The organism is Sphingopyxis granuli, assembly GCF_001559015.1.
Lineage (GTDB): Bacteria > Pseudomonadota > Alphaproteobacteria > Sphingomonadales > Sphingomonadaceae > Sphingopyxis > Sphingopyxis granuli.
The window spans coordinates 4,416,757-4,473,729 of the sequence record NZ_CP012199.1; the positions used below are offsets into that span (position 1 = coordinate 4,416,757).

Annotated in this window: 52 protein-coding genes and 1 tRNA gene (2 of these 53 cut by a window edge); 24 read left to right on the forward strand and 29 right to left on the reverse strand. The window is 67.5% G+C overall.

Going from position 1 to position 56,973, the window contains the following annotated elements; genetic code table 11:
* The 7 genes from SGRAN_RS20175 to SGRAN_RS20205 all read right to left on the reverse strand — a co-directional run.
* Positions 1–1,544, reverse strand: the 5' portion of a protein-coding gene (locus tag SGRAN_RS20175; RefSeq protein WP_067186418.1) for an MFS transporter. It extends 121 nt beyond the left edge of the window; 1,544 of the gene's 1,665 nt are visible here — the first part of the coding sequence; the start codon lies at positions 1,542–1,544; its stop codon lies off the left edge, out of view.
* A gap of 72 nt (positions 1,545–1,616) precedes the next feature.
* On the reverse strand, positions 1,617–2,516 hold the full coding sequence (locus tag SGRAN_RS20180) for an SDR family NAD(P)-dependent oxidoreductase (RefSeq protein ID WP_067186420.1): 900 nt from the start codon (positions 2,514–2,516) through the stop codon (positions 1,617–1,619).
* A gap of 244 nt (positions 2,517–2,760) precedes the next feature.
* A complete protein-coding gene (locus SGRAN_RS20185; protein ID WP_067186422.1) occupies positions 2,761–3,456 on the reverse strand; it encodes a TetR/AcrR family transcriptional regulator in 696 nt (231 codons plus the stop codon).
* 51 nt (positions 3,457–3,507) lie between these two features.
* Complete coding sequence (locus tag SGRAN_RS20190) at positions 3,508–5,073, reverse strand: AMP-binding protein (RefSeq protein WP_067186424.1); 1,566 nt, start codon at positions 5,071–5,073, stop codon at positions 3,508–3,510.
* Positions 5,070–6,704: a carboxylesterase/lipase family protein gene (locus SGRAN_RS20195; protein ID WP_067186428.1), complete on the reverse strand. Its 1,635-nt coding sequence runs from the start codon at positions 6,702–6,704 to the stop codon at positions 5,070–5,072. Before SGRAN_RS20195 ends, SGRAN_RS20190 begins: the two co-directional genes overlap by 4 nt.
* A 26-nt stretch (positions 6,705–6,730) precedes the next feature.
* Entirely contained in the window at positions 6,731–9,034 is a 2,304-nt protein-coding gene (locus tag SGRAN_RS20200) for a TonB-dependent receptor (RefSeq protein ID WP_067105999.1), read from the reverse strand.
* 468 nt (positions 9,035–9,502) lie between these two features.
* On the reverse strand, positions 9,503–11,872 hold the full coding sequence (locus SGRAN_RS20205; RefSeq protein ID WP_067186430.1) for a TonB-dependent receptor domain-containing protein: 2,370 nt from the start codon (positions 11,870–11,872) through the stop codon (positions 9,503–9,505).
* Between the two features lie 89 nt (positions 11,873–11,961).
* Here SGRAN_RS20205 and SGRAN_RS20210 point away from each other — a divergent pair, with 89 nt between their 5' ends.
* A complete protein-coding gene (locus tag SGRAN_RS20210) occupies positions 11,962–12,741 on the forward strand; it encodes a response regulator transcription factor (RefSeq protein ID WP_067186432.1) in 780 nt (259 codons plus the stop codon).
* 8 nt (positions 12,742–12,749) lie between these two features.
* Complete coding sequence (locus SGRAN_RS20215) at positions 12,750–14,078, forward strand: ATP-binding protein (protein ID WP_158682344.1); 1,329 nt, start codon at positions 12,750–12,752, stop codon at positions 14,076–14,078.
* A 21-nt stretch (positions 14,079–14,099) separates the two neighbouring features.
* On the opposite strand, the gene fdhD is transcribed toward SGRAN_RS20215, so the two are convergent.
* Positions 14,100–14,906: a formate dehydrogenase accessory sulfurtransferase FdhD gene (fdhD, locus tag SGRAN_RS20220; protein ID WP_234002516.1), complete on the reverse strand. Its 807-nt coding sequence runs from the start codon at positions 14,904–14,906 to the stop codon at positions 14,100–14,102.
* Positions 14,907–15,068: 162 nt separating this feature from the next.
* Here fdhD and SGRAN_RS20225 point away from each other — a divergent pair, with 162 nt between their 5' ends.
* The gene (locus tag SGRAN_RS20225; protein WP_067186437.1) at positions 15,069–17,336 is read left to right on the forward strand and encodes an FdhF/YdeP family oxidoreductase; all 2,268 of its coding nucleotides are present in this window, start codon (positions 15,069–15,071) and stop codon (positions 17,334–17,336) included.
* 86 nt (positions 17,337–17,422) lie between these two features.
* Here the strand turns inward: SGRAN_RS20225 and SGRAN_RS20230 are convergent.
* Positions 17,423–17,496 (reverse strand) — tRNA-Gln (locus tag SGRAN_RS20230).
* A 154-nt stretch (positions 17,497–17,650) separates the two neighbouring features.
* Here SGRAN_RS20230 and SGRAN_RS20235 point away from each other — a divergent pair.
* Both SGRAN_RS20235 and SGRAN_RS20240 read left to right on the forward strand, forming a co-directional pair.
* Positions 17,651–18,955: an FAD-dependent oxidoreductase gene (locus tag SGRAN_RS20235; RefSeq protein ID WP_067186439.1), complete on the forward strand. Its 1,305-nt coding sequence runs from the start codon at positions 17,651–17,653 to the stop codon at positions 18,953–18,955.
* Complete coding sequence (locus SGRAN_RS20240; RefSeq protein WP_067186441.1) at positions 18,955–19,377, forward strand: DoxX family protein; 423 nt, start codon at positions 18,955–18,957, stop codon at positions 19,375–19,377. The genes SGRAN_RS20235 and SGRAN_RS20240 overlap by 1 nt, the downstream gene beginning before the upstream one ends.
* 9 nt (positions 19,378–19,386) lie before the next feature.
* On the opposite strand, the gene SGRAN_RS20245 is transcribed toward SGRAN_RS20240, so the two are convergent.
* On the reverse strand, positions 19,387–20,658 hold the full coding sequence (locus tag SGRAN_RS20245; RefSeq protein WP_067186443.1) for a dipeptidase: 1,272 nt from the start codon (positions 20,656–20,658) through the stop codon (positions 19,387–19,389).
* A 159-nt stretch (positions 20,659–20,817) separates the two neighbouring features.
* Here SGRAN_RS20245 and SGRAN_RS20250 point away from each other — a divergent pair, with 159 nt between their 5' ends.
* Entirely contained in the window at positions 20,818–22,020 is a 1,203-nt protein-coding gene (locus SGRAN_RS20250) for a M20 metallopeptidase family protein (RefSeq protein ID WP_082737383.1), read from the forward strand.
* A gap of 60 nt (positions 22,021–22,080) precedes the next feature.
* Positions 22,081–22,449, forward strand: coding sequence for a GxxExxY protein (locus tag SGRAN_RS20255; RefSeq protein ID WP_404950427.1), 369 nt, complete (start codon positions 22,081–22,083; stop codon positions 22,447–22,449).
* Between the two features lie 55 nt (positions 22,450–22,504).
* Here the strand turns inward: SGRAN_RS20255 and nadB are convergent, their stop codons facing one another.
* Genes nadB through SGRAN_RS20265 form a run of 3 tightly spaced genes read right to left on the reverse strand, consistent with a single transcriptional unit; the run spans position 22,505 to position 25,453 of the window.
* Entirely contained in the window at positions 22,505–24,091 is a 1,587-nt protein-coding gene (gene nadB / locus SGRAN_RS20260) for an L-aspartate oxidase (protein ID WP_067186448.1), read from the reverse strand.
* A complete protein-coding gene (locus tag SGRAN_RS21950; protein ID WP_076077351.1) occupies positions 24,088–24,537 on the reverse strand; it encodes an endonuclease domain-containing protein in 450 nt (149 codons plus the stop codon). The genes nadB and SGRAN_RS21950 overlap by 4 nt, the downstream gene beginning before the upstream one ends.
* Complete coding sequence (locus SGRAN_RS20265) at positions 24,530–25,453, reverse strand: ABC transporter ATP-binding protein (protein ID WP_067187208.1); 924 nt, start codon at positions 25,451–25,453, stop codon at positions 24,530–24,532. The genes SGRAN_RS21950 and SGRAN_RS20265 overlap by 8 nt, the downstream gene beginning before the upstream one ends.
* 109 nt (positions 25,454–25,562) lie before the next feature.
* Here SGRAN_RS20265 and SGRAN_RS20270 point away from each other — a divergent pair, with 109 nt between their 5' ends.
* From SGRAN_RS20270 to SGRAN_RS20320, 11 genes are all read left to right on the forward strand, one after another.
* Positions 25,563–26,123 (forward strand): DUF4402 domain-containing protein, encoded by a 561-nt coding sequence (locus SGRAN_RS20270; RefSeq protein WP_234002517.1) that lies wholly within the window; start codon positions 25,563–25,565, stop codon positions 26,121–26,123.
* 51 nt (positions 26,124–26,174) lie between these two features.
* Entirely contained in the window at positions 26,175–26,378 is a 204-nt protein-coding gene (locus SGRAN_RS20275; protein WP_067111751.1) for a zinc-finger domain-containing protein, read from the forward strand.
* Positions 26,379–26,441: 63 nt separating this feature from the next.
* Positions 26,442–27,884: a metalloprotease TldD gene (tldD, locus tag SGRAN_RS20280; RefSeq protein ID WP_067186450.1), complete on the forward strand. Its 1,443-nt coding sequence runs from the start codon at positions 26,442–26,444 to the stop codon at positions 27,882–27,884.
* 154 nt (positions 27,885–28,038) lie between these two features.
* Positions 28,039–29,277 (forward strand): hypothetical protein, encoded by a 1,239-nt coding sequence (locus SGRAN_RS20285; protein WP_067186452.1) that lies wholly within the window; start codon positions 28,039–28,041, stop codon positions 29,275–29,277.
* Positions 29,278–29,355: 78 nt separating this feature from the next.
* Complete coding sequence (locus SGRAN_RS20290; protein ID WP_067186454.1) at positions 29,356–29,754, forward strand: hypothetical protein; 399 nt, start codon at positions 29,356–29,358, stop codon at positions 29,752–29,754.
* Between the two features lie 211 nt (positions 29,755–29,965).
* Complete coding sequence (locus tag SGRAN_RS20295) at positions 29,966–30,544, forward strand: DUF924 family protein (protein WP_067186455.1); 579 nt, start codon at positions 29,966–29,968, stop codon at positions 30,542–30,544.
* A gap of 34 nt (positions 30,545–30,578) precedes the next feature.
* Positions 30,579–31,142, forward strand: a complete 564-nt coding sequence (locus SGRAN_RS20300) for a pyridoxamine 5'-phosphate oxidase family protein (protein ID WP_067186457.1) — start codon at positions 30,579–30,581, stop codon at positions 31,140–31,142.
* Positions 31,142–31,354 (forward strand): putative signal transducing protein, encoded by a 213-nt coding sequence (locus tag SGRAN_RS20305; RefSeq protein ID WP_067111731.1) that lies wholly within the window; start codon positions 31,142–31,144, stop codon positions 31,352–31,354. The genes SGRAN_RS20300 and SGRAN_RS20305 overlap by 1 nt, the downstream gene beginning before the upstream one ends.
* 65 nt (positions 31,355–31,419) lie before the next feature.
* Entirely contained in the window at positions 31,420–32,115 is a 696-nt protein-coding gene (locus tag SGRAN_RS20310; RefSeq protein ID WP_067186459.1) for an endonuclease/exonuclease/phosphatase family protein, read from the forward strand.
* Positions 32,116–32,515: 400 nt separating this feature from the next.
* A complete protein-coding gene (locus SGRAN_RS20315; RefSeq protein WP_067112661.1) occupies positions 32,516–32,854 on the forward strand; it encodes a P-II family nitrogen regulator in 339 nt (112 codons plus the stop codon).
* A 19-nt stretch (positions 32,855–32,873) separates the two neighbouring features.
* Positions 32,874–34,223 (forward strand): ammonium transporter, encoded by a 1,350-nt coding sequence (locus tag SGRAN_RS20320; protein ID WP_067186460.1) that lies wholly within the window; start codon positions 32,874–32,876, stop codon positions 34,221–34,223.
* Positions 34,224–34,583: 360 nt separating this feature from the next.
* Here SGRAN_RS20320 and SGRAN_RS20325 read toward each other — a convergent pair whose 3' ends face one another.
* The 13 genes from SGRAN_RS20325 to gluQRS all read right to left on the reverse strand — a co-directional run bounded on the left by SGRAN_RS20325 (position 34,584) and on the right by gluQRS (position 46,214).
* Positions 34,584–36,170 (reverse strand): GMC family oxidoreductase, encoded by a 1,587-nt coding sequence (locus tag SGRAN_RS20325; protein ID WP_067186465.1) that lies wholly within the window; start codon positions 36,168–36,170, stop codon positions 34,584–34,586.
* A gap of 104 nt (positions 36,171–36,274) precedes the next feature.
* Positions 36,275–37,189 (reverse strand): sterol desaturase family protein, encoded by a 915-nt coding sequence (locus SGRAN_RS20330; protein ID WP_067186467.1) that lies wholly within the window; start codon positions 37,187–37,189, stop codon positions 36,275–36,277.
* Positions 37,182–37,664, reverse strand: a complete 483-nt coding sequence (locus SGRAN_RS20335; RefSeq protein ID WP_234002518.1) for a hypothetical protein — start codon at positions 37,662–37,664, stop codon at positions 37,182–37,184. Before SGRAN_RS20335 ends, SGRAN_RS20330 begins: the two co-directional genes overlap by 8 nt.
* Complete coding sequence (locus SGRAN_RS20340; protein ID WP_067112652.1) at positions 37,661–38,095, reverse strand: TIGR01244 family sulfur transferase; 435 nt, start codon at positions 38,093–38,095, stop codon at positions 37,661–37,663. The genes SGRAN_RS20335 and SGRAN_RS20340 overlap by 4 nt, the downstream gene beginning before the upstream one ends.
* Before the next feature lie 223 nt (positions 38,096–38,318).
* Positions 38,319–40,091 carry a DNA helicase RecQ gene (recQ, locus tag SGRAN_RS20345; protein WP_067187212.1) on the reverse strand — a complete coding sequence of 591 codons (1,773 nt, stop codon included), beginning with the start codon at positions 40,089–40,091 and terminating at the stop codon, positions 38,319–38,321.
* An 8-nt stretch (positions 40,092–40,099) separates the two neighbouring features.
* Positions 40,100–40,966, reverse strand: coding sequence for a 3-hydroxyacyl-CoA dehydrogenase NAD-binding domain-containing protein (locus SGRAN_RS20350; protein ID WP_067186469.1), 867 nt, complete (start codon positions 40,964–40,966; stop codon positions 40,100–40,102).
* Between the two features lie 135 nt (positions 40,967–41,101).
* Positions 41,102–42,088 (reverse strand): L-histidine N(alpha)-methyltransferase, encoded by a 987-nt coding sequence (gene egtD, locus SGRAN_RS20355; protein WP_067112645.1) that lies wholly within the window; start codon positions 42,086–42,088, stop codon positions 41,102–41,104.
* Position 42,089: 1 nt separating this feature from the next.
* A complete protein-coding gene (gene egtB, locus SGRAN_RS20360) occupies positions 42,090–43,397 on the reverse strand; it encodes an ergothioneine biosynthesis protein EgtB (protein ID WP_067186470.1) in 1,308 nt (435 codons plus the stop codon).
* Between the two features lie 146 nt (positions 43,398–43,543).
* The gene (locus SGRAN_RS20365) at positions 43,544–43,945 is read right to left on the reverse strand and encodes a type II toxin-antitoxin system VapC family toxin (protein ID WP_067112639.1); all 402 of its coding nucleotides are present in this window, start codon (positions 43,943–43,945) and stop codon (positions 43,544–43,546) included.
* A 4-nt stretch (positions 43,946–43,949) separates the two neighbouring features.
* The gene (locus SGRAN_RS20370) at positions 43,950–44,255 is read right to left on the reverse strand and encodes a type II toxin-antitoxin system VapB family antitoxin (protein WP_237233591.1); all 306 of its coding nucleotides are present in this window, start codon (positions 44,253–44,255) and stop codon (positions 43,950–43,952) included.
* A gap of 172 nt (positions 44,256–44,427) precedes the next feature.
* A complete protein-coding gene (locus SGRAN_RS20375) occupies positions 44,428–45,009 on the reverse strand; it encodes a cob(I)yrinic acid a,c-diamide adenosyltransferase (RefSeq protein ID WP_067186472.1) in 582 nt (193 codons plus the stop codon).
* 119 nt (positions 45,010–45,128) lie between these two features.
* Positions 45,129–45,353 carry an HIG1 domain-containing protein gene (locus tag SGRAN_RS20380; RefSeq protein ID WP_067113372.1) on the reverse strand — a complete coding sequence of 75 codons (225 nt, stop codon included), beginning with the start codon at positions 45,351–45,353 and terminating at the stop codon, positions 45,129–45,131.
* Between the two features lie 9 nt (positions 45,354–45,362).
* Positions 45,363–46,214 carry a tRNA glutamyl-Q(34) synthetase GluQRS gene (gene gluQRS / locus SGRAN_RS20385; protein WP_067186474.1) on the reverse strand — a complete coding sequence of 284 codons (852 nt, stop codon included), beginning with the start codon at positions 46,212–46,214 and terminating at the stop codon, positions 45,363–45,365.
* Positions 46,215–46,382: 168 nt separating this feature from the next.
* Here gluQRS and SGRAN_RS20390 point away from each other — a divergent pair, with 168 nt between their 5' ends.
* The 3 genes from SGRAN_RS20390 (at position 46,383) to ppc (ending at position 50,175) form a co-directional block, all read left to right on the forward strand.
* Entirely contained in the window at positions 46,383–46,949 is a 567-nt protein-coding gene (locus SGRAN_RS20390; RefSeq protein ID WP_067113387.1) for an HNH endonuclease, read from the forward strand.
* An 81-nt stretch (positions 46,950–47,030) separates the two neighbouring features.
* Positions 47,031–47,453: a YbaY family lipoprotein gene (locus SGRAN_RS20395; RefSeq protein ID WP_199775028.1), complete on the forward strand. Its 423-nt coding sequence runs from the start codon at positions 47,031–47,033 to the stop codon at positions 47,451–47,453.
* 52 nt (positions 47,454–47,505) lie between these two features.
* Entirely contained in the window at positions 47,506–50,175 is a 2,670-nt protein-coding gene (ppc, locus tag SGRAN_RS20400) for a phosphoenolpyruvate carboxylase (protein ID WP_067186476.1), read from the forward strand.
* A gap of 126 nt (positions 50,176–50,301) precedes the next feature.
* Here ppc and SGRAN_RS20405 read toward each other — a convergent pair whose 3' ends face one another.
* The 3 genes from SGRAN_RS20405 to SGRAN_RS20415 form a co-directional block, all read right to left on the reverse strand.
* Positions 50,302–51,105 (reverse strand): SDR family oxidoreductase, encoded by an 804-nt coding sequence (locus SGRAN_RS20405; RefSeq protein WP_067186478.1) that lies wholly within the window; start codon positions 51,103–51,105, stop codon positions 50,302–50,304.
* A gap of 124 nt (positions 51,106–51,229) precedes the next feature.
* Positions 51,230–52,348, reverse strand: a complete 1,119-nt coding sequence (locus SGRAN_RS20410) for an acyl-CoA dehydrogenase family protein (protein WP_067113384.1) — start codon at positions 52,346–52,348, stop codon at positions 51,230–51,232.
* 134 nt (positions 52,349–52,482) lie between these two features.
* A complete protein-coding gene (locus SGRAN_RS20415) occupies positions 52,483–53,664 on the reverse strand; it encodes an acyl-CoA dehydrogenase family protein (protein WP_067109766.1) in 1,182 nt (393 codons plus the stop codon).
* 176 nt (positions 53,665–53,840) lie between these two features.
* Here SGRAN_RS20415 and SGRAN_RS20420 point away from each other — a divergent pair, with 176 nt between their 5' ends.
* The 3 genes in view from SGRAN_RS20420 to SGRAN_RS20430 are tightly spaced (each overlapping or abutting the next) and all read left to right on the forward strand, a layout consistent with a single transcriptional unit that may run on beyond the window.
* A complete protein-coding gene (locus SGRAN_RS20420; RefSeq protein WP_067186480.1) occupies positions 53,841–54,713 on the forward strand; it encodes an SDR family NAD(P)-dependent oxidoreductase in 873 nt (290 codons plus the stop codon).
* On the forward strand, positions 54,710–56,134 hold the full coding sequence (locus SGRAN_RS20425) for an MFS transporter (RefSeq protein WP_234002519.1): 1,425 nt from the start codon (positions 54,710–54,712) through the stop codon (positions 56,132–56,134). Before SGRAN_RS20420 ends, SGRAN_RS20425 begins: the two co-directional genes overlap by 4 nt.
* Positions 56,131–56,973, forward strand: the 5' portion of a protein-coding gene (locus SGRAN_RS20430) for an MFS transporter (RefSeq protein WP_067186482.1). 597 nt of this gene lie beyond the right edge of the window; 843 of the gene's 1,440 nt are visible here — the first part of the coding sequence; its start codon is at positions 56,131–56,133; the stop codon falls past the right edge of the window. The genes SGRAN_RS20425 and SGRAN_RS20430 overlap by 4 nt, the downstream gene beginning before the upstream one ends.

The following is a 56,973-nucleotide window of genomic DNA, read 5'->3' on the forward strand; positions in this document are numbered from 1 at the left end:
ATCGCGAAGCCGATCGTCGGCATGAAGCCGCCGATCCAGCCATTGCCGATATGATAGGGCAGCGACAGCGAGGTATAGCGGATGCGCGCCGGAAACAGTTCGACCAGCAGCGCCGCAAGCGGGCCATAGACCATCGTCGCGAGCAGGCCGAAGACGCAGAGGATCGCGATCACCCGCCCCTTGTCGACCGCGGCCGGATCGGCGGCGGCGGGATAGCCCGCGCGCGAAAGCCCGGCATGCACTTCTTCCTGGAACGCCGCGATCGCCTGGGCCTTCGCCTCGCCCTTCAGCTTCGCGGGGTCGGGCGCGGTGTGGCTCTCCTCGCCGATCCGCACCGTCGCGACCGTGCCCGGGGCCGCATCGATATTGGCGTAGTTGATCCCACCGCGCGCCAGATAGGCCTTGACGATGTCGCAGCTCGTCCGGTCGAAGCTGTTCTTGCCGATCGGGTCGAACTGGAACGAGCATTCGCGCGGGTCGGCGACGACCTGCACCGGCGCATGCTCGACCGCCGCCGCCATCGCCGGATTGGCCGCGGCGACCAGCGCCTTGTAGAGCGGGAAATAGGTGAAGACCGCGATGACGCAGGCGGTCATCATGATCGGCTTGCGCCCGATCCGGTCGCTGAGCCAGCCGAAGAAAACGAAGCTGGGAATGATGATCAGCAGCGCGGTGGCGACGAGGAAATTGGACGTCGCCCCGTCGACCTTCGCGATCTTCTCAAGGTAGAAAAGCGGATAGAGATGCGCGGCGAAGCCGATCACCGCCTGCCCCGCCACCGCCCCGAACAGCGCGATCAGCACGATCTTCAGGTTGCGCCATTCGCCGAAGGCCTCCTTCAGCGGCGCCTTCGACGTGGCGCCCGCCTGCTTCATCCGCTGGAAGACCGGGCTTTCCTCTAGCTGGAGCCGGATCCAGAGCGCGATCGACAGCAGCACGATCGAGAAGATGAAGGGAAGGCGCCAGCCCCAGGCATTGAAGCTGTCGGCATCCATGAACAGGCGCAGCGACACGACGAAGGTCGATGCGAGGATTAGGCCGATCATCGCCGTGGTCTGGATGAAGCTGGTGTAGAAGCCGCGCTTTCCCGGCGGGGCATGTTCGGCGATGTAGACCGCCGCGCCGCCATATTCACCGCCGATCGCGAGCCCCTGGAGCAGGCGGAGCAGCATCAGGATGATCGGCGCGGCGATTCCGATCGTGTCGTAGGACGGCAGGAAGCCGACGGCGAAGGTCGACAGCCCCATGATCGCCATGGTGACGAGGAAGGTGTTCTTGCGCCCGACAATGTCGCCGACCCGCCCGAAGACGAGCGCCCCGAACGGCCGGATCGCGAAGCCGGCGGCGAACGCCATCAGCGCGAGGATGAACCCCGTCGTCTCGTTGACGCCCGCGAAGAAATGCATCGAGATCGCGCTCGCGAGCAGGCCGTAGAGGTAGAAGTCATACCATTCGAACACCGTCCCCAGCGACGAGGCGGCGATGACGAGAGTCTCGTTCTGGCCCTTGCCTTCGGCGGGCAGGGTTTCGCTGTCGGTTGCCATATCCTTCTCCCTTTCTCCCGGCAGCGGCGGCGGGCTCTTTCACCGGCCCGTTCGCCCTGCTCCCGGGGGTTGTCAGCGGTTGACCGCCATCGTCGGCGCGGTGAAGCCGGCGCTCGCCAGTTCGCGCTCGGCCTGCGTGAAACCATAAGCGGGAACGATCTCTCCCCGCCGATCCGAAATGCGGTCCCATTCGGAAATGACGCGCTGCGCGGCATCGTCGGCGCGGCCGATGAAGGCGCCGTCGGTCAGCGTGACGTTCGCGGTCGCGAAATGACCGGCGCCCGCGCACAGGATGTTGCGCGTCGGGGCATCGTCGCCGACCAGCGCGAGCAGGCCCGGACTCACCGCCTCGGGCGCCAGGTGGGCGAGCGCGTCGGGCGCGAGCACGCCGTCGGTCATCCGGGTCGCCGCGGTGGGGGCGAGGCAGTTGACGCGGATGCCGTATTTCTCGCCTTCGAGCGCGAGCGTCTGCATCAGCCCGACGAGCGCCATCTTCGCGGCGCCGTAATTGGCCTGCCCGAAATTGCCGTAGAGGCCCGACGAGGATGTCGTCATCACGATGCGGCCGTGGCGGCGCTCGCGCATCTGGTCCCACACCGCCTTGGAACAGGTGGCGGCGCCCATCAGATGGACGTCGACGACGAGGCGGAAGTCGGCGAGGTCCATCTTGGCGAAGCTCCTGTCGCGCAGGATGCCGGCGTTGTTGACCAATATGTCGATGCCGCCCCAGGCCATGGTCGCGGCATGGACCATCGCCGCGACCTGCTCCGCGTCGGTGACCGACGCCGGCGCCGCCATCGCCCGGCCGCCCGCGGCCTCGATCTCGGCAGCGACGCGCTCGGCGGCGGCGCCCTCGCTGTCGTTGACGACGACGCACGCGCCATGGCGCGCCAGCATCAGCGCATGCGCCCGGCCGAGCCCTCCGCCCGCGCCCGTCACGATCGCCACCCGGTCCTGCAATGCCTTCGTCATCCTGCCCCTCTCGCTATCCGAATTACTATAACTCACTTGTGAGTGAATGAAAATTGAAACAGACGGGAGACGGAAAGCGCCCGCCTGCCCTTTGCTATACTCTGATGACTTTGGATTGCCCCACTTCGTCATTGCGACCCCGGACCTGATCCGGAGGAAGCAATCCAGAGCAGTTACCGCACGCTCTGGATTGCCGCGCGGCTTCGCCGCTCGCAATGACGAGTCTTTCCCACGTCATCATGCCCTAGTCCCCGTCTTTCGCGCGCTGTTCGCAGATATCGCGAAAGCCCGCCGCCATGAAGCGCGCCATGCGCTGCTTGACCGCCGCATAATCGTCCGACCGGCAGAGCCCCTGCGACAATTTGTCGATGCGGCCGGTGCGCGCGAGCGTCAGCATCAGCGCCCCGGTGACGAAGTGATAGCCCCAGAAGATGTCTTCCTCCGCCGCCTCTGGCAGCGCCTTCTTCAATATGCCGATCAGCCGCAGCACGACCGGGTCGAAATGGGCGTCCATCATCCCGGCGCCCCATTCGGGCGTGTTGGCCACCTGCGCGCTGAGCGCCCCATAGTTGCGCCAGCCCTCGCCACCCTCGATATAAAGGTCGAGGTCGGTGTCCAGAAAGGCATGGAGCGCGCCCTCGATCGTCGGCTTTCCCCCCGACGCCCGCTCGTAATCGTCGAGCACCTTCATGCGGCGCTCGCTCGTCACCACCGCGCGGCGGGCGAACACCGCATCGAACAGCTTCTTCTTGTCCTCGAAATAATAGTTGAGCAGCGTGTGATGCACGCCCACCCGCTTGGCGACATCCTTGAGCGTCACCCCGTAGAGTCCGTTGCGCGAAAAGAGATATTCGGCGGTGTCGAGAATCTGCTCGATCGTTTCGGCGCGCTGCTCCGCTTTCGATGGCCGTTTCGTCCGACTCTTTGCCTTGGACTCCAAATCTCTATTCCTCTCGAAACCTTCGTTCGCAGGGCGGCGGGGCCTTTCGGCCTACACCTGTCCGTAATCGAGCCGCAATTGCATTTTGTCGATCTTGCCGGTCGGCGCGAGCGGCATCGCGTCGAGGCGCACGACCGTGTCGGGGACCCACCAGGACGCGACCCGCCCGGCGAGCGGCTCGAGCAGTTCGGCGTCGCTGATCGCCGCATCGCAGGTGACGAGCAGGACCGGCCGCTCGCCCCATTTGGGATGCGGGCGCCCGATGACGGCGGCCAGCGACACCTGCGGCAGCGCGCCGACGATCGCCTCGATCTCCGCCGGGTTGATCCATTCGCCGCCCGATTTGATCAGGTCCTTCGCGCGGCCGGTGATGACGAGGTTACCCGCGTCGTCGATCCGCGCGAGATCGCCCGTGTCGAACCAGCCGTCGGCGTCGGTGGCGGGTTCGCTCTGGCCGAAATAGCGTTCGACGACCGAGCCGCCGCGCACGCGCAGATGCCCCTCGGTCCCGCGCTGCTCGGGCAGCGGGCGGCCGTCGGCGTCGGCGACGAGCAGGTCGATGCCGATTGCCGGACGGCCCGAAACGGCCGCACTGCGATGCGGATCGCCCGGCGGCGCGGCGGTGCCGAGCGGCGACAATTCGGTCATTCCCCAGCTTGTCTGCACCTCGGCGCCGAGGCGGCGCTCGATCCGGTCCATCAGCGCCGGCGGCATCGGCGACCCGCCGACCAGGATACGCTCGAGCGACGGCACATCGCCGCCTTCGGCCTCCAGATGCTCGACGAGGCCGAGCCAGACGGTCGGCACCCCCGCGGCAGCGGTCACGCCTTCGGAACAGATGAGCCGCGCGAGATGCGCGCCGTCGCTCTGGCGCCCCGGAAGCACCAGCTTCGCCCCCACGGCGGGCGCCGCGAAGGGCAATCCCCATGCGTTGGCGTGGAACATCGGCACCACGGCAAGGATCGCGTCGCGCGCGGTCGGCCCCAGCACGTCGGCCTGGAGCTGGCGCATCGTGTGCAGATAGCAGCCGCGATGGGTATAGGTGACGCCCTTGGGCGCGCCGGTGCTGCCCGAGGTGAAGCAGAGCCCCGATGGCGTGTCCTCGGCGAAATCGCCCCAGACCGCGTCGCGCGGCGCTGCCGCGACCAGCGGGTCGAAGGCATCGGCGCCGTCTTCGTCCGCGTCGGTGTCGAGCAGCAGGATGCGCCGCAGCGACGGCAGATTCGCGCTCGCCTCGCGCGCCAGCGGCAGCAGGTCGGGGCTCACCAGCAGCAGCGCCGCCCCCGACTGCGCGAGCATCGCGGAAAGCTGCGCCGCGGTCAGGCGCGGGTTCAGCGTGTGACAGATCGCCCCCATGCCCATGATGCCGTACCAAGCCTCGACATGCCCCTGCGTGTTCCAGGCGAGCGTCGCGACGCGGTCGCCGCGGCCGATGCCGAGCGCGCGCAGCGCACCCGACACGCCGCGCGCACGATCGTGCAGCGCGGCGTATCCGGTCCGCCGCACGCCGCCCGCCGCCGTCGCCGACACGACTTCGGCATCGGGGTGCCATTTGGCGGCGTGGGATAGGAATTTGTCGAGCGTCAGGCCGTAATATTGCATCGAACCGTCGATCATTGGCAGCCCTCGGTCTTCGGCGGCAGCGGCGGCGACGCGACGCCGATATTCCAGTTCCACGGCACGTCCCCGGCGGCACGACGGCGGCAGACGACCGCCTCGTGCAGCGCCGCGGTACCGGGAAACAGATTGTGCCCGGCGCGCGGCGTGTCGGCGATGTGCAGAAAACCGCGATTGTCGGCATAGTCGGGCCAGTCGGGCCCGCCCTTTGCAACGGGTCGGCCGGTGGTGGCGAAGCTCGCCCAGTAATCGCCGATCGCGGCGATCAGCCTGCGCTCTGCCAGGCTGTCGGGAATCTTCGGCCACAGGGGCGGCGTCCGCGCCGCGGTCCCGAACACATAGGGCAGCTCGGCGGCATGGAAAGCGTGGAGATTCCACTGCGCGGTCGCCGGATAGCCATGGTCGAAAAGATAGAAATAGGCGCCCTGCCCCAGCGCCGCCTGGTTCGACACCAGCCGCTCCGCGGTCCAGCCATACATGGCGTCGCGCGTCGCGGCGAGCATGCTTTCACCGATATCCTTCGCCGGATAGCGGGTCAGGAAGGCATCGGCGAACTCGCCATAGGCGGTGCGGATCGTGGCTTCATAGGCGGCCGCGTCGGCGGGAGGTTTGGGCAGCAGGAACCGCAGCGAGCGAATCTCGCCGCTGTTGAAGCCGGCGAGGATCGGCACCGGCGCCTGTTCGTCGCGATCGAAGGTGTCGACGAGCTGGCGCGACAGCGTCTTGCCGTCGATATTGGGAAAGGGGAAATAGCCCGTCGCGGCGACCCGGGCCGGGATGTCGGCCGCCGGCAATGCGCGCAGCGCCGCGATGTCGGCGGCACCGAGCTTCGCCGCAAGTTCGGCGCCCTGCACCTCTGCAGGGACCATGCCGTTGATCCGGTCGCGCAGGCCGGGCGCGGAGACCATATAGGCGCTCTGCGCCACCGCCTTGTGGAACAGCCCGCGCGCCGCCGGAGCCGCCATCAGATACATGACGCTGAGCGCGCCCGCCGATTCCCCGGCGATGGTGACGTTCCCCGCATTGCCGCCGAAGGCGCCGATATTGCGCTTCACCCATTCGAGCGCCGCGATCTGGTCGAGCAGACCGTAATTGCCCGAGACATGGTCGGGCGATTCCGCACTGAGCCCCGGATGCGCGAACCAGCCGAACATGCCGAGGCGATAGTTGATCGACACCACGACGATGCCGCGCCGCGCGAGCGCGCTGCCGTCGTAAATAGGGTCGGCGCCCGACCCCGACGCCAGCGCGCCGCCGTGGATCCAGACGAAGACCGGCGCGCCGCGCGCATCCTGCGGCGCCCAGATGTTGAGCGACAGGCAATCCTCGCTCATCGCCGGCAGGTCCCAGCCATAGATGCTGGGTGCCTGCGGCTTCGGCTGCATGCAGGCGGCGCCGAAGCGGGTAGTATCGCGGGCGCCGTCCCAACGCGGCAGCGGTGCCGGCGCACGCCAGCGGCGCTCGCCGACGGGCGGCTCGGCATAGGGAATGCCGCGAAAGACGCGCAGATCGCGGTCCTGCACGCCGTGCACGACGCCCGCGGGCGCATCGACCACCGGTTCCGCGGCCGCGGCGGCCGCCCCCGGGAGGAGGACGGCCAGAACGAGAGCGAGGGTCCGCAGGCGACGCATGGGCGGCTTCCTTCTTCCGGCGCCGATCAGAAGCGATAGTCGGCGCGAACGCCGATCGTGCGCGGCCGCAGGCGGGCGTAGCGCCCGTCGAGGAAGGCTTCGGGATGGACATAGGTGATCGATGTGTCGTCGAAGAGATTCTCGACATAGGCGGTCAGATTCAGCGCCCCCAGCTTCGCCCCGGCGAACAGGTTCACATTGGTCCACGCCTCGGTATGGTCATACGTCGGGCTGACCGCGTTGGGATTGCCCGGCACGTTCGGGAACTGGTTCGGGAAGGACCCGGCGTGCGATACGTTGACCGACCCGAAGGCGGTTTTCCCGTTGCCGATCGGGAAATCGTACCGCAGCGTTCCCGATCCCTGGAAATGCGGCGAGGCAAGCCGGGTGCCCAGCTCGGCACCGGAGATCGCCGCCTCGATCGCGGACAGCTTCGTCACCTTCGCCTCGTTGAACGAGCCGTTGAGCACGAGACTCAGCCCCGAAAGCGGCCGCGCCATCACTTCGAACTCGAGGCCATAGCTTTCCGCAGCGCCGATGTTGGTCGCGAACTGGATCGAATCCGACACGCGGTTCGCCTGGACCTGGATATTCTTCCAGTCGATATAATAGCCCGCAAGATTGGCGGTCAGATTGCCGCCCAGCCAGCGCCCCTTCAGCCCGACCTCATAATTGGTCACGCTGTCCGACTTCGCGCCGTCGGGTATGACGATGTCGCTGGGGTTGATCGTGCTGACCAGCCCCGCGCGCGCGTTGACCACCGGGGTACGGAAACCCGTCGAAACCGTCGCATAGGCGGTCAGTTCGGGCACTGGTTTCCACGAGACGCTGGCCTTCCACGACAGGCGGTCGTCGGACACTTTCAGCCCTTCGGCGTAGGGAATCGGGTCCCTGCGCATGACGACATTGTTCCAGCCGGGCGTGGCGCCGACCGCCAGATAGCCGAACTGCGGAAGCGCAGCGACGACATAATTATAGCCGCCGCCCCGGGTGAAGGTCTGGACGTCCGTCTTGCCATAGCGCAGCCCGCCGGTGACCCAGAAATTGTCGCTGAGATGCGCCGTCACCTCGCCGAAGCCGGCGATCTCCCTCTGGTCCGTATAGCTGTTGAAACGCTGATAATACTCATTTTCCATGCCGATGATATTGCGCTGGGCGATGAATTCGAGTGACGAGCGATAGGCGAAATCGACGGTCCGCCGCTTGTCGTAGTAGAAAAAGCCCGCAACCCATTCGATCGGCCCGCTGTGGCGCGACACCAGCCGTGTCTCCTGAACGAAAAGATCGTCATAGCCATAGGCGTCGAGCGCGAAGGGAAAAGCCTGTGCGAAAGTTCCGGCGAGGTCGACATAGAAGGACGCGTCATAGTCGGACAGCGTCGTCGAACTGACCAGCTCGGCGAAATCGAACTCGTAATTGACCGTGATATTATAGTTGGTGAGCTTGCCCTGGAACAGGTCGGGACGGTCGGAGTTGCGCACGAACTTGCCAAGGGTGGGGTTGGTCAGCGCCGAATCGGCCGGCTTGCTGTTCTCGTAGGAGACGAGCAGCTTCACCTTCATCCGGTCGCTCGGCCGCATTAGCAGGATCGCGCGTCCGCCGAAGGCTTCGAGGCTGTTCGAATCCTTGATACCGGTGCCGATATTGTCGACCCAGCCGTCCTCGTTCCGATAATAGCCCGAGACGCGCAGACCCATTTCGTCGGTCATGATCGGCAGGTTGACCATCGCATTGTAGCGCTGGCGCAGCGAGCCCGAACCGACGACGCCCAGGTCGACGCTCGCCGATCCCTCGAACTTGCTGAGGTTGGGACTGCGGGTGATGATCCGCATCGCGCCGGCGAGCGAGTTGGAGCCGAACAGCGTCCCCTGCGGCCCGCGCAGGAATTCGACGCGTTCGACGTCGTAGAGATTCGGATCGAGGATGGTCGAGTTGCCGTTCGCCGAGATCGGCAGTTCGTCGACATAGATGGCGACTGCGCTCTGCAGGCCGGCGCTGTAACCGTTGGTGTTGATGCCGCGGCTGGTGAAATTGTTGAAATTCTGCGTCGGCCGGTTGACGACGATGCCGGGCGTGTTCTGGGCGATGCCCTCGTAACCGACGATGCCCAGATCATCGAGTTCCTCCTGCCCGAAGGCAGAGACGCTGAGCGGCACGTCCTGAAGCCGCGCGGTACGGCGCGTCGCCGTGACGATGATGTCGTTGTCGCCGCGATTGCTTTGCGCGGAGGAAGCGGCCGGCGCCTCATCCTCCGTGACCTGCGCCATGGCCGAGACCGGAAGCGCGAACAGGGCGACCGCCGAGGCGGACGCGAAAAGCTGAGCCTTCATACAAACTCTCCCTCCCGTTGGCGGTCGTTGCCGCCGAACCGTCCTTCTTATCCGTCACATTCTCGAATGAGTCAACATTCACTATCACGCGCGTGAATAAATTTCTCGTGGAGCGATTTTGCGCTTCGCAGCCCTGCCGATCATGAGGCGAGCGGCCGGGAATTCGTCGCGATCGGGGATTGGGGGTGGTTCGGGAATCGGAGCTTCTTGCGCTCCAAGCATCGGTGGGCGGACCCTGCTCACGGATGCGGTCTGCGAACTGAATGACTTCCGGGTCCAGCGCGAAAGCGAGGAGTGATCGTTACGGCGGACAACCATGCGCTCCCGCGGAGGCGGGGACACGAAGATGTTTCGTTCAAGGACGAGCACGCCCCAAACAAGAACCGCCGGTCGATCGATCCCCAGGAAGGAATCGGCCGACCGGCGGAGCGTTCGCCTTGCTCTCGACGGGGACCTGGCCCCCTTGTCCTAGAAGCGCGCGTTCAGGCTCACCCAGTAGCTGCGCGCCTTGTCCTTGTTGTTGTAGTGATCAACGTAGGTCGGCGAGTAGGCACCGCTCACCGGATCCGGGACACCGAAATCGACATCATAGGCGCGGAAGTCCTGATCCAGCAGGTTGTTGACGCGCGCGGCGAAGGTCAGGTGATCGTTGATGCGATATTGCGCACCCAGATTCAGCACCTGATAGCTCTTGTAGAAAAGATGATTGCCGCTCCCATCAAGACCACGATATCGACGCGAGCGATGCTCGGCTGAAAGCTGCGCCGACAGGCCATCCGCTACCTGCCAGTCGAGCGTCGCATTGGCCATATGCTTTGCCGTCTGGGTCAGCGGCTGCCCCGCAGAATTGCCGGTCAACTGCTTGCTGTCGGTATAGGTGTAGTTGGCGCGGATCGAGAGGCCGGGGAAGAACTGGTAGCGCCCCGCCACCTCGGCGCCCTTGATGCGCGCCTTGTCGATGTTGATCGGCACGCTGATCGTGCCGCCGAGCCCCAGCACGGCCCAATAGTCGCCGAGATTGGCGCAGGGCCGCACGAAATTGGTCACCGCGCAGGGTTGGACAACTGTCGAAGCGATCTTGTCCTTGAACTTGTTGTGGAACAGCGTGACGTTGATGCCGCTGTGCGGTGACGGGTTCCAGTAGAGCGCGATCTCGCTGTTGACGCTGGTCTCGGGCTTCAGATCGGGGTTGCCGATGAAGGGACTGGTGCCCTGGCTGCCGAAACCGCGAATGCCGTCGTAGAGATCGGTGGTCTTGGGCGTCTTGTAGCCCGTGCTGACCCCGCCCTTCAGCGTCAGGGTCGGGTTGATCTCGAAGTTGGCATAGAGGCGCGGGCTGAGATGCCCTCCGAACAGATTATGGTCGTCGTAGCGCAGCCCGCCGGTGACCGTGAACCCGTCGACGATGGTCCAGTTGTCCTCGGCGAACAGCGACCAGATCTTGTGGTCCTGCACGGCGTCGATCCCGCCGACCGATGCTTCGAGGCCGAAGACCCCGTCGTCGAGCGCCCCGTCGATATATTGGCCGCCGATCACGAAATGATGCCGGCCGGCGAAATTCTCGACCGGGATGTCGACGCGCGCGTCGAGCGTATATTGCGCACTTTCCAGCGTGCGAAGCGGGCGCGGCAGGAAGGTGGATTCGGCAAGCGCGCGGCGCTGCGCAGTCGTCAGCCCGGCATAGGCGCCGGTCCCGCTGTACATCTGTTGCAGCAGCAGGCGCTCGGCGACCGAGAAGGGCATGGTGCGGCCCTTGTTGTTCGTCTTCACATAGGCGAGCGAGACGAAGCTGCGCGCGAAGCCCCAGTCGCCATGATGCGTGACGGCCCAGTTGAGCCGGTCGAAGACCTGTTCTTCGGTATAGCCGACGCGCGGCTGCACGACGCCGCCGCTCGCGCGCCAGATGCTCTCGATCCCGTCGAGCGTCCCGAGCGGATAGGTGATCGCGCCGGTGCCGGGATTGACGATCGGCGTGTTGTCATAGACCTGCTTCGAATAATCGATGTCGAAGACGAAGCTGTGGTCGGGCGACGGAGTGAAGCTGATCGAGCCGCCATAGCTGCGGTTGGTGTTCTTCACCGTCTTGCCGCCGGTACCGAAACCCAGGCCGCGAACGTGCGATACGCCGGCCGGGTCGACCGCCGGCGCGAAATCGGGCTCGGACGGATAGCGCTTGTAGATCGAGCCGCGCAGCTTCAGGCCGATGACGCCGGGCACCACCGGGCCGCTGAGATTGGCGTCGAACGTCATGTCGTCGCCGAAGGCCGTATCCTCCTGGATGCTGCGGCCGATCGTCGCCGACCCGCTCCAGCGATCGAGAACCTTCTTGGTGATGATGTTGATCACCCCGCCCAGCGCGTCGGCGCCATAGAGCGTCGAGGCGGGACCGCGAATGACCTCGATCCGTTCGATGGCGTCGAGCGGCGGAATATGATTGAACTGGTTGCCGCCGAAGCTGTTGGGGTAGATGTCGCCATGATTGTTCTGACGCCGACCGTCGATCATGATCAGCGTATAGTCGGACCCCATGCCACGGATGCTGATCGTCCGCTGCCCGGTCTTGTCCGACGTCTCGCCGACGTCGACCCCCTCGATGTCGCGCACCGCGTCGATCAGCGTGATGTAGGGACGCTGGCGCAGCTCCGCCTCGGTCACCACGGTGATGCTGGCGGGCGCATCGGTGATCTTCTGCTCGAAGCCCGCCGCGGTGACGACGATGGCGTCGGACTGATCGTCCGCCTCGACCGCGCAGGCCGGAACGGCGATCAGCGCGGCCAGAACGGACAGGGCTGCGCCTTCGCCGAGGCGGAGCGTGCGAGCGCGAACAATAGTGGTCATTGTATTCCCCCGATATTGCGAATAATTAGCAAGAATGTCGGGGCGCGACCTGATGCCAAGCGGGCGTCCGGTCAATCCGGAATGCGCGAATGACAGGCAGGAGCAACACTTTGTTACAATTGGCGCCAGGCGACCGGCCGGTCCGGATACCGGCTATCGCGCACCACATCGTCATCGTCGACGACGATGCGGGCGTCCGCACGCTGCTCGCCCGCATCCTGCGCGAATGCGGCTACGACGTGACCGGCGCCGCCGACGGCCGCGAACTGGAGGCCGCCATGACCGAGCGTCCGGTCGATCTGGTCCTGCTCGACATCATGCTGCCGGGCGAAAGCGGCCTCGACATCTGCCGCATGGTGCGGGCGCGCAGCCAAGTCCCGATCATCATGATCAGCGCCCGCGGGCAGGAAAGCGACCGCGTCACGGGCCTGGACATGGGCGCCGACGACTATATCGCCAAGCCGTTCGGCCGGGCGGAGGTCCTTGCACGCGTGCGCGCGGTGCTGCGCCGCGTCAGCGACCCGCACGTGCCGCTCGACATTCCGGCGCCGGAGCAATTCGACTTCGCCGGCTGGCGCTATCATTCGCGGCGCTGCGAGCTGATTTCGCCGTCGGGCGCGGAGGTCGAGCTGACCGCGGCGGAGCATGAACTGCTGCTGGCGCTCCTGCGCCATCCGCAGCGCATGATCGGCCGCGAGCGGCTGATCGAGATGACGCGCAGCCGGATCGGCACGCCGAACGACCGCAGCATCGACGTGCTGATCAGCCGCCTGCGCCGCAAGCTGGGGGACGGACGGAAATCGCGGCCGATCATCCGCACGATCCGCGGCGGCGGCTACATGCTCGCGGTCGACGTCCGCGCCGACTGACGATGGCGATGCGGCACCTGCGATCGATGGGGATGGTCGGGCGGATCGCGCTCGTCGTGGCGGCGGCGCTGCTGCTCGAACTGCTCGGCAACATCGCGCTGCACCGCTGGCAGGAACCCGAACTCGTTTCGGCGGACCAGGTTCGCCGCATCGCCGCGCGGCTGGTCGAGGCGGAGCGTGTCGCGGTCGCCGCGCCGGTGCCCGACCGGGGGCGTGCGATGCATGCGCTCGCCGGCGACGGCATGACGCTCAACTGGGTGGCGCGGACCGTGATCACCGACATCGGCGCGGCGCCGGTCCGGCTCGGCGCGATGCGCGACCGGATGACCCGCAGCGAGCCGAGCCTGGCCGCGGGCGAGTTGCGGCTGACCCTGATTCCCTCCACCGCGCCGGGGCGGCGCGACCTTCTCGGCGCGCGCCGTCTTGCCGACGGCTCGTTCGTGACATTTCGCATCAGCCCCTTTCTGGGCGCCCCGCCGCGTCCGAACATGGTCGTCGCGATGCACCTGCTGCTGACGCTGAGCGTGCTGCTGGTCGCGGTTCTGATGGTTCGCGCGCTCATTCGACCGCTGCGCGATCTCGCCGAAGCCGCGGACGCGACGGGGCACGGCCGCACCGGCGCCTTCCGCATCGACGGGCCGCCCGAGGTCCGCCGCGTCGCCGCCGCCTTTTCCGCGATGCAGGCGCGGCTGATCCGGACGATGGACGATCATACGCAATCGCTGATCGCCGTGTCGCACGACCTGCGCACGCCGATCCAGCGCCTGCATCTGCGCGCATCGCTGATCGACGACCCCGAGACGCGCGAAGCGATGGCCGTGGACCTTCGCGAGATGGAACATTTCATCGGGTCGACGCTATCCTATTTCCGCAGCGGCGATGAGGAAGCGCCCCGGCTCGTCGACCTTGCGGCCATCGTGACGACCGCGGTGGACACGGCCGCGGATCTGGGGGCCGACATCCGCTATCAGGGGCCAGACAGGTTCGAGACGATGGCGAGGCCGGTGGCGATGAAGCGCGCGATCACCAACCTGATCGACAACGCCCGCCGTCATGCGCGGCGGATCGACGTATCGATGCACACCGACCCCGAAGCCATAGCGATCGACATCGACGACGACGGACCCGGCATTGCCCCCGAGCTGCGCGCGGAAGCCGTGCTGCCGTTCCGGCGTCTGGAGGTCGGAGCAGCGCAACGGCCCGGCGGCGCCGGTCTCGGCCTCGCGGCCGCCGACCGCGCCATGGCCACGATGGGCGGAAAGCTGATCCTCGCCAACAGTCCGCTCGGGGGCCTGAAGGCTCGTCTGGCCTTTCCGAATTCCACCGAAGGGGCTTGAGGCTGACGGATTCCGGCATCGTCATCCGATATTGCCGTGACGGTCGCAGACGACGAGCGCCGCGTCCGGCCGCGCGAGCGCGACCAGCGTCAGGCCCGCCTTCGCCGCGCGTTCGACCGCGAGGCTGGTCGGCGCAGAGATGGTGACCAGCACCGGGCAGCCGGCGCGAACGGTTTTTTCCACCAGCTCGTAGCTGCAACGCGCGGTGAGCAGGATGAAACCGGTGCCGGGGTCGATGCCTTCGCCGGCGAGCGCCCCGATCAGCTTGTCGAGCGCATTGTGCCGCCCGACATCCTCGCGGGCGCGCAGGATCGCGCCGTCGGGCGTACAGAATGCCGCGGCGTGCACCGCGCCCGTGGCCTGCCCCAGCGGCTGATGATCGTGCAGCGCCGCCAGCGCGCGGGCGATCGCGCCGCGATCGGTCGCGATCCGCGCCTTCACCTCGGGCAGCGGCCTCAGGACCTGGGCGATATTCTCCATCCCGCAGATGCCGCAACTGCTTTCGGTGACGCGCAGCCGCGCGCGATCGAAGGCCCGGTCGGCATGTTCGGCGGGCAAGGCGATGCGGGCGACCATCCCCCCTTCGACTGCGTGAACATCGACCGAAAGGATCTGGTCGATCCGCTCGATCATGCCCTCGCTGAGCGCGAAACCGAGGGCGTAATCCCGCAGATCGGACGGCGTCGCCATCATGACCGCATAGCCGATTCCGCATATCTCGATCGAGACGGGCATCTCGATCGCAATGCTGCGCCGCAGTTCGGAATCGCCCGGATCGGCCAGGCCGATCCGGCGCACCGCAAGTTCGATGGTCCGTAATTCGGGCAAGATCGTCGTACCTCGTTCACGCATCGTCTGGCGGACCGGCCGTGGTTCGGCGCGCGCGGGGCCGCAGCTTCCCCATTCTCGCACGAGACCGGGATGCGATAGCCGGTGGAAAAGGAGCGCCCGACGTGCTTAGTTGCCCCGACATATGGGACATGGCTGATCATGGCTGACGACACTCCGCGCTACAAGCCCTACGACCGCCCGGCCGGAGGCTGGGGCGCGGCCGCGGCGACCGCCAAGGTGCTCCTCGAACAGAGCGTCGTCACCAAGGGGTCGCGCGCGTTGCTCGCCATGAATCAACCGGGCGGCTTCAAATGCCCGAGCTGCGCCTTTCCCGACGCCGACTGCAAGAAGACGCTGGAATTCTGCGAAAACGGCGCGAAGGCGCTGGCGCATGAGGCCACGAAGTTCCGGGTGACGCGCGAGTTCTTCGCCGAACACAGCGTCACCGCGCTCATGGAGAAATCCGACTATTGGCTCGAAATGCAGGGACGCCTCACCGAGCCGATGCGGTACGATCCGGCGAGCGACAGATATGTGCCCTGCCCATGGGACGAGGCCTTCGCGCTGATCGGCGAGCATCTGCGCGCGCTCGACAGCCCGCATGAAGCGGAATTCTATACGTCCGGCCGAACGCCCAACGAGGCCGCCTTCCTTTATTCCATCTTCGTGCGCCAGTTCGGCACCAACAATTTTCCCGACTGCTCGAACATGTGCCACGAGCCGACGAGCCGGGGCCTGCCGCCGTCCATCGGGGTCGGCAAGGGCACGGTCGTGCTCGAGGATTTCGAGCATGCCGAGGCGATCTTCATCATCGGACAGAATACCGGCACCAATTCGCCGCGCATGATGACCAATCTGGTCGAGGCGCGCAAACGCGGCATCCCGATCGTGGCGATCAATCCGATGCCCGAACGCGCGCTCATCAAGTTCACCGAGCCGCAGGACGTCGTCCAGATGGCCACATTCGGTTCGACGCCGATCGCCAGCGAATTCGTCCACGTCCGAATCGGCGGCGATCTGGCGATACTCAAGGGCATGATGAAGGTCATGTTCGAGCGCGAGGCGCAGGGCGAGCCGGTCCTCGACCACGCCTTCATCGCCGAGCATACGTCGGGCCTGGAGGCGGTGCGCGACGAGGTGATGGCGCTCGACTGGGCCGACATCGTCGCCCATTCCGGCGTCGAGGAAGCCCAGATCCGGCGATGCGCCGAAATCTACATCCGCTCGAAGGCGACCATCATCTGCTACGGCATGGGACTGACTCAGCATCAACTGGGTTCGCAGCTCGTCCAGCAGGTCGCGAACATCCTTCTCCTCAAGGGCAATTTCGGGCGGCCGGGCGCCGGAATCTCCCCCATCCGCGGCCATTCCAACGTCCAGGGCGACCGGACCGTCGGCATCAACGAAAGGCCCTCGCAGGCCTATCTCGACCGCGTGCGCGATGTCTTCGGGTTCGAACCCCCGCGCGAGCATGGGCACCACACCGTCGAATCGGTGGAGGCGATGCTGAAGGGCACCGCGAAGGTCTTCATCGGCATGGGCGGCAATTTTGTCCGCGCCGTGCCCGATACCGATCTGGCCTATTCGGCGATGCGCGGGCTGGCGCTGACCGTCGGCATCGCCACCAAGCTCAACCGCGGCCACCTCGTCCATGGCCGCGACGCGCTCATCCTGCCGGTGATCGCACGCTCCGAACGGATCGAGACGGCGGCGGGCGAGCAGTTCGTCACGATCGAGGATTCGATGTCGAACGTCACGGCGTCGCGCGGCGTGCTGGAGCCCGCGAGCGAACATCTGAAGTCCGAGGTGGAGATCGTCTGCCGCATCGCGATGGCGACGCTTCCCGACAGCCGGATTCCCTGGGAATCCTATATCCACGACTATGGCCTCATCCGTGACCGGATCGCCGACGTCTATCCCGAAATCTACGCCGACTTCCCGGCGCGGATCCGGGACCCGAAGGGATTCCATCTCGACATCCCGCCGCGGCGGCTGGTCTGGCCGACCCCGAACGGCAAGGCGAATTTCCTGCTGCTGCCGGGTCTGGAAGTCGACGCGCGGGTCGACGACCCCGCGATGCTGAGGCTGGCGACGGTGCGTTCGCACGATCAGTTCAACACGACAATCTACAGCTACAGCGACCGCTATCGCGGCGTCTACAACGATCGCATGATCCTGTTCATGAACGCGGACGACCGCATCGCGCGCGGGCTGGAAAAGGGCGCGACCGTCGCGCTCGAAACGATCAGCACCAACGGGGTTCGGCGGCGGGTCGATGCGCTCACGATCATCGACTATCCGATGCCGCGCGGCGCGGTCGCAGGCTATTACCCCGAACTCAATCCGCTGCTGCCGCTCGACCATTACGACCGGATGAGCGGCACGCCAGCGGCCAAATCGATTCCGGTCCGCGTGGTGCCCGCCTGAACCTCCGCACCGGCAGGAGATTCCCATGGCGACCGCGACGCCCGATTTCGCAGCGGGCCGAGCATTCGATCATGCAGCATTTGCGATGGATGCCCCGCGAGGATTCGAACCTCGATAGACGGAATCAGAATCCGTAGTCTTACCATTAGACGACGGGGCAATGAGGCGGGCGCAATATGATTGCGCGACCGTCCTGTCAAGGCCGGTACGCCCATGCACAAGCACGCTTGCCCTCGCGCGAATCGCCGCTAGCATCGCGTCGATAACAATGGGGCCGCTCCCCGGGTGCAGGCCCCGCCGATGGAGGTGGACTGATGCGTCATGTCGCGATCGTCGGGTCGGGCCCGGCGGGCTATTATACCGCCGAAACCTTGCAGAAAGCCGACGATATCGCGATCGACGTCATCGACCGCCTGCCCGTCCCCTATGGCCTGATCCGCACCGGAGTCGCCCCCGACCATCAGTCGATCAAGGCGGTGTCGCGGCGCTATGAAGGCGTCGCGCTGACCGACAATGTCCGCTTCGTCGGCCATGTCGCGGTCGGCAGCGATGTCGGCATCGACGAACTGACCGATCTTTACGACGCCGTCGTGCTCGCCACCGGCGCGCCGCACGACCGGCCGCTCGCGATTCCGGGGGCCGACCGCCCGGGCGTGATCGGCAGCGCGGCCTTCGTCGGCTGGTACAACGGCCACCCCGATTTCGCCGACCTGAATCCGCCGCTCGACGCCCCCGGCGTCGCGGTGATCGGCAACGGCAATGTCGCGCTCGACGTCGCGCGCATCCTCGCCAAGACGCCCGCCGAGTTCGCCGGCAGCGACATCGTCGCGCACGCGCGCGAAGCGCTGGCGGCGAGCGGCGTGCGGCATATCCACATCCTCGGCCGCCGCGGCCCGCACCAGATCGCGATGACGCCGAAGGAGCTTGGCGAGCTGGGCCATCTCGAGCGCGCCAGCCCGCGCGTCGACCCCGCCGACCTGCCGCAGGAGGGCGACGATGCGATGCTCGAACCCGGCATGCGCAAGTCGGTGACGCATCTGCGCAGTTTCGCCGCCAATCCGGTCGCCAAGCCGGTGACGATCGATTTCGACTTCTTCGCCATGCCAGTCGCGATCGAGGGCACCGAGAGCGGGAACGGCCGCGTCCAGCGCGTCATCGTCGAGAAGACCGAACTCGACGCCGAACTGCGCAGCCACGGCACCGGCGAGCGCTACGCGATCGAGGCGGGGCTGGTGATCAGCTGCATCGGTTACCAGACGCCGCCGATCCCCGGCGTCCCCTATGAGCATGGCCGCGGCCGCTTCGCCAACGACGAGGGGCGCATCCTGCCCGGCCTCTATTGCGTCGGCTGGGCGCGGCGCGGACCGAGCGGGACGATCGGCACCAACAAGCCCGACGGCATGCACATCGCCGAGATGGTGCTCGCGGACATCGGCCGCGGCGCCGGCAAGGCGGGGCGACCCGGCCTCGACGCGCTGCTCGCGAGCCGCGGCGTGACGCCCGTCACCTTCCGCGACTGGCGGCGGATCGAGGACGCCGAGGTCAAGGCCGCGCTCGACGGCAATCCGCGCGAGAAGTTCACCAGCGTCGAGGCGATGCTCGCCGCTATCGGCCGCTGATGGAGCACGCCCGCGCGGCGCTGCGCTGGCTGCTCGCGCTCGCTTATGCCTATGCGGGCTACCGACATCTGGCGACGCCCGCGCCCTTCCTCGCCATCACCCCGCCGTGGGTGCCGCAGCCCGCTTTCGTCGTCGCGGCGACCGGCGTTGCGGAGATTGCAGGGGCAGCGGGGCTGCTTTTTCCCGCCATGCGCCGGACGGCCGGCTGGGCGCTCGCCCTCTATGCGCTGTGCGTCTGGCCCGCCAATGTGCATCATGCGGTTCATCATATCGCGATCGACGGCACGACGCTGGGCTGGGGATATCACGCGCCGCGCCTCGCCGCACAACCTCTGATCATCTGGTGGGCGCTATGGACGAGCGGCGCAATCGAATGGCCGTTCGGGCGACGGCACGCCCGCGAGCGCGCACGCCGACCATAGCGCGCAGCGCTATTTCACGACCGGGGTTTCGATCGGCGGTTGCCCCTTGCGGCTCGCGGCATAGGTCTCGACCGCCTTCAGCACGCGCAGCATGTTGCCGCTGGCGATCTTCTGAAGCTCGGCCTGCGTGTAGCCGCGCTTCGCCAACTCGACGAATAGCGCCGGATAGCCCGACACGTCCTCCATCCCGACCGGCGCCGAATCCATACCGTCATAATCGCCGCCGAGCCCGATGTGGTCGACCCCGATCGCTTTCTTCAGATAGTCGACATGGTCGGCCACCTTCGCGACATCGGTCGTCGGCGCGGGGTTCGCCCTGTCCCAGTCGGCCAGCGCCCTTTTCGCCGCGGCGGGATCGCCCGGATACTGCGCCTTCAGCCGCGCCTGCTCGGCGGTGCGCGACAGGCCGTGCGCGCGGACGTCGGCATCGAGGAAGCCGGGCAGCAGCACGACCATGACGATGCCGCCGTTCGCCTTGACGAGCGGGAGCACCGAATCGGGGACGTTGCGCGGATGATCGTTGATCCCGCGCACTCCCGAATGGCTGAACATCACCGGCGCGCGCGACGCTTCGAGCGCGTCCTTCATCGTCGCCTCGCTGGTGTGGCTGAGGTCGACGATCATGCCGAGGCGGTTCATCTCCTGCACCACCTGGCGCCCGAAATCGGTCAGCCCGTCGTGCACCGGCGCATCGGTGGCGCTGTCGCCCCACGGGGTCGCCCGGCCGTGCGTCAGCGTCATGTAGCGCGCGCCGAGCGCATACATGTCGCGCAGCACCGCCAGCGAGGAGGCGATCGACTGGCCGCCTTCCATCCCCAGCATGCCGGCGATCCGGCCCGCCTTCATCGCCTTTTCGAGCTCGGCCGAATTCGTCGCCAGAGCGAGGTCGTCGGGATAGCGCGCGATGAGCCGCTTCATCACGTCGATCTGTTCGAGCGTCTGCACGACCGCTTCGGATTCATCGTCGTTCGACGGGACGTAGACCGACCAGAATTGCGCGCCGACGCGCCCCTTGCGCAGCCGCGCAAGATCGGTGTGCATCGGCTGAACCGGCGGCGTCGCGCCGGGCTTCGCGGTGTGCTGCGTGTCGCGGAAATCGAAATCGTTGATCATGTTGCCCACGCGCCCGCGCAGCGCCCAGGGCACGTCGTTGTGGCCGTCGAACACCGGCGCGGCCTTGAGCGCGGCCTCGGCGACCGCCTCGGGCGACGACTGCGCCGCGGCGGGAACGGAAACAAGGGCGAGGGCGGCAAGGCCGCCGAGGAGCATGGTTCTGGTCATGGGGCGCGACCTTAAGCGCCGCGACGCGGAAATCGAGCCCCAATTTCGATCGTCGATGCCAGCCGCACCCCGCGGCGCGGCGGTCCGGCTTGACGCGCGAGTCCGCGCGGCGCAGCATTGCCGTTTCGCCGCGCATCTTTCGTCTGGAGAAATATCAACATGACCGACATGGCCCGAGGCTGGCCCACCGAAGCCGAGACGCTTCTCGACGACCTCGTCACCCTGCGCCGCGCGATCCACCGCGAACCCGAGCTGGGCCTGCAGAATCCGAAGACGCTCGCGAAGATCAAGGATGCACTCGCCGGACTGCCGCTCGAACTGCGCGAGGGGCCGTCGACCACCGGCCTGGTCGCCATCCTCCGCGGCCCCGCCAACGGCCGCACCGTGCTGCTGCGCGGCGACATGGACGCGCTGCCGCTGGTCGAGGACACCGGACTCGATTTCACGTCCGAAACCAGCGGCGCGATGCACGCCTGCGGGCACGACACCCATGTCGCGATGCTCGTCGGCGCGGCAAAGCTGCTGTGCGCGGCGCGCGAGCGGTTGGCCGGCACGGTGATGTTCATGTTCCAGCCGGGCGAGGAGGGGCACCACGGCGCGCGCTTCATGCTGGAGGACGGCCTGCTCGATCCGCTGCCCGATGCTGCCTTCGCGCTCCACATCATGCCCAACGCACCGCACGGCGTCTTCGCCGGGCGCGCCGGGCCGCTGCTCGCCTCGTCCGACGTGCTCCAGATCACCGTCAAGGGCGCGGGCGGCCATGCCTCGATGCCGCAGGACGCGGTCGACCCGATTCCCGTGGCCTGCGAGATCGTCACCGCGATCCAGACGATGGTGACGCGCCGCGTCTCGGTCTTCGACCCCGCGGTCGTCACCGTCGCGAAGATCGCGGCGGGTACGACGTACAACATCATCCCAGAAACGGCCGAGATGCTCGGCACGATCCGCACCCTGTCGCCGCACTGCCGCGCGATGGTCGCGAAGGAACTGAAGCGCCTCGCCCCCGCGATCGCCGAAGCGCACGGCTGCACCGCCGAGGTGGATATCGAGGAAGGCTTCCCCGTCACCATCTGCGACAGCCGCGCCGTCGCCTTCGGCCAGTCGGTGGTCGAATCGACGTTCGGCGAGGCGGCGTGGCTGACGATGGACAATCCGGTGATGGGCGCGGAGGATTTCTCCTACGTCCTCGAAAAGGTGCCCGGCGCGATGTTCTGGCTGGGCGCGAGCGAGGCAGGCAGCGACTGGCGGTCGTGCTGCGGCCTGCATTCGAACCGCATGGTGCTCGACGAAAAGGTCATGGCACGCGGCGCGGCGCTCCACGCGGCGCTGGCGGAACAGTTTCTGAGCGAGGGGTTCGGATAGAGAAAATCTCACGCAAAGGCGCGAAGGCGCAAAGGAGGGGCGATATTGGATATCGAGGAATTGGCGAGAATCACCGTCGATTGCGGATTTCATTTGCACAAGAATCTGGGTCCGGGACTGCTCGAATCGGTCTATGAGGCGATCATGTTCGACCAACTCGCACGTCGTGGCCTCGGCGTTCAGAGACAGGCGCCGATTCCGATCCGCTATGATGGCGTCGAATTGCCCGAAGGCTTTCGGGCCGACCTTCTGATCGACGGAAAATTGCTCGTCGAACTCAAATCGGTGGAGCGGCTATCGCCGCTGCACGGCAAACAGGTGCTGACCTATCTTCGCCTGCTCGACCTTCCGCTCGGCCTGCTCATTAACTTTGGCGGTGAAACCTTCAAAGAGGGCATCCGGCGCGTCGCGAACAATTATCGCGGCTGACATATTTTCTTCTTTGCGCCTTCGCGCCTTTGCGTGAGATTTTCCTACGCCAACCTCAAGGCACCAAGACCGTGTCGACCGCCTCGGGCAGCATGTCGGGATAGTCGAGCGTATAGTGCAGCCCGCGGCTTTCCTTGCGGTGGAGGGCGCTGCGGACGATCAGTTCGGCGCATTGTAGCAGGTTGCGCAGTTCGATCAGGTCGGTCGTCACGCGGAAATGGCCGTAATAATCCTCGATCTCGTGCGTCAGCATGTTGATGCGGTGCTGCGCGCGTTCGAGCCGCTTGGTCGTGCGGACGATGCCGACGTAATTCCACATGAAGCGGCGAATCTCGGTCCAGTTCTGCTTGATGACCACCTCTTCATCCGAATCGGTGACGCGGCTTTCGTCCCACGGGCGGATCGCCGGGGGCGCGTCGAGTGCGTCCCAGCGCGCGACGATGTCGCGTGCCGCCGCCTCGCCGAACACGAAGCATTCGAGCAGGCTGTTCGACGCGAGGCGATTCGCGCCGTGCAGCCCGCTTTCGGTGCATTCGCCCGCGGCGTAGAGGCCGGGCAGGTCGGTGCGCCCGGCGAGGTCGATCAATACTCCGCCGCATGTATAATGCTGCGCCGGTACCACCGGGATCGGCCCCGTCGTCATGTCGATGCCGAGCGTCAGCAGCTTTTCGTGGATGTTCGGGAAATGCCCCGCGACGAAAGCGGGATCGCGGTCGCTGATGTCGAGGTGGACATAGTCGAGGCCGTAGCGCTTGATCTGGTCGTCGTTCGCGCGCGCGACGACGTCGCGCGGCGCCAGTTCGGCGCGCGGGTCGTAATCGGGCATGTAGCGGTGGCCAGTCACCGGATGCTTCAATATCCCGCCTTCGCCGCGCACCGCCTCGGTGATCAGAAAATTCTTGACCTCCAGATTGTAGAGGCAGGTCGGGTGGAACTGCATCATCTCCATGTTGGAGACGCGCGCGCCCGCGCGCCACGCCATCGCGATGCCGTCGCCGGTCGCGCCGCGCGGCGCGGTCGAGAATTGATAGACGCGCCCCGCCCCGCCGCTGGCGAGGATCGTCGCGCGGCCGACATGCGCGTGGACCTGCCCGGTCGCCTCGTCGAGCGCATAGACGCCCCAGACGCGGCCCGACCCCGAATAGCGTTCCTCGTGCCGGCCGGTGATCAGGTCGATGCACGCCTGTCCCGGCAGCAGCGTGATGTTCGGGTGCTCCTCCGCCGTCTTGAGCAGCGCCGCCTGCACCGCCCAGCCGGTCGCGTCGTCGACATGGACGATGCGGCGGTGCGAATGCCCGCCCTCGCGCGTCAGATGCAGCGCGCCTTTTTCCATGTTGAAGGGGACGCCCATCTGGATCAGCCGTTCGATGGCATGCGGCGCATTCTCGACGACGCACTCGACCGTTTCGCGCCGGTTGAGCCCCGCGCCCGCGACCATCGTGTCCTCGATATGATTTTCGAACGTGTCGCCGGCGTCGAGCACCGCCGCGATCCCGCCCTGCGCCCAGGCGGTCGACCCGCCGGTCAGATTGCCCTTGGCGAGGACGAGCACCCGGCAATGGTCGGCAAGGCTGATCGCCGCGGTCAGCCCCGCGGCACCGGAGCCGATGATGATGACGTCGTGGGATGCTGCTCCGGTCATGCGCCTCCCCTCCCGCAGGCGGGAGGGGTCGGGGGTGGGCCCGAATTCAACGCGGCAAGAATCGCCATCAACACACCTTCCAGATTCGACACAACATCGGCGTTTGCAAAACGTAGCGTCTGATACCCTTGCGAGCGCAGATAGCCATCCCTGCGCCGATCTTCATCCTGTCGCGATTCATGAGAGATACCATCGAGTTCGACGACCAGCTTTGCTTCGCGACAAAGAAAATCGGCCACATAGGGGCCTATCGGCATTTGCCTGCTGAATTTCCAGCCTTCGAGCTGGCGCCTGGACAATGCGCGCCATAATATTCGTTCGGACGGCGTGGCTTCCCGGCGAAGCCTTTGCGCTTTCAGCGTCTCGCGCGGGCGAAACTTGCGGACAGGCCCACCCCCGGCCCCTCCCGCCTGCGGGAGGGGAGGAAAAGCGCTGCTTTCATCCATTCGCCGCCCGCGTCAGGTTCAGGAACACGTCCTCCAGATCGGCTTCGCGCGTCGAGACGTCGACGATGCCATGGCCCATCGCATTCACCGCCGCGAGCACCTCGCCCGCATTCATCCGGTCCTTGTTGTAGGCGATGGCGAGCCCGCGCTCGCCCTCGCGCTCGACCCGGTCGAAGGCGGGGTGCGACGGCAGCACCGTGACGTCGCGGTCGAGCGTGACCACCACCACCTTCTCGCGCGCCATGTCGACCATCTCGCGCGTCGGCTTGTTGGCGATCAGCCGGCCGTGGTTGATGATCGCGATGCGATCGCACAGCTCCTCGGCCTCTTCCAGATAATGGGTGGTCAGCACCACGGTGACGCCGCGGTCGTTGAGGCGCTGGACATAGTCCCAGAGCTGCTGGCGAAGCTCGATGTCGACCCCGGCGGTCGGTTCGTCGAGGACGATGATCGGCGGCGAGTGGACCATCGCCTTGGCGACGAGCAGGCGGCGCTTCATCCCGCCCGACAGGGTGCGGGCGTAGGCGTCGCGCTTGTCGGCGAGGTGCACCGCGGCGAGCAGTTCGTCCGAAATGCGCTGCGCCTTCGGCACGCCATAGAGCCCGGCCTGGATCTCGAGCGTCTCATAGGGGGTGAAAAAGGGGTCGAAGACGATTTCCTGCGGCACGATGCCGATCGAATATTTGGCGTTGCGCGGATCGGCGTCGATGTCGAAGCCCCAGATGCTGGCGCGGCCGCTCGTCTTGTTGATCAATCCGGCGAGGATGTTGATCAGCGTCGACTTGCCCGCGCCATTGGGGCCGAGCAGGCCGAATATCTGCCCGCGCGGCACCTCGAAGCTGACATGGTCGAGCGCCTGCTTGCCGCCGGCATAGATTTTGGAGACGGCGTCGATGCGGATCGCGGCTTCACTCATCGCGCCTCCATAGCCTTCGCCCCGCGCGGACGAAAGGGGCTGGACGGCAAGCATTTCTTTACCACGATGGGCAACGCTATTTTCCGACATCGCCGCTAGAGGAAAGCGGGTGAGGACCAGACACACCCTATCCCCGCAGCCCCTGCTGCGCGGCATCGCCGCCTGCGCGCTCACCATGGCCCCGGCCATCGGCGCGCCGGCCTTCGCCCAGGCCAGCGCCCAGGGCGAAGCGGACGCCATCGTGCTGCGGCCGCTGTCCTTCTTCAAGGTGAGCGACCTCGATTTTGGCGACATCGTCGCGGCGATCGGCGCCGGAACGGTGCGCGTCGCCCCCGACGGCGCGCGCACGCGCACCGGCGGCGTCACGCTGGCCGGCGGCGGCGGCGAACCGGCGCGCTTCGCCGGCCTCGGCAGCTATAACCGGCAGGTCAACATCTCGCTCGGCGCCAACAGCATCTGGATCACCGGGCCCGGCCAGCGGATGCGCGTGCGCGATTTCGAGATCGGCAGCACGCCGACCGCGATGCTGTCGACCGCGCCGACGCGCTTTCGCATCACCTCCACGCTCGGCAATTTCAACTTTCCGGTCGGCGCGACGCTCGAGGTCAACGCGAATCAGGCACCGGGCGATTACAGCGGCAGCTTCACCATCACGCTCGACTATCTCTGACCGTCCGCAGCCGATTGCCGAGGCCCGCCGCGCTTGCTATGGGCGCCGGCGATGACCAACGCTGCCCCCGCCCCCGAAACGCTTCGCGTCTCGAAAACCCGCATCGCCTGCGACGGCACAGGCGACGGCCTCACTCATGCCGCGCTCGGCCACCCGCGCGTGTGGCTGGAGATCGATCCCGACGACGGCTTCATCGACTGCGGCTATTGCGATCGCCGCTTCGTGCTGATCGGCGGCGTCGCCGATCACGACTGAGGTCGGCAGCCAAATTCGGATCGCGCCCTTTCGCGGGCGCGCCGACCCGCCTATATCGGGGCGATGACAAGCCCGACCGACCCCCGCCGCTTCCTCTATCGTGCCGACGCGCTCGATCCCGATCTCGCACAGCGCCTTGCGCGCGAAGCGCTCGCCCAGGCCGACGACGGCGAACTCTACCTGCAATATCGCGCGACCGAGAGCTTCGGCTTCGACGACGGGCGGCTCAAGACCGCCGACTATTCGACCGACGCCGGTTTCGGCCTGCGCGCCGTGTCGGGCGAGATGACGGGCTTCGCGCATGCGAGCGACATCAGCGCCGGCGCGATCCGCCGCGCCGCCGAGACGCTGGCGCTGCTCGACCCCGCAAGGCAGGCGCACGCCGCGCCGCCGCCGCGCACCAACCGCCACCTCTATGACGAGGCGAATCCGCTCGACCTCATTCCCTTCGCGAAGAAGGTCGATCTCTGCCAGAAGGTCGACGCCGCCGCGCGCGCGCGCGACCCGCGCGTCGTGCAGGTGTCGGTCGCGCTTGCGGGAAGCTGGTCGGTGGTCGAGATCGTCCGCGCCGACGGCTTCCTCGCCACCGACATCCGGCCGCTCGTCCGCCTGAACGTCAGCATCGTCGTCGAGGAGAACGGCCGGCGCGAAAGCGGCTATTTCGGGCTCGGCGGCCGCTACATGTACGACCATCTGTTCGAGGAGGCGCAGTGGAACCGCGCGATCGACGCGGCGCTCGACCAGGCGCTCGTCAACCTGCGCGCGGTCGATGCCCCGGCGGGCGAGTTCACCGTGCTGCTCGGCCCCGGCTGGCCCGGCGTGCTGCTGCACGAGGCGGTCGGCCACGGGCTGGAGGGCGATTTCAACCGCAAGGGCACCAGCGCCTTTTCGGGCCGCATCGGCGAGCGCGTCGCCGCCCCCGGCGTCACCGTAGTCGACGACGGCAGCCTCGAAAGCCCGGTTGGCGGCGGCCGCCGCGGCTCGCTGTCGATCGACGACGAGGGGACGCCGACCGGCGAGACGGTGCTGATCGAGGACGGCATCCTCAAGGGCTATATGCAGGACCGCCTCAACGCGCGGCTGATGGGCGCCGAGCCGACGGGCAACGGCCGCCGCGAAAGCTTTGCCCACGCGCCGATGCCGCGGATGACCAACACCTTCATGCGCGGCGGCAGCGACGATCCCGCCGAACTGCTGAGCCGCGTCAAGACCGGCATCTTCGCCAAGAGCTTCGGCGGCGGGCAGGTCGACATCGTGTCGGGCAAATTCGTCTTTTCCTGCACCGAGGCCTACAGGATCGAGAACGGCCGGATCGGCGATTCGATCAAGGGCGCGACGCTGATCGGCGACGGCCCGAGCGTGCTGACCAAGGTCGTCGGCATTGGCAACGACATGGCGATCGACGAGGGCATCGGCATCTGCGGCAAGGGCGGCCAGAGCGTCCCCGCCGGCGTCGGCCAGCCGACGCTGCTGGTCAGCGGCCTGACGGTGGGCGGGACGGCCTGACGGCCCACCCCGCCCCATCCCCTGAACGACGCGCCTGTGATGTGCGTCATTGGCTTGGCGCTTTGGGCCGGGCAGCCTATAAGCCCATAAAGCACAAGAATATTCGGGCCGCGCCATCCGCCGGGATTGATCCCGATGACAGGGGAGGATTGACATGCGTTCGAGTCTGCATTTCGTTTCCGTGGCGGCGATCGCCGCGATGCTCGCCGCCGTTCCGGGATCGGCGCAAAAGACGAGCGGCCCCAAGGAACGCTATGAGATGGACGTCGCGACCGCGTCGGGCTTCGCCGCGATGGCGGCCGGCGGCGGCGGCATGGGCAGCGCGCTCGGCATGATGTTGGGCGGCGGTCCCGACAGCAAGGTGGCGCATACGCTCGACCTCCGGCTCGGATCGAATCAGGCGCCGACCAGCCCGCCGGTGCGCGCCGACCATTATTTCGAGCCGCAGACGAAACTCGGCAAGTCGGTGCCCCTGCTCGGCCCCGAGCCCGGCAAATGGGCGCCGCGCGAGGAAACCAGCGACACGATGCCCGACGGGTTCGAGCGCCCGAAGGGCCGGATGCTGCTGTTCTGGGGCTGCGGCGCCAAGGCCGGGCCCGGACAGCCGGTGATCATCGACTTCGCGAAACTGGCGGCGGGACAGATGCCGCCGAACCTGTTCACCTCCACCGTCCCGCGCATTCGTGAGGTGACGACGGGCAACAGCAAATCCTACGCCGGATGGCCGAACAGCAAATCGTCGAAGCAGCCGCCGAAGGATTCGTCGCTGCTCGGCGCGCACCGCATCGCGGGCAATGTCGGCCCCGACATCAGCTTCACCCTCGCGCAGGATTATATGCCCGCGCTGAATGCCTCGACCGCGCAGCAGGCGGACGGGTCGATCCTGATCCGCTGGAACCAGCTTGCGCCCGCGACCGGCTATGTCGCCTGGGCCTTCGGGGGCATGGACCGCGGCGGCGCCGGCGGCGACATGGTGTGGTGGACGAGCAGCAGCGCGCGCGAATTCGGCGGCGGGCTGTGGGACTGGCTGCCGCCCTCGGTCGTCGCCAATCTGGTCACTAAGAAGATCGTGATGCCGCCGACGCAGACGAGCTGCCAGATCCCCGCCGAGGTCAAGAAGGCGTCGGGCGAGATGCTGATGGGCAACCTCAACGCCTTTGGGCCAGAGGCCAACTTCGCCTATCCGCCGAAGCCCGCGGGCAATGCGGTGTGGAACATCGACTGGACGGCGAAGGTGCGCTTCCGTTCGCACACCATGCTGATGATCGGCGCTGATTTCGGGGGCATGGGCGCGGCAGGCGGTGCCGGCGACGCGAGCGCGCCGGCCGAAAAGCCCAGGAAGAAGAAGTGCAAGGGGCCGCTCGGCATACCATTGCCCGACGGAGCGTGCTGACCGACGAGTCAGGCCCGGTTCACGCGGATGCGGCTAGAGCGAACCGAGGGTGAGGATAACAACCTAAGGAGTCGAGCCATGCGTTCGCTTGTTCCCGTCCTCATCGCCGCCACGGCGCTCGTTGCGACGCCAGCCGTCGCGAAAGAGAAGCTCGCGCCCGAGGCGCAGCTCGCCAAACTGCTCGAAGGCCGCACCGCCGGCGAGCCGCAGGATTGCATCACCCTGTCCTCGGTCAGCGATTCGCAGGTGATCGACAAGACCGCGATCGTCTATCGCATCGGCGGCACCTTGTGGGTCAACCGGCCCACTACCGGCGCCGAATCGCTGAACGACGACGTCGTGCTGGTGACGAAGCTGCCGACCGGGCGGCTGTGCAGCATCGACACGGTCGAACTGCACGACCGCACCAGCCATTTCTATCGCGGTTTCGTCGGCCTCGGCAAATTCGTTCCCTATCGCCGGGCCGCATCCGACTGACGCCGCCCGCGACGGCGTTCCTTCGAGCATGGTGTCGGTCCCCGGCACAAGCCGGGGTCCAATACGCAGCGCTACCTGACCTGGACCCCGGCTTTCGTCGGGGAACAGGGCGGTCGATATCCGGAAGGGATATGCGCCGGCTTGATCCCAAGGGCGCGGCAATCCAGAGTGCGCCCGCCATCATGAGACCGTCACCCGAAAGGACCCCGCCATGACCGACGACGACGACAGGCCGCCGCCCGCGCCGCCTGCCGATTGGGCGCAGCAATTGCTGGGCTTCTGGTTCGACGCCCACGGCATGGCCGACTGGTATGGCGGCGGTCCCGAATTCGATGCGGCGGTGCGCGAACGCGCGGCCGACTGGCACGCCGCGCTGCGGTCGCAGCCGGCCGCGGCCTTTCTGTCGGACCCCGATACCGCGCTCGCCGCGGCCATCCTGTTCGATCAGGTGCCGCGCAACATCTTTCGCGGCCATGCCGACGCCTTCGCCACCGACAGCCTCGCCCGCGCGATCGCGCGCGGCATCGTCGAGCGCGGCTGGGACAAGGCGTGGCCCGATACGCGGCGCCAGTTCGCCTATCTGCCGTTCGAACATAGCGAGGACATCGCCGACCAGCGCGAATCGTTGCGCCTGATGGGCGAACTCGCCGATCCGATCTTCCTCGACTATGCGCAGAAGCATTTCGCGATCATCGACCGTTTCGGCCGCTTTCCGCACCGCAACGCCGCGCTCGGCCGCGCGACGCGCCCCGAAGAGCAGGCCGCGATAGAAGAAGGCAGCAATTGGTGACGGAATCCGCCTCCGTCCCGCCGGAGCATCCGATATGGCCGAATTTTTCGACGCGCTGACCGACCGGCACATCGCCTTCATCGCGAAGCAGCCGGTCTTTTTCACCGCGACGGCGGCGCGCGACGGGCGGATCAACCTGTCGCCCAAAGGCTATGCCGACAGCTTCCGGGTGCTGTCGCCGACGCGGGTCGCATGGCTCGACCTCGGCGGGTCGGGCAACGAGACGCACGCCCACCTCGCCGCCGACGGGCGCATCACCCTGATGTTCTGCGCCTTCGACCGCAGCGCGCTGATCCTGCGCATCTATGGCCGGGGCCGCGCCGTACTGCCGCAGGATGCCGGATGGGACGATCTGGCACGCCATTTCACCCTGCTCCCCGGAACGCGGCAGATTTTCGACATCGCCGTCGACAGCGTGCAGACGAGTTGTGGCTGGGGCGTGCCGCGGATGGCATTGGAGCAGGAGCGCGACACGCTGCAGAAATATCACCGCCAGGCCGATGCCGGCGAATGGGTCGAGAAACATCAGGGCCGCACGCGCAGCATCGACGGCCTGCCGACCCGGCCGACCGACCGCTATATCGAGGGAGCCGCCTGATGCCGCTGGTCGAACTGATCCGCCTGCCGAACGGAGCCGAGGCCGAGCTGCTGCGCGGGCGGCTCGAAAGCGCGGGGGTGCACGCGGTGTGCTTCGACGCCGGAATGAACATCGCCGAAAGCGTCGGGCTGATGATCCCGGTGCGGGTGATGGTCCTCGACGAGGAACTCGCCGAGGCACGTGCGCTGCTCAGGGAATTTGACGTCGGCTAGATGCAACCCCATCTCACTCCCGTTCGTGTTGATGACAGCCCCATGAAAGACAGACGCTTCCGCCGATGATCAAGGTCGCCAGTTACAATATGCGCAAGGGCATCGGGCTCGACCGCCGCCGCGATCCCGGCCGCGTGCTGTCGGTGCTCGGCGAACTCGACGCCGACATCGTCGCGCTGCAGGAGGCCGACCGCCGCTTCGGCGCCCGCGCCAGCGCGATTCCGCCGCACATGTTCGAGGATCATAGCGATTATGTTCCGGTCGCGCTCGACGGCCGGCCGCTCAGCCTCGGCTGGCACGGCAATGCGCTGCTCGTGCGGCGCGGCGTGGAGATCGAAGAAAGCCATTCGCTGCACCTGCCGACGCTCGAACCGCGCGGCGCGGTCGCGGCGACGGTGCGCATCGGCGACACGCGGCTGCGCGTCGTCGGCATGCACCTCGACATATCGGGCCTGCGCCGCCGCCAGCAGGCGCGCGCGATCCTGAGCCATGTCGCCGAGGGCGAGCCTTTGCCGACGATCCTGATGGGCGATTGTAACGAATGGCGCGCGACGGGCGGCTGCCTTGCCGACTTCGGCGCGCAGCACCGGCCGGTCGACACCGGCCACAGCTTCCACAGCCGCCGCCCGGTCGCCCGGCTCGACCGCATCTTCGCCTCGCCTGAACTGGAAGCCGTCGACGCCGGCGTCCACCAGAGCCCGCTCGCCGCGCGCGCCTCCGACCATCTGCCGATCTGGGCGCGATTCAAGGCCGGCGACTGAGCGCGCTCCCGTCGAAACCGGCGGATCGCGCGGGACACCCGCTATGTCATTGCAAGGCTCCCTCAGGAGCCGCGGCAATCCCAGCCACCGTCGTTCCGCCTCGAACGAGATGACAGCGAATGGACTCGTCATTGCGAGCGGCGAAGCCGCGCGGCAATCCAGAGCGTGCGGTAACCGCCCTCGATTGCTTCGCTCCGCTCGCAATGACGAGGCTCCGGGATCGCATCTCGCGGCGATAGCCTAAATTTTAGGCACATCTACGACATGCTGCTTATTTCTCGAACGAATAATGTTATCGTAATCCAAAGTTTGACATAAAATGTCGCGCAAATCCTGTGCCGTGTCCGATCTGGCACGGCTGTTGCACCGCAGCATGATGCCACAAGCGAAAGGGGGCATCATGAAGCTGATCCTGGCGATCATCAAACCATATAAGCTCGACGAGGTGCGCGAGGCGCTGACCGCGCTCGGCATCGCCGGCATGACCGTGACCGAGGCGAAGGGCTTCGGACGGCAGAAGGGGCAGACCGAAATCTACCGCGGCGCCGAATATGCGGCGAACATGGTGCCCAAGGTGCGGATCGAGCTTGTCTGCGACGACGGAATCGCACCGCGCGTCGTCGAAACGCTGCAGCAAAGCGCCGCCACCGGCGCGATCGGCGACGGCAAGATCTTCGTGCTCGACGTCGGCCAGGCGGTGCGCATCCGCACCGGCGAGACCGGCGAGGCGGCGCTGTAAAATGACCAAGGGGACTGATATGACGTTCGCACAGAAAATGGCGGCAGCCACCGGCGCCGCCGGTCTCGCGCTGATCGCCGCGACACCCGCCTGGGCGCAGCAGGCCGCGCCCGAAGCCGCCGAAGCCGTTGTCGAAGCCGTTGTCGACAAAGGCGACGTCGCCTGGATGATGACTGCGACCGTGCTGGTGCTCACGATGATCCTGCCCGGCCTCGCGCTCTTCTACGGCGGCCTCACGCGCACCAAGAACATGCTGTCGACGATGACGCAGGTCGGCGCCGCCGCCTGCCTCGCGATGCTCGTCTGGGTCTGTTACGGCTACGGCCTCGCCTTCGGCCCCGAAGGCAATGCCTTCATCGCCTGGGGCAAGTTCTTCCTGTCGGGCGTCACCGCCGACAGCCTCGCCGATACGTTCAGCGACGGTTTCAAGCTGCCCGAATATGTCTTCATCAGCTTTCAGATGACCTTTGCCGCGATCACCCTCGCGCTGGTGCTGGGCGCGACGGTCGAGCGGATGAAATTCGCGGCGGTCATGGTGTTCGGCATCGTCTGGCTGACGATCGTCTATTTCCCGATCGCGCACATGGTGTGGGCGGCGGGCGGCCTGTTCTTCGAAATGGGCGCGCTCGATTTCGCCGGCGGCACCGTCGTGCACATCAACGCCGGTGTCTCGGCGCTGGTGGCGGCGCTGATCCTCGGCAAGCGCATCGGCTATCAGAAAGAGATCATGGCGCCGCACGCGCTGACGCTGACGATGGTCGGCACCGGCCTGCTGTGGGTGGGCTGGTTCGGCTTCAACGCCGGGTCGGCGCTCGAAGCAAACGGTTCGGCGGCGCTGGCGATGATCAACACCTTCGTCGCCACCGCGTCGGCCGGGCTGTTCTGGATGATCGCGGAGAAGGTCGCGGGGCACAAGCCGTCGGCGCTCGGCTTCTGCTCGGGCATCATCGCCGGGCTGGTCGCGGTGACGCCCGCCGCCGGCAACGCGGGGCCGTTCGGCGCCATCGTCCTGGGCGCGGCGGCGTCGGTGATCTGCTTCTACATGGTGACCGTCCTCAAGCCGCGGCTCGGCTACGACGACTCGCTCGACGCCTTCGGCATCCACGGCGTCGGCGGCATCGTCGGGGCGCTCGGCACCGCCATCGTCTATGCCCCCGGTCTCGGCGGGCCCGGCGGGGCCGATTATGCGATCGGCGGCCAGTTCGTCACGCAGGTGCTGGCGGTCGGCACGACGATCGTCTGGGCCGGCGTCGGCACCGCCATCGCCATCACCGTCGCCAAGGCGCTCACCGGGCTGCGCGTCAGCGAGGAGGTCGAGCGCGAAGGGCTCGACCTCGGCGAACATGGCGAGCGCGCCTACACCTATTGATCGACCGGACAGGACACCCGCCGCCGCACGCTCTCCTCTTCGAAAAAGGCGGCGGGGTCCGACGAGGTTCCTCCTGCGAACCACTCAGGCCGGGACGGATGTCCCGGCCGTTTTTTGTGCACCGGGCCGCTGCACAAGACGGGTGCAGCATTGCCTGCAAATTAGGCCTTTTCATCCCCTCATTAATATGGCATTCAGCCTGTCATGAGTTTCAGGAGGGGAGAGCCTGAAAGGCTGGGCCGGGACGCAAGTTCCGGCCCTCTTTTTTTACCTTGCCCATCCGCGGGGCCGGAAACGCCCTTTTTGCAGGCGCTTGCCGTGCCGCCATATAGCGATTCGCCGAATCGACGGTAGCGCCGGTCAGCCTAGCGCCGCCGCGACGAAATCGGCCGCGCGCTCGCCGATCATGATGCTCGGGGCGTTGGTGTTGCCGCTGACCAGCCGCGGCATGACGCTCGCGTCGGCGACCCACAGCCGCTCGATCCCGTTCGCCTTCAGCGTCGGATCGACCACGGCGTCCGCGTCGCTGCCCATGCGGCAGGTGCCGACCGGGTGATAGACGGTGTCGGCGCGGCTGCGGATCAGCGCGTCGAGCGCCGCATCGTCGTCGAGGTCGATCGGATGGCGGTCGGCCCCGGCATAACCGGACAGCGGCGGCGCGGCGACGATCCGGTGCATCATCCGCACCCCGGCGCGCAGGACGGCCATGTCGCGGTCGTCGGTCAGGAAACCGGGGTCGATCAGCGGCGCGGCGGCGGCATCGGCGGACGCCAGCGTCACGCTGCCGCGACTTTCGGGGCGCAGCACGCAGGCGTGGCAGGAAAAGCCGTGCCCCTTCACCTTGGCGCGGCCGTGATCCTCGAGCATCGCGGGGACGAAATGATATTGGATATCGGGCGCGGGCAGGTCAGGGCGCGATTTCCAGAAGCCGCCCGCCTCGGCGAAACAGGTGGTCATGATGCCGGTGCGCCTGCGGCGATGCTCGACGATCGCCTTCACCATCCGCCATGTGCCGCCGAGGCTGTCGCCGAACGGCTCGGTCGAGCGCGTCTCCCAACTCGACACATAGTCGATATGATCCTGCAGATTCGCGCCCACCCCGGCGCGGTCGAGGGCGACGTCGATGCCATGTTCGCGCAGATGCGCAGCAGGACCGATACCCGACAGCATCAAGATCTGCGGGCTGCCGAAGGCCCCCGCCGACAGGATCACGCCGCCCGCGGCGCGCAGCGTCTCTCGCCCCCGGCCGCGGCGGATCACCACCCCGGTCGCGCGCCCGTCCTCGATCAATATCCGCTCGACCAGCGCCCCGGTCCGGATATCAAAATTGGCGCGCCCGCGCAGCGGCTCGACATAGGCGCGCGCCGCCGACCAGCGCTCGCCCGCCTTCTGCGTCACCTGATAGAGGCCGAAGCCTTCCTGCTGCGCCCCGTTGAAATCGGGGGTGCGCGGCAGTTGCAACGCCGCCGCGCTTTCGACGAAACGCCGGCTCGTCACATTGGGCCAGCGCTGGTCCATGACGTTCAGCGGCCCGTCGCCGCCGTGAAAATCGTCGGCGCCGCGCTCGTTGCCCTCGCTGCGCTTGAAGTAGGGCAGCACGTCGGCATAGCCCCACCCCGTCGCGCCCAGTTCGGCCCACTGGTCGTAGTCGAAGGCGTTGCCGCGGATATAGACCATCGCGTTGATCGCGCTCGACCCGCCGAGCCCGCGCCCGCGCGGCTGGTATCCGACGCGCCCGTTCAGCCCGGCCTGCGGCACCGTGTCATATTGCCAGTTCGACGCCTTGGGGATGAAGGGCATGAAGCCCGGCGTCTTGACCCGCACCGTATCGTTGCGCCCGCCCGCCTCGACCAGGCAGACGCGCCGCCTTCCATCCGCGGCAAGCCGTCCCGCCGCCGCGCTTCCCGCGCTGCCGCCGCCGATGACGATGATGTCGAACTGATCCATATGCCGCTCCCCTCGCCACCCGCTCGGTGGTCCATCGCGACTTACATGAATGTCATTAGATGGCGAGGCAAGCCCATTACGCCTCGCTCGCGAAGCGATGGCGCTTACTCCGCCGCCTCTTCCACCGCGTGCCGCGCGCGCCAGCGGTCCTTGATCATGTCGCTGGTCAGCCGGCTGCCGTCGTGGCTCCAGCCGGGTTCGCGCCAGACATAGTCGAGCTTGTGCCGCCACGGCGCAGCCCATACGTCCTTGGCGATGCCGACCCATTCGTGGACCGCGGCCCACAGGATGTTGAAGCTGCCGAGCTGCTTGACGATGCCGTAGCGCACCGGATCTTCGTCGCGTTCGGGGACGAAGCTGCCGAACAGCTTGTCCCAGACGATGAAGACGCCGGCATAATTGGCGTCGAGATAGCGCGGGTTGACCCCGTGATGGACGCGGTGGTGCGAGGGCGTGTTCATCACCGCCTCGAACCATTTCGGCATCCGCCCGATTGCTTCGGTATGGATCCAGAACTGATAGATCAGGTTGAGCCCGCCGCAGAAGAAGACCATCGCCGGCGGAAAGCCGATCAGGAACAGCGGCAGGCGGAAGAGGAAGGTCAGGCTGAAGAAGCCAGTCCACGTCTGCCGCAGCGCGGTCGAGAGATTATAATGCTGCGAACTGTGGTGAATGACATGGCTCGCCCAGAACCAGCGCACGCGGTGCGCGCTGCGGTGAAAGGCGTAATAGGCAAGGTCATCGAGCAGGAAGCAGAGCAGCCACGCCCACCACCAGTGCCGCAGGTCGAGGCCGATGTCGAACAGGCGATATTGATAGACCCACACCGCCATGCCGACCACCGCCGCGCCGACGAAGGCGCCGGCGACCTGGCTGCCGGTGCCGAGCATCAGCGAGGTCAGCGTGTCGCGCGCTTCATAGCGGCTGCGGTCGCGGCGCAGCGACACGATCATCTCGACGATCAGCAGGAGGATGAACGCCGGAACCGCATAGACGACGGGATCGGGCAGCTTATCCATGGCTCGCCGCCCCTTCCGGCGCGCGCGCCGCGGCGGCGGCGATCCGCTCCGCCGCGGGCGGCGCCGCCGCGCGATCCGACAGCGCCCGCATCCGCGCCGCCCACACCCCGGCATCCTTGCCGAGCTGGAGCGTCACCGCGCCGAAGGTCCGCTCGGGCGTGGCGAGGGTCAGGAAATTCTTGTCGAGCCGCCCGATCACGCTGGCGTCGACGGCGCGCGCCGCGAAATGGTTGCCGTGCGCGCGGACCAGCATCATCCGCCCCTCCGCGTTGCGGACGATCGCCGCATAGCCCGCACGGTCGCGCGCGACGTCGACCCCGCCGAACCCCGTCTCGGCTTCCTCGGCGAGGCGGATCGCGTGGGCGGCGTCGGCGATGCGCGGGTCCGCGCCGAGCCCCATCGCCTTCACCAGCCAGGCGACGAACAGCACCGCGACCAGCGACGCGGCAAGCTGGATCAGCGCGCCCGCCGTCACGCGTCGCCCGCCAGCGCGTCCATCATCGGACGCAGCGCCGCCAGATCGTAGCCCGCCCGCGCGGCAGCGGCGCAGATCGCGTCGACATCGTCGCCGGCGCGCGCGCGCGTCAGCGCCCACAGATGCGTCGAGCGCGTGCCCGAGCGGCAATAGGCGAGCACCGGCCCCGTCGCGTCGCGAAGCAACGTGTCGAGCGCGTCGAGCTGCGCGTGGCTGAACCCCGCATGGCCGATCGGAATCGCGGCATAGGCCAGCCCTTCGGCCGCGCAGGCGTGCGCGATGGCATCGCCCTGCGGCGCCGCGCTGTCCTCGCCATCGGGACGGTTGTTGACGACAAGCGCGAAGCCCGCCGCCTTCGCCGCGGCGACATCCTCGAGGTCGATCTGCGGCGCGACGCTGTAATGGTCGGTCAGGGGACGAAAATCGCTCATGACGCGATGTATAGGCCAGCCGCATTTGCTGACAAGCGTGAAGGTGCGCGGTCTGCGATCCTGTCGGGCAAGGGTGAGGGCAGCGCGGCGGCTGGGAGGTGGTGAGCGGACATTGCCCGGCCCCGCTCGTCATCCCGGACTTGATCCGGGATCCATTCACGCAGCGTCGGATGAATGGATCCCGGATCAAGTCCGGGATGACATACAGTTCGCTTTCTCACGCTCAATACTGCCGGATCACCTCCAGAAAGGCATCGCCCCATGCCTCCAGCTTCTTTGCGCCGACCCCCGGGATCGTCGCCAGTTCGGCCCGCGTCGAAGGTCGCTCACTCGCCATCGCGCGCAGCACCGCGTCGTGGAAGACGACATAGGGCGGCACTCCCGCCTCCGCCGCCAGCTCGCGCCGGATCGCGCGCAGCGCTTCGAACAACGGATCGCCGACCGGATTCGCCGCCGCCCGGTCGGCGCGCCCGCCGCGACGCGCCGGCCGCGCCGGGGGTTCGGCGATCAGCACCGGCGCCTCACCCTTCAGCACCGGCCGCGCCGCCGGGCCGAGCATCAGCCCGCCATGCTCGGTGGTCGCCAGCGCCTCGCGCGCCATCAGGCTGCGCACCAGCGGCTTGATCAGCCGTGCCTCCTCCCCCGCGACGATGCCGAAAACCGACAGCTTGTCGTGGCCGCGCTGGACGATGCGCTCGTCGCTCCGCCCGGTCAGTACCGCCTCGACATGCCCCGCGCCGAAGCTCTGTCCGGTGCGATAGACGGCGGAGAGCAGTTTCTGCGCGAGCACCGTCGCGTCGACCTGGCGCGGCGGGTCGAGGCAATTGTCGCAATTGCCGCAGCGTTCGGGCGGATGCTCGCCGAAATGGCGCAGCAGCAGCGCGCGGCGGCATTCGACCGTCTCGACCAGCGCCGCGAGCGCGTCGAGCCGCGTCCGCTCGCTCGCGACGCGCGCCTCGGGCAGTTCGGACAGGCGCATTCGCGCCCGCGCGAAATCGTCGGCGCCCCACAGCATCAGCGCCTCGGCCGGGTCGCCGTCGCGGCCCGCGCGCCCGGTTTCCTGATAATAGCTCTCGATCGACTTAGGCAGGCCCGCGTGCGCGACGAAGCGCACGTCGGGCTTGTCGATCCCCATGCCGAAGGCGACCGTCGCGGTGACGATGCCCTCCTCCGACGTGACGAAATCATGCTGCACCTGCGCGCGCCGTTCGGGATCGAGCCCGGCGTGATAGGCGGCGACCGGCCGTCCCGTCGCCGCCGCGAGGCTGGCCGCCATGCGCTCGGTCCCGTCGCGCGTCGGGCAATAGACGATCCCCGGCCCCGGGTTGGCGGTGATGAAGGCGGCAAGCTGCTTCGCCGCGCCGACGCGCGGCATCACGCGGTAGCGGATGTTCGGCCGGTCGAAACCCGCGAGCACCAGCCCGTCCTGCGGGATACCCAGTTGGACGAGGATGTCGGCGCGAGTGTGGCGATCGGCGGTCGCGGTGAGCGCGAGCCGCGGCACGTCGGAAAAGGCGTCGAGCAGCGGCCTGAGCAGGCGGTAGTCGGGCCGGAAATCATGTCCCCATTCCGAAACGCAATGCGCCTCGTCGATCGCGAACAATGCGGGCCTGCGCGAGTCGAGCAGCGCGCGGAATCCTTCGCCGGTCGCGCGTTCGGGCGCGACGTAGAGGAGGTCGAGCAGCCCCTCGCGATAGGCCTGCCGCGTGTCGGCATGGTCGGCGTCGGCGCTGGTCAGCGACGCCGCCCGGATTCCCGCCGCCCGCGCGCCGCGCAGCTGGTCGTGCATCAGCGCGATCAGCGGCGAAACGACGATCACGCAGCCGTCGAGCGCAACCGACGGAAGCTGGTAGGTCAGCGACTTGCCCGCCCCGGTCGGCATCACCGCGAGCGTGTGGCGCCCCGCCATCACCCGCTCCACCACCTCGGCCTGGCGGCCGCGGAAGGCGTCGAAGCCGAAGGTCGATTTGAGGAGCGGGAGAAGCGTATCGGTCATGGCGGCGGTCACCGCGTCGGCACGGGCTCCGCCCCCGTCCAGTCATAGAAGCCGCGCCCGGCCTTGCGGCCGACCCATCCCGCCTCGACATATTGGACGAGCAGCGGCGCCGGGCGGAACTTGGGGTCGCCGGTGCCGCTGTGCAGCACGCGGATGATTTCGAGACAGGTGTCGAGGCCGATGAAGTCGGCGAGGGTGATCGGTCCCATCGGATGGTTGAGCCCGAGCCGGCAGCCGGCGTCGATGTCGCGCATCGTCGCGACGCCCTCGCCCAGCGCGAACACCGCCTCGTTGATCAGCGGCATCAGCACGCGGTTGACGATGAAGCCCGGTGCGTCGTTGGCGTGGACGATCTCCTTGCCGAGGCCGCGGCCATAGGCCTCGACCGCCGCGAGCGTCGCGTCGCTGGTGGCAAGGCCGCGGATCAGTTCGATCAGCCCCATCACCGGCACCGGGTTGAAGAAATGGACGCCGATGAAGCGCGCCGGATCGGGCGCCGCCTGCGCGAGGCGGGTGATCGGGATCGAACTGGTGTTGGTCGCGAGGATCGCGGTGTCCGACAGATGCGGGCCGACGCTGGCAAAGATCGCGCGCTTGATCTCCTCGCGCTCGGTCGCCGCCTCGATGACGAGGCCGGCGGGGGCGAAGGCGGCATGATCGGCGACCGGGGCGATGCGGGCGAGCAGCGCGTCGGCGGCGTCCTGCGCCATCTTCTCCTTCGCGACGAGGCGGCCGAGCGCCGTGGCGATGCCCGCCTTGCCCGCCTCGGCGCGCGCGAGGTCGACGTCGGACAGCAGGACGTCGTGCCCCGCGCCCGCCGATACCTGGGCGATCCCTGCGCCCATTTGCCCTGCCCCGATAACGCCGACGATCATATGTTGCCCTTTCCAATTGGCGGCACCGGCCCGCTGCCCCGCCCGGCCTCCCATCAGGACGCTGTCGTCGGAAGGCGGGTCGGGGAGTGGGCTGGTGCCGGTTCCCGGCGTCAGTCGGGAAAAGCGATCGCGCCGTCAAGGGGCGGAGCGGGGCTCGGTCGCTTCGGCGAGGATCAGCGCGAAGGCGGGATCGGCGTCGTCCCACGTCGCGAGCGGGGTCCAGCCGCCGGCGCGCAGCAGCAGGCTGGCATCACGCGGGCCGTATTTGTGGCTGTTCTCGCTGTGGATCGTCTCCCCCTTCGCCATGCGATAGCGTTGCCCGTCGACGGTGAACGCCATGTCGCACGCGGCGACGAGATGCATCTCGATCCGCGCCTGCGCATCGTTCCAGACCGCGCGGTGAAGGAAATTCTCGATCGCGATATCGCCCTCCAGCTCGCGGTTGATGCGTTCGAGCAGGTTGCGGTTGAAAGCGGCGGTGACCCCCGCCGGATCGTCATAGGCGGCGGTCAGCGTCGCGCGGTCCTTGATCCGGTCGATCCCGATCAGGAGGCGCGAGCCGTCGCCCAGCGCCGCGCGCCAGTTGCGCAGCAGGTCGACCGCGCTGGCCGCGACCATGTTGCCGATCGTCGATCCGGGAAAGAAGCCGAGCTTGGGCAGCGCCGCGATCTCGCGCGGCAGCAGGACGCGCTGGGTGAAGTCGGCTTCGACCGGATAGACGGGAAGGCCGGGAAAGCGCGCCGCGAGGTCGGCGGCGCTGTCGCGCAGCATCGTCCCCGAAAGGTCGACGGGCACATAGGCGGCGGGGGCGATGGCATCGAGCAGCAGCGGCGTCTTCGTCGCGCTGCCCGATCCCAGTTCGACCACCGCGCGGCCCGGGCCGATCGCCGCGGCCATCGCGGCGGCATGGCGCTTCAGCAGGTCGGTCTCGCTGCGCGTCGGATAATATTCGGGGAGCGCGGTGATATCCTCGAACAGCGCCGATCCGGTCGCATCGTAGAGCCAGCGCGCCGGAATCGCCTTCTGCGCCTGCGACAGCCCGGCGCGGACGTCGGCGCGAAAGGCGGTGTCGACCCCGGCGGCATCGGCATCGACCTGCCGCAGATGACGGACGACGCCCATGTCAAAGGTCCCGCGCGAGGCGCAGACCGGTGAACTGCCAGCGCTGATGCGGATAGAAGAAATTGCGGTAGGAGGCGCGCGCATGCCCGCGCGGGGTCGCGCAGCTGCCGCCCTTGAGCACGAACTGGCCGCTCATGAACTTGCCGTTATATTCGCCGACCGCGCCGGGCGCGGGGCGGAAACCGGGATAGGGTCGATAGGCGCTGCCGGTCCATTCCCACACGCTGCCGAACATTTGTTGCAGTCCGGTGGCGGCGGCCTGTGCCGCGGGCTGCACCGGCCCCGCCGCGTCGAGTTGCTGCCCCGCGGCCGGGTCGAGCGGCGCGGCGGCGGCTTCCCATTCATGCTCGGTCGGCAGCCGCGCGCCGGCCCAGGCCGCGAAGGCGTCGGCCTCGAAGAGGCTGATGTGCGTCACCGGCGCGTCCGGGTCGATCTCGCGCCAGCCCGACAGGGTGAAGCAGCGCCCGTCGCGCCAATAGGCGGGCGCGTCGACGTCCTGCGCCTGCACCCAGGCCCAGCCGTCGCTGAGCCACAGCGACGCGGTGCGGTAGCCGCCATCGGCGATGAACTGCTGCCATTCGCCGTTGGTCACCGGACGGCTGGCGAGCGCGTGCGGCGTCAGAAGCACGGAAAAGCGCGGAACTTCACAGTCGAATGCGAAGCCGTCGCCGTCGTGGCCGACCGCCACGATACCTTCCGCGCCGGTGACCCAGGTCAGCGCGCCCGCCGGGTCGGGTGCGGATGCGGAAGGCGCGGAAGAGCGCGCGGCTTCAAACGCGAATCGCGGTTCGGGCTCCCATAGCGCGGGGCCGAGCGGGTTCTGCGCGAACAGATGCTTGATGTCGGTGAGCAGCAATTCCTGATGCTGCTGCTCGTGCTGGATGCCGAGTTCGATCAGCGCGTGCGCGGCGGGCGGCAGGCCGGGCAGCGCCGCCTGCACCGCCGCATCGACATGGTCCCGCCACGCGCGCACCTGATCGAGCGACGGACGCGTCAGCAGCCCGCGGCGCGCGCGCGCGTGGCGCGGCCCCTCCGCCTCGTAATAGCTGTTGAAGAGATAGGGGTAGCGGTCGTCGAACAGCCGATAGCTGGGTTGGTGATCGCGCAGCACGAAGGTTTCGAAAAACCATGTCGTGTGTGCGAGATGCCATTTGGCGGGCGAGGCGTCGGGCATCGACTGTGCGCTGACGTCGGCGTCCGACAGCGGCGCCGCGAGGTCGAGCGTCAGTTGCCGCGTCGCGGCGAAGCGCCGCGCCAGATCGGAGACACCGGAAAGCGAAGCGGACGAAACATCTATTCGGCTGGCCATGTCGAAACAATCCGCGAGAGGGCGATTCGGTTTCGCGAGCGGGGAACTATGCACGGATACGCGGCGATTGTCCAGAACATATAGGGAACGATCGCCATCACCCTGCCCCACTGCACACGGGCACGGATGTCTCAAAGACGATCGATCTACCGCTCGCCGCTCCAGGCCGCCTCGATATCGGTCCGTGCGAAATCATCGCCTTTGAACAGCAGCGGCTCGCCCGCCGCCTTCGCCAGGGCATAGGCGAAGCAGTCGCCGAAGTTCAGCCCGGCCTTGTGGCGTCCCTTGCCGTAGTCGAGAAAGGCCTGTCGGGCCAGCTCGCCCTGTTCGACCGTCACGGGTTCGATCGCGATGCCTGCGCGCCGAAAGAAGTTTTCCGCCTGACGCATCCCTTGGGGTCCGAGCTGGCTTTCGACGACCATCGATAATTCGACATGATTGGCGACGCTGATGCGACAGCTTTCGGCATCATGGATCAGCCGGACGAAGGACGGACCTTCGGGTTCGTGATAAAGGATCGCGACCAGAGCAGAAGTGTCGATTATCACTGCATCACCGAGGCAGGCCGGCGTCGTCGTATAACAGTTCGGCATGATCGGCGTAGGGGCGCTTCACATGGGCAGCCGCTCGGTCGGCAATCGCGAGGAGTTCCTCCACGCTGGCCCTGGCCTTGCGGCGCTGGATCGCGGCGAGACGATCGCGCAAGGCATCCGTGACCACGCGGGTCATGCTCTGGCCAGTCGCCCGCGCGATAGCCTGTGCGAGGCGGTGTGCCTCCGGGTCTTTGACATTCAAACTCACAATATGCCTTTCTAGAAAAACTTCTTCTTTTCTACCATAATGATCCGAATGGAACAAGGCCCCCACTCTGCTTCCGCACGGCGAGGGTCGGGCGTGTCTTGGAGTCCTGACAATTTTGGATAGGCCAGAGCCATCGTGAGCGGAGCGAAGCAATCCCGGGCAGTTTGCGCCCGCTCTGGATTGCCGCGCGGCTTCACCGCTCGCAATGACGATAACGGGGTTCCGATGGTCAGCGCGTAGCGCCGGGTTTCCAGAGGATGTCGCCGCCCGCCGCGGCGCTCAGGTGGCGCGTCAGCACGAACAGATGGTCCGACAGGCGATTGAGATAGGCGAGCGCGAGCGGGTTGAGGGCGCGGTCCGCCCCCGCCGCGACCGCCGACCGCTCGGCGCGGCGCGTCACCGCGCGCGCGAGGTGGAGCCGCGCCGCCGCTTCGCCGCCGCCGGGCAGGATGAAGCTGCGCAGCGGATCGAGCGCGGCGTTCATCGCGTCGATCTCTGCCTCCAGCCGTTCGATCTGGCCGGGGACGATGCGCAGCGCCATGTCGTGCGGGCCGAAGCCGTGCTCGGCATCGGCGGGGGTCGCGAGATCGGCGCCGAGATCGAACAATTCGTTCTGGATGCGGGCCAGCATCGCCGCTTCGTCGCCGTCCGCGGGCAGCGCCGCGACCGCGATGCCGATCGCGCTGTTCGCTTCGTCGACGTCGCCGACCGCCTGCATCAGCGGCGCCGACTTGGCGATGCGCGAGCCATCGACGAGCCCCGTCGTGCCGCGATCGCCGGTGCGGGTGTAGATCTTGTTGAGCTTGACCATGGGATTCCTACGGAGAGCTCGGCACCGGCCCACGCCCCCACCCGGCCTCCCAACGCAATGTTACGCTGTTTGGGAGGCCGGGTGGGGGCGTGGGCCGGTGCCGCATACGGGCGAAGCGCTCAGGAACCGGCCGCCGTCACACCGATGATGATGAGCAGGATGATGGTGATCGCCTGCCATTTGATGCGGGCCATCATCATCCGGTTCTGCATCACCTGATTGTCGTGGATCGCCCCCTCGGTCGTGGCGCGATGCCCCTGCGCGAAATAGATGAGACCCCGCGCGAGCGAGAAAAGGACGAGACCGGCCGCAACGACGACCGCGAGGACGAGCAGAATCTGCATTCCCCCTATTTAGGCCATCCGCAGCGAATATCCAGCGGGAAGGCGCCCGGCGCGCAAATCATTCGCCAGCGCGCCCCCGTCGACGCCCTTTTCGCGCAGCATCGCGAGCGTCGCGGCGCCGTCGCGCTTGGCGAGCCGCCGGCCGTCGGCACCGCAGACGAGCGCGTGGTGGCGATAGCGCGGCGTCGGCAGGGCGAGCAGCGCCTGGAGCAACCGGTGAACGTCGGTCGATGCGATCAGGTCGGCGCCGCGCACGACGTGCGTCACCCCCATCGCGGCATCGTCGATCGTACTCGCGAGATGATAGCTGGCCGGCGCGTCCTTGCGCGCGAGCACGATGTCGCCGTGCGCGGCCGGATCGGCGAGCCGCACGCCCTGCCCCTCCTCCTCCCAGCGAAGCGGACCCGCGAGCGCCGCGGCGCGCCCCATGTCGAGCCGCCAGCAATGCGGCTCGGCCGCCCGGCGCCGCTCGCGCTCGGCGGCGGTCAGGCGGCGGCAGGTGCCCGGATAGAGGGGGCCGGCGGGACCGTGCGGCGCCGCGAGGCTGGCGGCGATGTCGGCGCGGGTGCAGAAACAGGGATAGACGAGCCCGCGCGCCGCCAGATCGGCGAGTGCCGCGGCATAGGCGTCGAGATGCGCCGACTGGCGCACCGGCGCCCCGTCCCACGCCAGCCCGAGCCAGGCGAGGTCGGCGAGCGCCGCCGCGACATGGCTTTCGCGCGAGCGGCCGCCGTCGATGTCGTCGATACGGATCCGGAAGCGGCCGCCCGCCGCGCGCGCCGCATCGTGCGCGAGCAGCGCGCTGTAGGCGTGGCCGAGGTGCAGCTCGCCGGTCGGGCTGGGGGCAAAACGGGTCAGCATCGAACGGCGCACTTATCCATATGCTGTGGCGAAACGACAGCGAGCTTGCCACATATTGCGGCACATGCCCTCTTGACGTCGGAATCCGTTGCGTGATGTAATGCTGCTGTCACTCGGGAAAGGCAGTGGCGCGCCATCCCGCACCACAGGGGGTTGCGCAGCGAAGCCATGTTCCATCCCGATCTTGCCCGCCATCCCGATCATTGTCCCGCGCTGGTCCTCAACGCCGACTATACGCCGCTGAGCTATTATCCGCTGAGCCTGTGGTCGTGGCAGACCGCGGTCAAGGCGGTTTTCCTCGACCGCGTCACCATCGTCGAGAATTACGAGCGCGAAATCCGGTCGCCGACGCGCACCATGCCGATCCCCAGCGTGATCGCGCTGCGCCAATATGTGAAGCCGTCGCAATATCCCGCCTTCACGCGCTTCAACCTGTTCCTGCGCGACCGGTTCGCCTGCCAATATTGCGGGTCGGGCAAGGATCTGACCTTCGATCACGTCGTGCCGCGCCGGCTGGGCGGGCGGACGAGCTGGGAAAATGTCGCGACCGCCTGCGCGCCGTGCAACCTGAAGAAGGGCGGCCGCACCCCCGCGCAGGCGCACATGCCGCTGCACCGCCAGCCGTGGCGCCCGACAAGCTGGCAGCTTCAGGACCACGGCCGCGGCTTTCCACCTAATTATCTGCACGAAAGCTGGATCGACTGGCTGTACTGGGACGTGGAACTGGAAGGCTGAACGGCGCGTATCGGGACGGGTCAGCCGGGGTTCATTCGCGCAGCCCTAGCCGGCCGGCAGCCTTTTCGCAGGAGAACAGCCGTGGTCCCCATCGCCCGCGCCGTCGCGCTCAGCCTCACCGCCCTGTCGCTCGCCGCCTGCGCGACGATCATGCCGTCCGAAGAGCCCGTCACGGTGACCGGCAGCATCGCCTATCGCGAGCGCATCGCACTGCCGCCGACGGCGCAGGTCGAAATCCGGCTCGACGACGTCAGCCTCGCCGACGCCCCCGCGCGCACGCTGGCACGTCAGGCCTTCACCGCCGACGGCCGGCAGGTGCCGTTCGCTTTCTCGCTGACCGTCGACCGGAACCGGCTCGATCCGCGCCACACTTATGCCGTCGCCGCGCGGATCAGCGATGCCGACGGCCGGCTGATGTTCATCACCGACACGCACAACGGCGTCGATTTCGTCGGCAAGGCGCGGGTCGACATGGGGACGCTGAATCTGGTCCGCGCGCGCTGACCGCGCGACGCGCCGCTTGACCGCACCCCTTCGCAGGTGCAGCAAAGGCGCCATGAACCAGCCGATCCAGATCAGCCAGAATCCCGACATCCGCTATCTCGGGCGGATATTGGGCGAGGTCATTCGCGCGCAGGGCGGCGAGACGCTGTTCCGCCGGACCGAATATATCCGTTCGGCGAGCGTCGACCGGCATCGCGGTATCGCGGGGGCCGAGGCGATCGACCCGGGGCTCGACGCGCTGAGTCTCGACGACACAATCGCCTTCGTGCGCGGCTTCATGCTCTTTTCGATGCTCGCCAACCTGGCGGAGGACCGGCAGGGCGTCGCCGCCGAGCCCGGGGCGACGGTGGCGGCGGCGCTCGAGCGGCTGGCGGCGGAGGGAATCGACGGCGATGCGGTGACGGCACTGCTGGAGCGGGCGCTGGTCGCCCCGGTGCTGACCGCCCACCCGACCGAGGTGCGCCGCAAGTCGGTACTCGACCACAAGAACCGCATCGCCGAACTGATGCGGCTGCGCGACGCGGGGCGCGAGGAAACGCCCGAGGGCGACAGCGTCGAAGCGGCGATCCGCCGCCAGATCGCGCTGCTGTGGCAGACGCGGCCGCTGCGCACCGAACGCTTGTTCGTCGCCGACGAGATCGACAATGCGCTCACCTATCTGCGCGACGTCTTTCTGCCGGTCGTGCCGCGGCTCTATGCGCGCTGGGAAAAGGAGTTGGGGCGGCGCCCCGCGAGCTTCCTGCGCGTCGGAAGCTGGATCGGCGGCGACCGCGACGGCAATCCCTTCGTCACCGCCGAAACGCTGGAGACGGCGACCGGACGCAACGCGGCGGCGGTGCTCAGCCATTATTGCGACGCGGTGCATGCACTCGGCACCGAGCTGTCGGTATCGCAGACGCTGGCCCCGGTGCCCGAAACGGTCACGGCACTCGCCGATGCGAGCGGCGACGAAGCGCCGAGCCGCAGCGACGAACCCTATCGCCGCGCGCTGTCGGGCATCTATGCGCGGCTGTGCGCCACCCATGTCGCGATCGTCGGCCACCCGCCGCCGCGCCCGTCGATGCTGGCGGGCGAGCCCTATGCCGCGCCCGCCGATTTCCGCCGCGACCTCGTCACCCTCGCCGACGGGCTGTCTGCGGGGGGCGAGGGGCAGCTCGGCGGGCTCGGCGCGCTGGGGCGGCTGATCCGCGCGGTCGAAGTCTTCGGCTTCCACCTCGCGACGCTCGACATGCGCCAGAACAGCGCGGTGCACGAACGCGTGCTCGCCGAACTGCTGCGCGTCTCGGGGGTCGAGGGCGATTATCTGGCGCTGGACGAGGAGGCGCGCGTCGCGCTGCTGCGCCGCGAACTGGCGGTCGATCGGCCGCTCGCCGCGCCATGGCACCGGTGGAGCGAGGAAACGGCGGGCGAACTGGCGATCGTCCACGCCGCCGCCGCGATCCGCGCGCGGCTGGGGCGCGAGGCGATCTGCCAGTGGATCATCAGCAAGGCCGAAAGCCTGTCCGACCTGCTGGAGGTCCATGTCCTCGCGCGCGAGGCGGGGCTGTGGTCGGGCGATGCCGACGATGCGCTGATGGTCGTGCCGCTGTTCGAGACGATCGCCGACCTCGATCAGGCGCCCGCGATCATGGCCGCCTATTTCGCGCTGCCCGAGATCGCGCAGCGCGTCGGCGCGCGCGGGTCGCAGGAAGTGATGATCGGCTATTCCGATTCGAACAAGGACGGCGGCTATCTGACCTCGACCTGGGGACTGCATCAGGCATCGGCGGCGCTGACCCCGGTGTTCGCGGCGGCGGACACCGCGATGCAGCTGTTCCACGGACGCGGCGGCGCGGTCGGGCGCGGCGGCGGCAGCGCCTTCGCGGCGATCCGCGCCCAGCCCGCGGGCACGGTGCAGGGCCGCATCCGCATCACCGAACAGGGCGAGGTGATCGCGGCCAAATACGGCACCACCGACAGCGCCGCGACCAATCTGGAGGCGATGGTGTCGGCCAGCCTGCTCGCCAGCCTGGAGCCCGAGGCGAAGAGCGCGGCCGATGCGGTGCGCTTCGCGGGCGCGATGGATGCGCTGTCCGATCATGCCTTCGCCGCCTATCGCGGGCTTGTCTACGACACGCCGGGCTTTCGGGATGTCTTCCGCGCGATGACGCCGATCGCGGAGATCGCGACGCTGAAGATCGGGTCGCGCCCGTCGAGCCGGACGAAGAGCAGCGCGATCGAGGACCTGCGCGCCATTCCCTGGGTGTTCAGCTGGGCGCAGGCGCGCACGATGCTGCCCGGATGGTACGGGACGGGCGAGGCGTTCGCCGCCTTCCCCGACCAGACGCTGCTCGCCGAGATGGCGGCGGGCTGGCCCTTCTTCGCGGCGCTGCTCGACAATATGGAGATGGTGCTCGCCAAGTCCGACATGGGGATCGCGGCGCGCTATGCCGGGCTCGCGAGCCATATCGACGGGCATGACGCGATCTTCATGGCGATACGTGACGGCTGGCAGCGCGCGCACGACGGCCTGCTGCGGATCACCGGCCAGTCGCGGCTGCTGGAGAAGAATCCGGCGCTCGAAGCGTCGATCCGGCTGCGCCTGCCCTATATCGAGCCGCTCAACCTGCTCCAGATCGAGCTGATGAAGCGCCACCGCGCGGGCGAGACCGACCCGCGCATCGCCGAGGGCATCCAACTGACGATCAACGCGATCGCGACGGCGCTGCGGAATAGCGGGTAGCGCAAAGCTCAACCATCACCGTTCGCATCGAGCGAAGTCGAGATGCCCATCGGGAAAGCGAAGCGCAAGACCGACGGGTGTCTCGACTTCGCTCGACACGAACGGAGCGAGGGTCTGGGGATTCGATCAGGCGTCGATGCTGGTCTTCAGGTCGCCGTGGACCAGCCCGCCGTCGACAGCGATCGTGTCTCCGACGACATAGTCGCCCGCCTTCGACGCGAGGAAGATCGCGGCGCCGGCCATGTCCTCCGGCGCGCCGATGCGCTTCACCGGAATGCTCTGCGCGACCGCGTCGCCATGGTCGCGCGCCGCCTTGTTCATGTCCGACTGGAAGGCGCCCGGTGCGATCGCGGTGACGATGATATGATCCTGCACCAGCCGCGCCGCGAGGCGCTTGGTGAGGTAGAGGATCGCCGCCTTCGACGCGTGGTAGCTGTATGTCTCCCACGGGTTGAGCCGCATGCCGTCGATCGAGCCGATGTTGATGACCTTCGCCGGCCGGTCCGCCGTGCCCGCGGCCTTGAGCAGGCCGTGCAGCGCCTGCGTCAGGAAGAAGGGTGACTTGACGTTGATGTCCATCACCTTGTCCCAGCCCGCCTCGGGGAAGCCCTCGAACGGTTCGCCCCACGCGGCGCCGGCGTTGTTGACGAGGATGTCGAGCCGCTCCTCGCGCGCCTCGAGTTCCTTGGCGAGGCCGCGGCATCCCTCGACGGTCGACAGGTCGACCGGCAGGCCGACGACCTTGCCGGGGTAGCGGCTGTTGAAATCCTCGACCGCCGCCTCGACCTGCGCCGTCTTGCGCGCCGAGATATAGACGCACGCGCAGCCCGCGGCGAGGAAGCCCTCGACGATCATCGCGCCGATCCCGCGCGAGCCGCCGGTGACGAGCGCGATGCGGCCGTCGAGGCCGAACATGTCAGTGAGGTTCATAGGATTATCTCTCTTCCGTTCGTGCTGAGCTTGTCGAAGCACCGTCTTCCCCGCGACGCCCGAAAGAAGGGACGGCCCTTCGACAAGCTCAGGGCGAACGGGGTTTGAAAACTCCTGGGCGGACTTAGTATCCGTTCATCCGCGCGACCTGGTCGATGTGGTAATGCACGTCGCCCATATATTCGGCGAGCGCGCGGTCGCGTTTCATGTAGAGGCCGATGTCATACTCGTCGGTCATGCCGATGCCGCCGTGCATCTGGACGCCCTCGCGCACCGCGAGATTGGCGGCGCGGCCGGCCTTCGCCTTGGCGACCGAGACCATCAGCTTCGCGCCCTCGCTGCCCTCATCGAGAAGCTGCTGCGCCTTCATCACGGTGGCGCGCGCGACTTCCATCTCGCCATAGAGATGCGCGGCGCGGTGCTGGAGCGCCTGGAACTCGCCGATCAGCTTGCCGAACTGCTTGCGTTCCTTGAGGTAGGTGACCGTCATGTCCATCGCGCCCTGCCCGACGCCGACCATCTCGGCCGCGGCGCCGGTGCGGGCGGCGGCAAGCAAGGCATTCAGCACCGCCTCGCCCGCGTCGACCTCTCCGATCACCGCGTCGGCGTCGACCTCGACGCCGTCGAGCGTGACGTGGCTCGCAAGGCTGCTGTCCACCAGGCGGCGCGGGTCGGCGGTCAGCCCCTTCGCATCCCTGGGCACCGCGAACAGGGTGAGGCCGCCGTCGGTCTTGGCCGCGACGATGCTCATGTCGGCGACATGGCCGTGGAGGACGAAGCTCTTCTTCCCGTCGAGGCGGAAACCGTTGCCGGCGCGCGTCGCGGTCGTGGCGATGCGGTCGGGGCGGTGCTTGGCGCCCTCGTCGATCGCCAGCGCGACGATCGCCTCGCCCGCCGCGATCGCGGGAAGCCAGCGGTCGGCCTGCGTCCCGCCTGCCTTCGCCAGCGCGGCGACCGCGCCGACGCTGGTCGACAGGAAGGGCGATGGCGTTAGGTTGCGCCCAATCTCCTCGAGCACGATGCCCGCCTCCATGTGGCCCATGCCGAGGCCGCCGTGCGCTTCCGGCACCAGCATGCCGGGCAGGCCCATTTCGACGAACTGCGCCCACAGATCGCGCGAGAAGCCGGTGGCATCGGCGCTGTCGCGAAGCTGGCGGAGGTGCGCGACCGGCGCCTGTTCGGCCACGAAGGGCGCGACGCTGTCCTTGAGCATCGCCTGGTCGTCATTGTGATAGAGCGGCATAGAAACTCCCTCTCCCCTTCAGGGGAGAGGGCCGGGGAGAGGGGAAGTCGCCCCGGCCCTCTGAAAAAACACCAACGGAAGTGGGGTGCGTCCCCCTCTCCCAACCCTCTCCCCTGAGGGGGAGAGGGCTATTTTCACGCCCCCGGCAGATCCAGGATGCGCTTGGCGATGACGTTGAGCATGACCTCGCTCGTCCCGCCCTCAATCGAATTGGCCTTGGTGCGCAGCCAGGTGCGCGCGCGCGCGCCGCCCTTGCTGTCCTCGCTATCCCATTCGAGCGCCTCGCTGCCGCCGCCCGCCATCACCAGTTCGTGGCGGCGCTTGTTGAGCTCGGTCCCGACATATTTCATCATGTTCGACGACGCGGGATGTGCGCGGCCGGTCTTCCACATGTCCATGAACCGCTCGCCCATCGCGCGATAGGCAAAGACGTCGACGTCGAACGCCGCCATTTCGGCGCGCAGGATCGGGTCGTCGAGCTCGCCCTGCTCGTTCCGGCCGATCGCCTTCGCGAAGGCGCCGCCGATGCTGACCATGTCGCCGCCCGCGCCGCCACCCGAGATCATCTCGCGTTCGTGCCCGAGCAGATATTTGGCGACGTCCCAGCCGCGGCCCACCTCACCGACGAACTGCGTCTTCGGCACCTTCACATCGTCGAAGAAGGTTTCGCAGAAGGGGCTGTTGCCGCTGATCAGCAGGATCGGCTTGGTGGTGACGCCGGGGCTCTCCATGTCGAAGAGCATGAAGGTGATGCCCTGATATTTGTTCGCCTTGTCGGTGCGGACGAGGCAGAAGATCCAGTCGGCCTTGTCGGCGTAGCTGGTCCAGATCTTGCTGCCGTTGACGACCCAGTGATCGCCCTTGTCTTCGCCGAAGGTTTGCAGGGACACGAGGTCGCTGCCCGAACCCGGTTCCGAATAGCCCTGACACCAGCGGATTTCGCCGCGCGCGATCTGGTTCAGATAATGGACCTTCTGCTCCTCGGTCCCGAACTTGAGCAGCGCCGGGCCGAGCATCCAGATGCCAAAGCTGTCGAGCGGCGAGCGCGCGTGGATGCGCTTCATTTCCTGACGCAGGATCTTCGTTTCTTCGGGGCTGAGGCCGGCGCCGCCATATTCCTTCGGCCAGTCGGGAACGGTATAGCCCCTGGCGACGCACGCTTCGAGCCATTGTTTCTGCGCCGCGTTCTTGAACACGAACTTGCGTCCGCCCCAGCAGACGTCGTCCTCGTCGCGCACGGGCTCGCGCATTTCGGGGGGGCAATTGGCTTCCAGCCAGGCACGCACCTCGGCGCGGAAAGCGTCCGGATCGCTCATCTTCACAGGCTCCTCTTCTGCCGCGCAAACTAGTAGGACTCGGCAAGTTTACGCAAGCGTCAACTTGGATGCGACAAGCTGCCGCTACGGCGCCGTAGCGTCGGTTTGCGAGCCGTTGACGCGCCTTCCCGTGCGCCTAAGCTGGGTGGCAAAAGAAAACGGGAGAGCAGACAATCATGCGATTCGCAGGCAAGGTCGCCGTCGTCACCGGCGCGGCATCGGGGATCGGCAAGGCCGCCGTTCTGAAACTGGCGAGCGAAGGGGCTCACGTCTTCGCCGCCGACATCGACGAAGCCGGCGGGCAGGCGCTCGCCGCCGCCTCGAACGGCCGGATCGATTTCATCCGCTGCGACGTGACGCAGCCGGCCGACATCGAGGCGCTGATGAACGCCGCGGCCGCCAAGGGCGGCGGCATCGACATCGTCTTCAACAATGCCGGCGCGGGCGGCGACCGCGCCCCGATCGACGAGATCGCGCCCGAAGGCTGGGACCGCACGATGGACCTGCTGCTGAAATCGGTCGCGATGGGCATCCGCTATGCCGCGCCGCACATGAAGGGGCGCCCCTCCACGAAAAACGGGGGCGCGAGCATCGTCAACACTGCGAGCGTCGCGGCGATGGGCGCCGGCTATTCGCCGACCGCCTATGCCGTGGCGAAGGCGGGAGTGCTGCACCTGACCAAGGTCGCGGCGACCGACCTCGCGCAATATGGCATCCGCGTCAACGCGATCTGCCCCGGCTTCATCAACACCAACATCTTCACCGAATCGCTCGAAGTGCCCGAAGCGAGCAAGGACGCCGCGAAGGCGATCATCGCCGACATGAGCGCGCACGCGCAGCCCGTCGCGCGCGGCGGCCAGCCCGAGGACATCGCCAATGCGGTCGCCTATCTGGCGAGCGAAGACGCGGGCTTCATGACCGGCACCCACATGCTGGTCGACGGCGGGCTGACGATCGGCCAGCGCCATGCCTGGGACCCCAATGAACCGGGGATGTTCGACGCGCTGACGGCGATGGAGGAAGCGGCGAAGGCCGGGGCGGCCGCGTGACCGCCGCCGCGGCGGAGGCGCGGCTGCCGCTGCGCCTCAAACTCTATCACGGCCTCGGCAGCATCGCCTATGGCGTGAAGGACAACGGTTTCTCGACCTTCCTGCTGCTTTTCTACAATCAGGTGCTGGGGATGGACGCGAAGCTGGTCAGCCTCGCGCTGATGCTCGCGCTCGTGCTCGACGCCTTCGTCGATCCGGTGATCGGCTATTTGTCCGACCAGACGCACACGCGCTGGGGCCGGCGGCTGCCGTGGCTCTATCTGGCGCCGATCCCGCTCGCCTTCGCCTGGTTCGCGCTGTGGACGCCGGACGCCGACGCCGCGCCCGGCTTCTGGCACCTCGTCATCGTCGCGATGATCGTGCGCAGCCTGGTGTCGTGCTGCGAGGTGCCGTCGGTCGCGCTGCTTCCCGAACTGACGCGCGATTACGACGAGCGGACGACGCTGATGCGCTATCGCTTCCTGTTCGGCTGGGCGGGCGGGCTGCTGATGCTCTTCCTCGCCTATGACGTCTTTCTCGCCAAGTCGCTGCTGCAGGTCGAGGGCTATTATCAATATGGGCTGTTCGGCGGACTGCTGATGGCGGCGACGGTGCTGGTCTCCGCCGCCGGGCAGCATCGCTGGGCGGCGCGCTGGCCCGAACGCAAGCCGTCGGCGCTGCGCATCGGCACCGCCTTTCGCGAGATTCGCGAGGCGCTGAGCCATCCGGCCTTCCTCGTTCTGCTCGCGGCGGGGGCGATCGCCTATACGAGCCAGGGGGTGACCTTCTCCATCTCCAACTATCTCTATATCTTCATCTGGCGCTTCTCGCCCGGCGCCTTCATGCTCTATCCGTGGGTGCTGTTCGCGAGCGTCGTCGGCACCTTCCTGCTCGTCGGCCCGGCGCACCGTCGCTTCGGCAAGCGCGCGACCGCGATCGCCGGCGGGCTGATCGGCATGGCCTTCTGGGTCACGCCGTTCCTGCTGCGCCATTTCGGCGCCTGGCCGGTCGAGGGCAGCACCGCCTCGACCGCCGGCCTGTTCGTCTTCTTCTTCCTCGCCAACCTGTTCAGCGTCGCGGTGATGATCTCCGGCGGGTCGATGATCGCCGACATCGTCGAGGCGTCGGAGGTCGAGACCGGGCGGCGCAGCGAGGGCACCTTCTTCGCCGGCAATTTCTTCATGCAGAAATGCGCGACCGGGCTCGGCATCTTCGTCACCGGGCTGCTCGTCGATATCGCGGGCATCCCCGAAAAGGCCGACCCGGCCAAGGTTCCCGAGGCGGTGATCGACGATTTCTCGCTCTATTACTGCGTGCTGGTGATCCTGTTCGCGGTCGTCTCCTCGCTGATCTTCCGCTATTATCCGATCGACCGCGCCGACCATGAGGCGCGCGTCGCGGCGCTGGCGAGCGCGCAGGCGGCGGCAGAGGAGCAGCGATGACCGCCGCGCCGCCCGCGGGCCTGCTGCCGACGCGGATCAAGCTAGCGCACGGGCTGGGCAGCGTCGCGCTGGGGGTGAAGGAGGCGGGGCTCACCACCTTCTTCATGATCTATTACAACCAGGTGCTCGGCTTCGACCCGCGCATCGTGTCGCTGGTGCTGATCGGCGCGATGTTCGTCGACGGGCTCGCCGACCCGCTGATCGGCCGCCTGACCGACGCAACGCGCACGCGGCTGGGGCGGCGGCTGCCGTGGCTCTATGGCGCTGCGGTGCCGATGGCGATCGCCTGGACGCTGCTGTGGCTGTCGCCCGACATTGCGACCCATTCGACGCTGGGCCTCGCACTCAACCTGATCGCGGTGCGCATCCTGGTGTCGGCGTGCGAGATTCCGTCGATCTCGCTGGTCGCCGAGCTGACCCACGACTATGACGAGCGCACCGCGCTGATGCGCTATCGCTTCCTGTTCGGCTGGCTCGGCGGGCTGCTCGCGACCGCGCTTGCCTATGGCTATTTCCTGAAATCGGACGATCCGGGCCAGAACGGCCTGCTCGATCCGTCGGGCTACGCCGCCTTCGGGCTGTTCGGCGCGGTGCTGATCCTCGTCTCGACGCTGGGTTCGGCGGCCGGGCAGCATCGGCGGATCATGACGCTGCCGCCGCGTCCGCCGGTGCAGCGCCACGGGCTCGCGATGCTCGCCGACATCGCGCTCGCCTTCCGCAATCCCGCCTTCCTGGCGCTGACGAGCGGGGCGCTGTTCCTCGTCACCGGCTATGCGACGATGATCGCGTCGGTCAATTACATGATGCTTTATGTCTGGCAGCTCAGCGACGCGCAGCTC

Excerpts from the sequence above, each read along its gene's own strand:
- SGRAN_RS20180 (WP_067186420.1), bottom strand. The coding sequence starts at position 2,516 with ATGACGAAGGCATTGCAGGACCGGGTGGCGATCGTGACGGGCGCGGGC.
- SGRAN_RS20190 (WP_067186424.1), bottom strand. The coding sequence starts at position 5,073 with ATGATCGACGGTTCGATGCAATATTACGGCCTGACGCTCGACAAATTC.
- SGRAN_RS20195 (WP_067186428.1), bottom strand. The coding sequence starts at position 6,704 with ATGCGTCGCCTGCGGACCCTCGCTCTCGTTCTGGCCGTCCTCCTCCCG.
- SGRAN_RS20200 (WP_067105999.1), bottom strand. The coding sequence starts at position 9,034 with ATGAAGGCTCAGCTTTTCGCGTCCGCCTCGGCGGTCGCCCTGTTCGCG.
- SGRAN_RS20205 (WP_067186430.1), bottom strand. The coding sequence starts at position 11,872 with ATGACCACTATTGTTCGCGCTCGCACGCTCCGCCTCGGCGAAGGCGCA.
- SGRAN_RS20210 (WP_067186432.1), top strand. The coding sequence starts at position 11,962 with ATGACAGGCAGGAGCAACACTTTGTTACAATTGGCGCCAGGCGACCGG.
- SGRAN_RS20215 (WP_158682344.1), top strand. The coding sequence starts at position 12,750 with ATGCGGCACCTGCGATCGATGGGGATGGTCGGGCGGATCGCGCTCGTC.
- SGRAN_RS20225 (WP_067186437.1), top strand. The coding sequence starts at position 15,069 with ATGGCTGACGACACTCCGCGCTACAAGCCCTACGACCGCCCGGCCGGA.
- SGRAN_RS20235 (WP_067186439.1), top strand. The coding sequence starts at position 17,651 with ATGCGTCATGTCGCGATCGTCGGGTCGGGCCCGGCGGGCTATTATACC.
- SGRAN_RS20240 (WP_067186441.1), top strand. The coding sequence starts at position 18,955 with ATGGAGCACGCCCGCGCGGCGCTGCGCTGGCTGCTCGCGCTCGCTTAT.
- SGRAN_RS20245 (WP_067186443.1), bottom strand. The coding sequence starts at position 20,658 with ATGACCAGAACCATGCTCCTCGGCGGCCTTGCCGCCCTCGCCCTTGTT.
- SGRAN_RS20250 (WP_082737383.1), top strand. The coding sequence starts at position 20,818 with ATGACCGACATGGCCCGAGGCTGGCCCACCGAAGCCGAGACGCTTCTC.
- nadB (WP_067186448.1), bottom strand. The coding sequence starts at position 24,091 with ATGACCGGAGCAGCATCCCACGACGTCATCATCATCGGCTCCGGTGCC.
- SGRAN_RS21950 (WP_076077351.1), bottom strand. The coding sequence starts at position 24,537 with ATGGATGAAAGCAGCGCTTTTCCTCCCCTCCCGCAGGCGGGAGGGGCC.
- SGRAN_RS20265 (WP_067187208.1), bottom strand. The coding sequence starts at position 25,453 with ATGAGTGAAGCCGCGATCCGCATCGACGCCGTCTCCAAAATCTATGCC.
- SGRAN_RS20275 (WP_067111751.1), top strand. The coding sequence starts at position 26,175 with ATGACCAACGCTGCCCCCGCCCCCGAAACGCTTCGCGTCTCGAAAACC.
- tldD (WP_067186450.1), top strand. The coding sequence starts at position 26,442 with ATGACAAGCCCGACCGACCCCCGCCGCTTCCTCTATCGTGCCGACGCG.
- SGRAN_RS20285 (WP_067186452.1), top strand. The coding sequence starts at position 28,039 with ATGCGTTCGAGTCTGCATTTCGTTTCCGTGGCGGCGATCGCCGCGATG.
- SGRAN_RS20290 (WP_067186454.1), top strand. The coding sequence starts at position 29,356 with ATGCGTTCGCTTGTTCCCGTCCTCATCGCCGCCACGGCGCTCGTTGCG.
- SGRAN_RS20295 (WP_067186455.1), top strand. The coding sequence starts at position 29,966 with ATGACCGACGACGACGACAGGCCGCCGCCCGCGCCGCCTGCCGATTGG.
- SGRAN_RS20300 (WP_067186457.1), top strand. The coding sequence starts at position 30,579 with ATGGCCGAATTTTTCGACGCGCTGACCGACCGGCACATCGCCTTCATC.
- SGRAN_RS20305 (WP_067111731.1), top strand. The coding sequence starts at position 31,142 with ATGCCGCTGGTCGAACTGATCCGCCTGCCGAACGGAGCCGAGGCCGAG.
- SGRAN_RS20310 (WP_067186459.1), top strand. The coding sequence starts at position 31,420 with ATGATCAAGGTCGCCAGTTACAATATGCGCAAGGGCATCGGGCTCGAC.
- SGRAN_RS20315 (WP_067112661.1), top strand. The coding sequence starts at position 32,516 with ATGAAGCTGATCCTGGCGATCATCAAACCATATAAGCTCGACGAGGTG.
- SGRAN_RS20320 (WP_067186460.1), top strand. The coding sequence starts at position 32,874 with ATGACGTTCGCACAGAAAATGGCGGCAGCCACCGGCGCCGCCGGTCTC.
- SGRAN_RS20325 (WP_067186465.1), bottom strand. The coding sequence starts at position 36,170 with ATGGATCAGTTCGACATCATCGTCATCGGCGGCGGCAGCGCGGGAAGC.
- SGRAN_RS20330 (WP_067186467.1), bottom strand. The coding sequence starts at position 37,189 with ATGGATAAGCTGCCCGATCCCGTCGTCTATGCGGTTCCGGCGTTCATC.
- SGRAN_RS20340 (WP_067112652.1), bottom strand. The coding sequence starts at position 38,095 with ATGAGCGATTTTCGTCCCCTGACCGACCATTACAGCGTCGCGCCGCAG.
- recQ (WP_067187212.1), bottom strand. The coding sequence starts at position 40,091 with ATGACCGATACGCTTCTCCCGCTCCTCAAATCGACCTTCGGCTTCGAC.
- SGRAN_RS20350 (WP_067186469.1), bottom strand. The coding sequence starts at position 40,966 with ATGATCGTCGGCGTTATCGGGGCAGGGCAAATGGGCGCAGGGATCGCC.
- egtD (WP_067112645.1), bottom strand. The coding sequence starts at position 42,088 with ATGGGCGTCGTCCGTCATCTGCGGCAGGTCGATGCCGATGCCGCCGGG.
- egtB (WP_067186470.1), bottom strand. The coding sequence starts at position 43,397 with ATGGCCAGCCGAATAGATGTTTCGTCCGCTTCGCTTTCCGGTGTCTCC.
- SGRAN_RS20375 (WP_067186472.1), bottom strand. The coding sequence starts at position 45,009 with ATGGTCAAGCTCAACAAGATCTACACCCGCACCGGCGATCGCGGCACG.
- SGRAN_RS20380 (WP_067113372.1), bottom strand. The coding sequence starts at position 45,353 with ATGCAGATTCTGCTCGTCCTCGCGGTCGTCGTTGCGGCCGGTCTCGTC.
- gluQRS (WP_067186474.1), bottom strand. The coding sequence starts at position 46,214 with ATGCTGACCCGTTTTGCCCCCAGCCCGACCGGCGAGCTGCACCTCGGC.
- SGRAN_RS20390 (WP_067113387.1), top strand. The coding sequence starts at position 46,383 with ATGTTCCATCCCGATCTTGCCCGCCATCCCGATCATTGTCCCGCGCTG.
- ppc (WP_067186476.1), top strand. The coding sequence starts at position 47,506 with ATGAACCAGCCGATCCAGATCAGCCAGAATCCCGACATCCGCTATCTC.
- SGRAN_RS20405 (WP_067186478.1), bottom strand. The coding sequence starts at position 51,105 with ATGAACCTCACTGACATGTTCGGCCTCGACGGCCGCATCGCGCTCGTC.
- SGRAN_RS20410 (WP_067113384.1), bottom strand. The coding sequence starts at position 52,348 with ATGCCGCTCTATCACAATGACGACCAGGCGATGCTCAAGGACAGCGTC.
- SGRAN_RS20415 (WP_067109766.1), bottom strand. The coding sequence starts at position 53,664 with ATGAGCGATCCGGACGCTTTCCGCGCCGAGGTGCGTGCCTGGCTGGAA.
- SGRAN_RS20420 (WP_067186480.1), top strand. The coding sequence starts at position 53,841 with ATGCGATTCGCAGGCAAGGTCGCCGTCGTCACCGGCGCGGCATCGGGG.